The organism is Nonomuraea sp. NPDC049637, assembly GCF_040675235.1.
Taxonomy (GTDB): domain Bacteria; phylum Actinomycetota; class Actinomycetes; order Streptosporangiales; family Streptosporangiaceae; genus Nonomuraea.
The window spans coordinates 109842-163659 of the sequence record NZ_JBFAOM010000006.1 but is presented as its reverse complement, the minus strand read 5'-3'; the positions used below and the strand labels follow the sequence as shown (position 1 = coordinate 163659).

Below are 53818 nucleotides of genomic sequence, written 5' to 3'. Positions count from 1 at the left end.
CGTTGCCGACGGCGAACGCGGCGAAGCCCGGCCGGCCGTCGCCGAGCGGGATGACGAGCGCTCCGGCCACCGCGACGAAGCCCGAGCCGACCAGCGTACGGGCGGTGCCGAACCGGGCCGTGAGCCGGCTCGCCGACGCCGCGCCGACCAGCGTGCCGACGCCCTCCACCGCCAGCAGCAGGCCGACCAGGCCGGGCTCGGCGTGCAGCTCGCGTACCAGGTAGAGCGCGTAGAGCGCGTGCTGCGCCCCGCAGACCGTGTTCACCGCGGTGGCGGCCCACATGCACGGACCCATGACCGGGTGACGCGCGACGAACCGCCAGCCCTCGCGGATCATCTCGCGCATGGGCGGCCGGCTGTCGGGGCTCTCGGGGCGGCGGTCGGGCAGGGTCCGCAGCAGCAGGGCCGAGACGAGGTAGCTGACCGCGTCCACGAGCAGGGTGGGCACCGCCCCGAGCAGCTGGACGACGACACCGCCGACCGACGGCCCGCCGAGCTGGGTGGTGGCGTGGGTGCCGGAGATCAGGCTGTTGCGGGACTGCAACTGCTCCTTGCTCACGATCGACGGCAGGAAGGTCGCGTTGGCGACGTCGAAGAGCACGTTCGCGAAGCTGATCACCAGGGCCACGATCACCAGCTGGGCGATGGTCAGCTCGTCCAGCCACCAGGCCAGCGGGATGGATGCGACCGCCGCGGCGCGCGCCAGGTCGGCGGCGACCTGCACCGTCCGCATCGGCAGCCGCTGCACGATCACCCCGGCGGGCAGGCCGATCACGATCCAGGCGACGTAACCGGCGGCGGCGATCAGGCCCATCTCGAACGCGGAGGCGTCGAGCACGTTCAGGGCCGTCAGCGGTAACGCCACCGCGCCGACCGCCGAGCCGGCCCCGCTGGTCGTGCCGGCCGCCCACCACCGCCAGAAGACGGCCGCGCCGCCTTTGCCGCCGAGCCCCATCCCGCACCTCCGCCTAGTAAGTTCCAAACTGGAACGCACTATACTGGAGCCCGTGAAGCGCGCCGATCTCCCCGACTCCGACTGCGGCATCGCGCAAGCGCTCGGCGTGATCGGCGACTGGTGGACGTTCCTGGTCGTGCGCGACATCGCGGGCGGCACCACCCGCTTCGACGGCCTGCAGCGCGAGCTCGGCGTCAGCCGCCGGGCCCTGGCCGAACGCCTGGCCAAGCTGGTCGAACACGGCGTGCTCGAACGCCGGCCCTACTCCACCCGCCCGCCGCGCCACGACTACGTGCTGACGGCGAAGGGCGAAGGTCTGCTGCCCGCGCTCATCGCCCTCCAGGACTGGGGCACCAGGCACGTGATGGGCGACGGCGCCCTGACCGCCACCAGCGAGACCGGCTCCGCCGAGAGCCGTCGCGTGCACGAGCTGGTCGGCCGGAAGATCCCCGACGTCCTGCTGGAACGCCATGACGGCGAGCCGGTCGCCCCCGGCGCGCCGGGCGTCTGGACGGTGCTCTACTTCTTCCCCGGCGCGTTCGCCCCGGGCGCCCAGGACCACCCGCCCGGCTGGGCCGACATCCCCGGGGCGACGGGCTGCACCCTGGAGGCCCTCGCCTACGCGTCACGGTTCGCCGACTTCGAGGCGGCGGGCGCCACGATCCGCGGCGTGAGCACCCAGCGTCCCGACCAGCTGGCCGCGTTCGTCGCGCACGCGAAACTGCCCTATCCCCTGCTGTCCGACCAGAACGACCGGCTCGCCGCCGGGCTGCTGCTGCCGACCTTCCGGACGGCCGGCGTCGACCGGTTCAAGCGCCTCACCCTGCTGGCCGACCCCGGCTCGGTCGTCCGGGCCGTGCAGTTCCCGATCAGCGATCCGGCCGGTTCGGTGGACGAGATGCTCGCCCTCGTCCGCGACCGCTGACCGGCGGCCTACGGCAGGATGGCGCCATGCTGGAGATCGACTTCCTGACCGAACCCGACCGCGCCCGCTGGGAAGTGCTGGCCCGCGGGCAGGACGCCTACTTCGACACCGAACGCGACGACGACGCCTACGAACGGACCTGGCGACGCCTGATCGACGACGAGCAGACCCGCGGGATCACCGCCCGCCTGGACGGCGAGATGGTGGGCATCGCGCACTACCTGTTCCACGCCAGCGTCTGGTACGCCGGGCGGTGCTACATGGCGGACCTGTTCGTGGACGCCGGGTTCCGGCGGCGGGGCATCGCGACGGCGGTGATCGAGTGGGTGGCCCGCGACGCCGAGGCCCACGGCTACCCGAGCCTCTACTGGAACACCCTCGAAGACGCCCAGGCCCGCGCACTGTACGACAAGATCGGCAGGTTCCACGAGGGCCTCATCCTCTACACCTACCGGCGCGACGCCGCCCGGTAGGGGCCGTCAGAGGCCGCCGTACAGCGCCGCGATCTGGGCGGCCAGCTTCGTCAGCTCCTTCTGGACGGACTCCGGGCCCTCCACGACGACGAGGTCGCCCCAGCCCGCGAGCTGGCGGGCGATGTCCAGCGCGGTCGGCGCGGTGAGCCTGACGCGGACCCGGTCGCCGCGGGAGATCACCTCGCAGTGGCGGCCGAAGCGGTCGCGCAGCACCCGCAGGTAGCGGGCCTCGACGGTCGCGGTGGCCGTGGTCGTCGCGCGCCGGGCCTCCATCGCGGTGACGACCTCGTCCCAGGCCGCCGCGAGGTCGAAATCCGCCGGGCGTTCGGCCGGCTCCTCGGTGACCTCGGCGTCGGTGACCCGGTCGACGCGGAAGGTCCGCTGCCCGTCGGGGGTGCCGGCGATCAGGTACCAGGTGTCGTCCTTGTCGACGAGGCCGTACGGCGCGACGACGCGCTCCCGTCCGGAGTAGGTGAGGCGGACCTTCCGGCGCCGGACCACCGCGTCCTCCAGCAGGTTGACGAGCACGGGCCGGGTACGGCGGTGCTCGCCCCAGCGGGCCGGATCGACCACGACGGCGTCCGCCGCCGCCTCGGCCTCCTGCCGGAACGTCGACGGCAGGGCGCGGACCAGCTTGCGCAGCGCCGCCTTGGCCTCCGGCGCGATCGCCGCGGCCGGGCCGAGCAGCAGGAACAGCGCCCTGGCCTCGGAGGCCTTGAGCCCGGACAGGTCGGTGCGGGCGCCGCCGAGCAGGGCCCACCCGCCGCCGCGCCCGGCCTGCGGATAGACGGGGATGCCCGCCGCCGACAGGGCCTCCAGGTCACGGCGCGCGGTGGCGACCGAGACCTCCATCTCGGCGGCGACGTCCGCCGCCGTCACCCGTCCGCGCGCCTGCATCAGCAGCAGGACGGCCACCAGTCGATCCGCTCTCATGTCTTCGACGATGCCAGAAAAAGTGCTCATTCGATGAGCACTTTGCCTGGAAGCATCGATCTCACCAGCCACCACGCGAAAGGCCACAGGACATGCTCCGCGGACTCACCACCATCAGCTTCTACGCCCACGACGTCGCCGCCGCCCGCGACTGGTACGCCGACCTCCTCGACATCCCCGCCTACTTCCAGCGCCCCGAACAGGGCGACCCCGCCTACGTCGAGTTCCGCGTCGGCGACTACCAGCACGAACTCGGCATCATCGACGCCCGCTACGCCCCCCACGGCTGGAGCACCGAAGACGGCGGAGCCATCGCCTACTGGGCCGTCGACGACCTCGACGCCACCTGGAAGAAGCTGCTGGAGATGGGCGCCACCCCCTACGACCAGCCCACCGAACGCGGCCCCGGCTTCACCACCGCCTCCGTCCGCGACCCCTTCGGCAACATCCTCGGCGTCATGATCAACCACCACTACCTGAACGTCCTCGCGAGCCGGAAGGGCTGACCACGATGACCGACGACGCCCTGATCCTGCACGACGCCGCCGCCTGGCAGTCCTGGCTCGCCGAGCACCACGGGACCGCCGCCGACGTCTGGCTGCTGATCGCCAAGAAGAACAGCGCCGCGACCACCGTCACCCTCGACGAGGCCCTGGACGAAGCGCTGTGCCACGGCTGGATCGACAGCCACCGCAGGGCCTTCGACAGCGACTACTACCTCCAGCGCTACTCGCCGCGCACCCGCCGGAGCCCCTGGTCCGCCATCAACGTCGCCAAGGCCGAGGCGCTGACGGCGGCCGGCCGGATGCGCCCGGCGGGCCACGCCGCGATCGAGAGCGCCAAGACCACCGGCCGGTGGCCCGCCTGACGCCTGCCCGCCCCGCGGGGACGCTCCGGCCCCTCATGACGTGCGCCTTTCACGGGGCTCGGAGCCGTGTCAGAACGATGTCAGGGCCGTGTCGGGTCGCCCGGCCACGATTGCCGGCATGGACACAGCAACGCGGCCCCCGGCCGGCGCCCACCCGACAGGCTTCGTCGCGAAGCTCCTCGCGGACCGTCACTCCGTCCCGCTCTCCATCGCCCTGCACCTGGTGCCCGGCGCGGCCATCGTCGCCGTGTACGCGTTCGTCGCCGCCCCGCTGGTGCGGGCGATGGACGCGCCGATCTTCGCGGCCTGGGCCATGGCCCTCGCGATCGTGCTCTTCCCGCTCCAGCTGTTCCTGCTGTGGCTGGGCAGGAAGCAGACCGGCCGCTTCACGCTGGAGGGCGTCGTCCGCTACCGCGGCAAGCCGCTCACGCGCCGCAAGGTCATGTGGCTCGGGGGCGCGTGCCTGGTGTGGATGACCGTCGTCTCGCTCGCGCTGACCCCGCTGGACAACCTCGTCTACGACTGGTTCTTCACCTGGGTGGACTACCAGGGCGCCGGCCCCGACGGCACCACCTACCTCCAGGGCTACCCCCAGGCGGTCGTGCTCACCACGCTGATCGTCTGCGGGCCGTTCACCGGCTTCACCCTGCCGCTGATCGAGGAGTACTACTTCCGCGGCTTCCTGCTGCCCCGCCTGCCGCAGCTCGGCAAGTGGGCCCCGATCTTCAACACCCTCCTGTTCTCCGTGTACCACTTCTGGGCCCCCTGGACGGTCCTGTCGAAGCTCGTCTTCCTCTACCCCGGCGTCTGGCTGGTCTGGAAGAAGCAGGACATCCGCATCTCGATCACCATGCACCCCGGCACGACGCTCCTGATGACCGTCGTCGGCATCGTCGCCCTCGCCTCCGGCGCGGCCGCGGTGTGAGAGGCCCCTTCCCTGGAACGACGACGGCCACGACCCCGCACAACGCTGCGGGGCCGTGGCCGGACGATTTCCCCTACCGGATGAACACGCTGGTGCCGAACACCTCCTGGCCGTCGTTCGGCGGCACCGTCCCGGTCACCGGTCCCTCGCAGCCCGGCCGGAGGAACACGATGGCCACCTCGTTGGTCCGGTTGTAGACGAAGGGGTTCGCGCTGTCGGAGCTGTAGCAGCCGCTGGGGTCGTCGTACTGCGCCCGGTTGATGTAGAGGGTGCCGGTCGCGGCCGAGGCGGGGGCCGCCAGGCTCAGGACGAGTGCGGCGGCGGAGGCGAGGCCGGTCAGGCTGGTCGTGGTACGGAGCATGAGCGCGTTCCTGTCCCTTGAGGTACGGCGCCGTGGCGCCGGCGTCCTCGCCATCATTCACGCAGAGCAGTCTCATGACTACTGTCCGTGACGACAGTGATCGGTGGCGCTCGACGAACGGCTACTCGGGACGCAGCAGCTCCTCGCGCCTGGTCAGCAGCCGCGACTGCTCGGCCAGCAACTGGCCGCGCCGCCCCCTCAGGTGCGCCCTGGTCTCGCGCACCCACTGCGCCAGTCTCCGCACCTCGGCCCTGGTCTTCTCGATGCGCTGATGCTTGAGCACGTCGCTGATGACGTTGTCGAAGAAGGCGTCCACGAACCATCGCGTGTCCACCTTGGGCATCACCGGCCGGGCCGCGATGCCGGTGTCGGCCAGCTCGCGGGAGAAGACGTCCAGAGCCCGCTGAGCGTGCCAGGCGGCCTTGTCGGCGCTGGTCAGCCGGTCGTGCTCGAAGGCGTCGGCGATCAGGCCGCCGCCGAACACGTCGAAGGTGGAGGCCGTCCTGGCGGAGTCGAGCAGGCGCAGCACGACGGCCAGCGCGTCGTGCGCGCCCTGCCCCGCCTGGTGGGCCTCGTCGCACTCGCGCACCTCGGCGCTCAGCCGGTCGAGCGCGGCGCCGAGATCGGCCAGCTTCCGCGCCCGCGGATCGCCGCTCCGGACGAGCTGCTGCTCCTTCTCGGCCAGCAGCCGCGCGTACTCGCGGGAGGCGGGGTCGAGCACCGCCAGCTCGGCGTCGGCCGCCGCGACGTCGGCTTCGAGCTGCGCGAGCCGGGCGCGGTGACCGTCCACGCGTTCCCTGGCCACCACCACCTCGGCGCGCTCGCGCGCCAGCCGTTCCTCCCGGTTGCCCACCATGCGGGCCAGCACGGCGGACAGCCCGCCCTCCAGCCGGGCGACGTCGCGCTCCTCGCCGGCCAGCTCGGACTCCAGACCCTTCAGGGTCTCGCGGACCTCCGCGAGCTGCTGCGCGGCGTTCCTGCGCAGACGCCGGACGTGTTCGGCGCGGTGCATCCTGGCCGACGCCTCGCGCAGCCGTTCGTCAAGTTCCGGGGAGAGGCTCACGCAATGACGACGAACGGCCCGGACCAGACGTTCCTCAGACCGTGCGGAGAGTGCTCGTTCGATGAGCACTTCGCCTGGAAGCATCGATCTCATCAGCTACCTGAACGTCCTCGCCGGCCGCACCGCCTGAGGCCGGCTTGACCTTGACGTGGCGTCAAACTGTTCAATGAGGGCATGCGGATCGGCGAGCTGGCCGCGCTGGTCGGGGTTTCCACCCGTACCGTGCGCTACTACCACCACCTGGGAATACTGCCCGAGCCCGAACGTCTTCCCAACGGCTACCGCGAGTACCGGCTGCGCGACGCCGTACGGCTGGCGCGGGTGCGGCACCTTGCCGGGCTCGGGTTGTCGCTGGAGGAGTTGCGCGACGCGCTGGCCGACGACCGGGGCGTGGACTTCCGGGAGGCGTTGCAGGAGCTGGACGCCGACCTGGCCAGGCAGCAGGAGGCCATCGCGGCGCGGCGGGCCCGGCTGGCGGCGTTGCTCGCGCAGCCCGGCCTGAGCCCGGATTCGATGATGTCCCCCGACGCGGCGGCCGTGCTGCGGGACCTGGGCGGCGGCGGGTCGGCCTTCGGGGCGTTCGACCACGAGCTGCTGACCCTGGCCGCCGTCCTGTCCGACGAGGAGGGCCAGGCGGGGCTGGCCGAGCTGATGCGCCCGATGACCGAGCCGGGCGCGCTCGCCGCCGGGCAGGAGCTGTACCGGCGGCTGGACGAGCTGGCGGACGCGCCGGCCGGGGACGACCGGATCGGGCCGCTCGCCGCGGACCTGGCCGCCCACATCCCGGACGAGCTGGCCGCGATGGTGCCCGCCGGCCCAGGGGCCGACCTGTCCTGGATGGAGACGATGATCGGGGAGTTGTCGCCCGCGCAGGCGGAGGTCCTCCGGCTGCTGTTCGCCGAACTCACGGAGACCGACGCCAAGGAGATGACGTGATGACGGGCGTGGTGCGCGCGGTGCTCAGGTTCGAGCTGGCGGGGCTGACCAGCGTGGCCCTGTGGACGGCCGGACGGCGGCACGGCGTCCCGGCGGGGGCGACCGCCGTGTCGTACGCCAAGGAGCAGGCGTTCACCCTGGGCCTGTTCGCGTTCGCGATGGTCGTCGAGACGGCGGTCGTGGACCTGCTGCTGGTGGCGAACGGCGTGCCGGCGGCGATCCGCGTGCCGGTGCTGGTCGGCGACCTGTACAGCCTGCTGTTCGTGGTCTTCATGGCCGCCGCCTCCGTCACCAGGCCCCACGTGGTCACCGAGGACGAGCTGCGCGTCCGGTACGCCGCCTACTTCGACCTCCGCGTGCCGCGCGCCCTCATCGCCTCCGTCCGGACCGCCCAGAACTACAACGAGGCCCGGCTGATCAGCGTGGACGGCGGGCGGCTCGGCGTCGCGGTCGCCTCCAGGACGAACGTGACGGTGGAGCTGACCGAGCCGGTCGTCGCGGTGCGGCCGCTCGGGAAGCGGGCCGAGGTCACCTCGATCCGCTTCTTCGCCGACGACCCCGCCGCCGCGGTCGCCGCCCTGCGCTCCCCGAGCCGTACCCGCTGAAGGATCCCGGGCGGGCGGCGACCCGCCCGGGATCGCCTGCTCAGCGTGCCGACTGCGAAGAGAGCGCGGTCTTCGCGGCGGCGGCGGTCCGCGGCGGGATGCCGTTCAGGTTGAAGGCGAACCTGGCCGTGGAGTCGGCCACCGCGTCGGCGTCCACGTCGAGGGCGGTCGCGTTGATGTTGGCGATCGTGTCGCACGCCTGGTGGTAGCAGGAGTCGTAGGGCTGTCCCGCGACGCCGCCGAACAGCGCGGCCTCCTGCGCCGTCTTGATGCCCTCGGCGCCGGTGAAGATGCCGCCCGCGGGGATGCCGACCGCGATGAACGGCCCGTAGTCGGAGCGTCCGTCGAAGTCGGTGCCCACGGTGGGCAGGTGGCGGGAGGCGTAGAAGTCGGCGAGCTGCCGCTCGATCTGCGCCGATCCGGGCGGACCGGCCGGCGAGCCCTGGCCGTCGGAGTCGTCGCCGTCGTACAGCTTGTACGCGTAGTTGGGCGAGGCGACCATGTCGAAGTTCAGGTAGACCCGGATCCGGTCGCGCTGCGCCTGGGACAGCTTCTCGACGTACTGGTCGGAGCCGAGCAGGCCGATCTCCTCGGCGGCCCAGAACGCGAAGCGCACCTTGTTCTTGACCGGGAAGTGCGCCATCTCCTCGGCCACTTCGAGGATGGTCGCGCTGCCCGAGCCGTTGTCGTTGATGCCGGGGCCGACGGTCACGCTGTCGAGGTGACCGCCGACCATGACGACGTTGCGCGGGTCGCCGAACCGGGACTCGGCGATCACGTTGTCGTTGGCGCCCAGGACGAGGTTGGCGTCGACCTTGAGCCGCACGGTCGGCGAGCCGGTGGCCAGCTCGTTGCCGACGGCGAAGTCGGCGAAGACCATGGGCACGTTCGCCCGCCACTCGCCGATGTCCAGCGGGAACGCGTCGGTCCGGCCCGGCTGGCCCTCGTTGAACACGATGATCCCGGACGCGCCGGCCCGGCCCGCGTTGCGGATCTTCTGGGCGAACGCGCAGGTGCCGCGCTGGATGAGCGCGATGCGCCCGGCGACGAACCCGGCGAAGTCCGACTCCTCGCAGCCGCTGGTCGAGGTGGGCGTCGGGGTCGGGGGCAGGATCAGGTCCACGCCCTGGACCTGCGCGGTCACGTCCCCGGCGGGGGACGGCTGGAAGGAGTAGAAGTCCTCGTTCGGCACGTACGACTTGGCGTCCGGCGCAGTGCGGTTGAGCGTGGGCGGGCTGTTCTCGGTCCAGCTCTCGACGAAGTTGATCGGCTGGAGGGTGACCTTGTAACCGGCCTTGCGCAGCTTGCCCGCCACGTAGTCGCGGGAGGCGTTGTAGCCGGGTGTGCCGGCGGCGCGGGTGCCGCCGTTGGCGTTGGCGATGGATTGGAGTGCTTCCAGGTGCTTCTGCACGTTCTCGCCCTTGACCTGCTTGACCAGCAGCTTGGCGAAGACGTCGTCGAGCGGGCCCGCGCTCGCCGGGACCGCCATGGCGACGGGTAAGGCGAGAGCGGCGACCAAAGCGATGATGATTCTGCGCATGCAGGCTCCCCTAGGAGTGAGATGCGGAGAAATCCCCCGAGCCGCAATGATTCGCAAGGTAGCCCGTCGAAGCAGCCCTGAGAAGGTCTACCGGCCTACGCCAGTGCGTCAATATCCGGACACTACGGTGACTCGGCCCGCCGGGCGCGGGCGCGACGCTTGCCCTCGTGCATCGCCTGGACGCGGGCCACCGGGATCGTGTGCCCCTCCGCGACCAGGTCGGCGGGCAGCTCGCGCGGCTCCGGCATGAGCTCGGCCCACGGGTCGCGCCCGCCGAGCAGCCCGGCCGCGTTGTGGATGGTGAAGTCGGCGGGCACGACCTGGTCGAGTTCGTCCCAGGGGACGGGGAACGAGACCGGCACGCCCGGCCGCACCCGCGGGCTGTAGGCCGACACGACCGTCGCGCCGCCGGCCCTGGTGGAGTCGATGAACACCTTGCCCGCCCGGTCCTCCCTGATGAAGGCCGTCGTGGCCAGCGCCGGGTCGAGCCGCTCGGCGCGGGCGGCCAGGGCCCGGGTGGCCGCGGCCAGGTCGTCCATGGCGGTGCCGGGCGGGACGGGGACGAACACGTGCACGCCCTTGGCGCCGCTGGTCTTGACCGCGCCCGCCAGCCCGGCGTCGCCGAGCGCCTGGCGGACGAGGTGGGCGGCTCGTACGGCGAGCGGGAAGGAGTCGTCGCCCTCGGGCGGGTCGAGGTCGAGGATCATGTGCGTGGGCCGGCCGTCCAGGAACAGCGCCGGGTGGTACTCCACGGCCCGCTGGTTGGCGAACCAGAGCAGCGTGCGCCGGTCGTCGCACAGCGCGTACGACACCTCCCTGCGGGACGCCTCGGCCCACACGGTGACGGTCCTGATCCAGGAGGGGGCGTATTTGGGCAGGTTCTTCTGCATGAAGGGTTCCTGGCCCGGCCGTACCCGCAGCACCGACAGCGCGCGCCCGCGCAGCGCCGGGACGATGCGGTCGGCGACCGCGTCGAGGTAGTCGACCAGGTCGCGCTTGGTGGCGCCCGACCCGTCGAACAGCGGCTGGTCGAGGTTGGTCAGGGCGACGTCATCGGCGGTCACCCGCTCCACGATGCCCACTGGCCCGTGCCCGGGTCAACCACGGCCGGACCGGGCGAGTTCCCGCGCGGAGCCGATCTCCTCCCGCAGCCGGGCGACCACGCGACCGGTGTCCGAGTCCGGGTCGGCCGTGTACATGACGATCACCAGGTCGGGCTGGCCGGGCACGGCGAGGGTCTCGTACCCGAACTCCAGCTCGCCCAGCTCGGGGTGGCGCAGCCGCTTGGTCCCGTACGTCTTCTCGGCGACCCCGTGCTCGGCCCACAGGCGGACGAAGTCGGGGTCGGCCGACAGCTCGGCGACCAGCTCGGCCAGCAGCGGGTCCTCCGGGTGGCGGCCGGCGTACAGCCGCAGGTACGCGACCGTGTCGGCGGCCACCTCGGCCCAGTCGGGGTAGAGGGTGCGCGTGTGCGGCGCCAGGAACACCTGGAGGAGTTGGTTGCGCCGGCCGTCCGGGACGCCGGCGAAGCCGCTGACGCGGTCGGCCAGCGCGTTCCAGGCCAGCACGTCCATCCGGGGCCCGAGGACGAAGGCGGGCATGCCGTCGGCCAGGTCGAGCAGCCGGCTCAGGCCGGGCCGCAGCACGGGCCGGCTCACGTGCCTGGCCGGGCGGAGCAGGTCGCGCAGGTGGGCTCGTTCGGTGTCGTCCATGCGCAGGACCCGGGCGACGGCGTCGAGCACGGCGTCGGAGACGTTCTGGACGCGTTCCTGCTCCAGGCGGATGTAGTAGTCGACGCTCACGCCCGCGAGCAGCGCGACCTCCTCGCGCCGCAGGCCGCTGACCCGCCGCCGCCCCGACGCGGGCAGCCCGGCGTCCGCCGGATGGATCCGGGCCCGACGAGAACGGAGAAACTGCCCCAAATCACCTTCCACCGCTTCAGGGTAGTACTGGCTTTACCAGGAAAAGCCGTGCGCTGGGTAAGTCCGTCCGGCTCGGCCAGGGTGAGAGGCATGACGAACTACGAGAACCTCTCGGGCCGCATCGCCGTCGTGACCGGAGCCGCCAGCGGCATGGGCGAGGCCACGGCCCGCCTGCTGGCCGCCAACGGCGCCAAGGTGGCCCTGCTCGCCCGCCGCGCCGACCGGCTCGCCGAGCTGGCCGCCAAGATCGACGCCGACGGCGGCACCGCGCTGCCCGTCACCGTGGACGTCACCGGCGACGCGAGCGTGGCCGCCGCCGTGGAGGCCGTCCACACCGGGCTGGGCCGGGCCGACCTGGTCGTCAACGCGGCCGGCGTGATGCTGCCCAACCCCGTCCAGGACGTCCGCCTCGACGAGTGGGCGCGCATGCTGGACACCAACGTCGCCGGCGTGCTCCGCGTCACCGGCGCCTTCGCGGCCGACCTGCTGGCCGCCGCCGACGCCGGACGGACGGCCGACCTGGTGAACATCTCCTCGATCGGCGCGCACGTCACGTTCCCCAACTACGCGGTCTACGGCGCGACCAAGGCCGCGCTGAGCCACCTGTCGGCCTCGCTGCGCCCGGAGTTCGGCCCGCGGGGCGTGCGCGTGACCAACCTCGAACCCGGCCTGACCGCGACCGAGCTCGGCGACCACATCGACAACGCCGAGCTGGGCGCGCAGCTCGCCGGCATGTTCGAGGCGTTCACCCCGCTGACCGCCGACGAGATCGCCGACCTGATCGGCTACACGGTCAGCCGCGCCCGGCACGTCAACCTGCGCCAGGTGGTCGTGCTGCCGACCGCCCAGGCGTAGGCGGGAAGCCCGCGCGCGTCCGGCGTGTTGACGCCTGCATGGACGATCGTTTCGCGGATCAGCGCGTGATCAGGCAGCTGCTGCACGAAGCCGGGACGTGGGTGTTCGTGGGGCTCGGCGACGACCCGCAGCGCACGGCCTACGACCAGGCCCAGCGCATCCAGGCGCGGGGCAAGAAGATCATCCCGGTCCATCCGGCGGGCCGGCCGGTCCTGGGCGAGCCGGGCTACACGTCGCTGGCCGAGGTGCCGGTCAAACCCGACGTGGTGGCGGTCTACCGGCGTTCGGAGTTCGCCGGCCAGGTCGTGGACGAGGCCATCGCGGCCGGCGCGAAAGCGGTGTGGCTGCCCATCGGCGTGATCGACGAGGCGGCCGCCCAGCGCGCCCTCGACGCCGGGCTCGACGTCGTCATGGACCGCTGCCCCGCGGTGGAGTGGGCGCTGCGCCGCAATCCCTGATCGCGAGGTACGGTGCGGTGAGGGAGGGCGGATCCATGGAAGACGACCACATCACCACGATCGGCACGTGCTTCGCGTGCAAGCGCACGTTCCCCTACACCACCGCGAACGTCACCATGATCACCATCGACCCGGAGACCGGCCTGCCTCCGGACCGGACAGTGCTCGGCACCCAGCGCGAGCCGACCCCGGAGGCCCTGGCCCGGTCGGCGCCCGAGCCCGTCTGCCCCGACTGCCTGACCAGGGCGCGCGAGTTCAAGGAGCGCATGAGCTCCCCCATGCCGTTCGAGCCCTGGCGCCGGCCCGGCCCCCACTGACCTCATCCGGCGAGGAGGTCAGCGGCGGCGCAGGGTGAGCACGAAGTACAACACCCCCGCCAGCAGCAGCGCGATGACCACGCCGATGTTGGCCGCCCCGAACGTGCTGTTCCGCAGCTCGTCGCTCATCAGGAACCCGACGACCGCCGCGATGTGCTCGTCCGCGGACGTGATCAGGCCGACGCCCACGACCGAGGCCACCACCAGGGAGACCAGCCCGGCCGGGTTGAGCGCGGGCGCGCCGGGGCGCAGCAGGCGCTCGTCGTAGGCGCGGCCGCCGTCCCGCAGCCGCCACATGTCCACCAGGAAGATCGCCACCCAGGCGGCCATCACCACGCCGATGATCGCCAGGAACGCCTGGAAGGTGCCGAAGAAGTTGTCGGACACGAACAGCAGGTAGTAGCCGCCGAGCACCATGAGCAGCCCGTCGATCAGCACCGCCAGGTGCCGCCTGACCGGCACACCGAGCGCCAGCATCGACAACCCCGACGAGTAGATGTCCATGATCGCCCCGGCCAGGAAGCCGCCGATCGCGGTCAGCAGGTACGGCAGCAGGAACCAGGTCGGCAACGCCGCCGCCAGCGCGCCCACCGGGTCGCCGCCCGCCGCCTCGGCCAGCTTCGGGTCGCCGCCGGCCAGCAGCACGCCGAACACCAGCAGCACCATCGGCGGCAGCGCGCCGCCCAGCGTCGTCCACAGGGCCACCGACCTGGGCCGGGAGCCGGCGGGCAGGTAACGGGAGTAGTCGGCGCCGCAGTTGACCCAGCCGAGGCCGAGCAGGGTCATGGACAGGATGACGCCGCCCACCCAGCCGCCGGGGCCCGCCGTCGTCTCCAGCGAGCCGCCCAGCCTGGGCAGCATGAGGATCAGGTAGACGACGGTCAGCACGACGAACGCGTACGTCAGGTAGCGCTGGACGACCATGATCATGGCGTGGCCGTACACGCCGACGGCGATCACGACCAGCGCCGCGACGGCGAAGCAGCCGGCGGTGGCGGTCGTCTCGGGGATCCCGGGCGCCACGCGGCGCAGGATGGCGGCGCCGCTCTGCGCGGAGAGCGTGACGAGCACGATCTCCCAGCCGACGTTCGACACGTACGACAACACCGCGGGCAGCTTGTTGCCCTGGTACCCGAAGGGCGCCCGGCCCAGCGTCATCGTCGGCACGCCGGACCGGCTGCCCGCGACGGCGACCAGGCCGACCAGCAGGAACGACAACGCGTACCCGACCGCGCCGGTCACGACGGCCGGGACGACGCCGAGGCCGAGCCCGACGACGTACACGCCGAACGCCACCCCGAACAGGGACAGGTTCGCCCCCGCCCAGGGCCAGAACAGGTCGGACGGTCTTCCGCGCCGCTCGCTGTCGGGGACGGCGTTGATGCCGTTCCGCTCCACGGCCATCGTGTCCATGATCACTTGCTCCTTCGCGGGGGCCCGGCAAAGAAATCATTGTCCGCCTAGGACGATATTTCCCAGCCTGTGGGGAATCATGATCGCTGCCGCTGTTCCGCAGAGAGGTCGCGATGCAGGCACCCGGTTCCGACACGCGCAGGCGGGCGCTGGGCGTGTGCCTGGTCGCGGCGTTCATGTCGGGCCTGGACGTGAGCATCGTCAACGTGGCCCTGCCCTCCATCCGCGCGGGCCTGCACGCCTCGGACGACGGCCTGCAGTGGACGCTGTCCGGCTACGCGCTCACGTTCGGCCTGCTGCTGGTCCCGGCCGGGCGGCTGGGCGACGCCAGGAGCCGCAGGGCGCTGTTCATGTGGGGCGTGGCGCTGTTCACGGCGGCCAGCGCGGCCTGCGGCTTCGCCTGGAGCATGCCGGTGCTGATCGCGGCCCGGCTCGTGCAGGGCATGGCGGCCGGGACGCTGAACCCGCAGGTGTCCGGCCTGATCCAGCAGATGTTCCTGGGCCACGAACGCGGCCGGGCCTTCGGCGCGCTCGGCGCGACCATCGGCGTGTCCACCGCCGCCGGGCCGCTGATCGGCGGCGCGCTGGTCACCGGCTTCGGGGCGGCGCAGGGCTGGCGGTGGGTGTTCCTGGTGAACCTGCCCATCGGGATCGCGCTGCTGCCACTGGCCTGGAAGTGGCTGCCCGCGCCCGCCCCCGGGCCGGTGCGCACCGGGCGGCGGGAGAGCATGGACCCGGTCGGCGTGCTGCTGCTCGGCGTGGGCGTGGCGACGCTGCTGCTGCCGTTCATCCAGCAGCACCAGTGGAAGGGCGAGGCCAAGTGGCTGCTGGTGCCGGCCGCGCTGCTCGTGCTGGCCGGGTTCGTGCTCTGGGAACGGCTGTACCACCGGGAACCGCTGGTGGACCTGTCGCTGTTCGCCAGGCGCTCCTACAGCCTCGGGTCGGCCATCGCCCTGTTCTACTTCGCCGGGTTCACCGGGATCTTCTTCGCCTTCACCCTGTACCTGCAGAGCGGCGAGGGCTACAGCGCGCTGCTGGCCGGGTTGTCGATCACGCCGTTCGCGCTGGGGTCGGCCGGGTCGTCGGTGGTCGGCGGCAGGCTCGTCGGCCGGGCGGGCCGGAAGCTGGTCGCGGTGGGGCTCGGGACGGTGATCGCGGGCCTGCTGGCGACCATGGCAGCAACGCTGCTGGTGCCGGGGGCCGGCGTGGGCGCGGCGACCGCGCTGCCGCTGCTGGTCGCGGGCATCGGCAGCGGTCTGGTGATCTCGCCCAACCAGGCGATCACATTGTCGGAGGTGCCTCCCGCGGGCGGCGGCAGCGCCGCCGGGGTGCTGCAGACCGGGCAGCGGCTCGGGTCGGCGATCGGCATCGCGGCGGCGGGCTCGGCGTTCTTCGGCTCGCTGCCGCAGGGCTGGCCGACGGCCTTCCGGCACGGCCTGTGGGTGGTGCTGGGGTTCGTGGTCCTGGCGCTGGCCGCCGCCCTCTACGACCTCCTCCGCTCCCGCGCCGCCCATTGACGGGGCCGCTGCCGGGCGGCTACAGGTCGGCGGGGTCGGGTTCGTCCTCGTCGCCGTACTCGGAGGGGGTGAGCGGGCCGCGCGTCGCCCTCGCCGGCTCGCGGTCGGGGACGCGGATCCGCCGGACCGGCTCGGGCTCCCCCGGCACCCGGACGGTGAGGCCGGGGGCGAGCAGCTCGACGTCGGCGTCCTCGGGGGTGCGCCGGGCCCGCCGGGACGCCGCCAGGGCCACGGCGAGCAGCAGCTCCGCGGCGCCCCCGCCGGGGAACATGATCTCCGCCGCGCCCCTGAGCTGGCCGGACGGCACCGGCAGGTCCAGCCATCCGGCGTACATGGCCGCGGACATGCCCGCGTGCACGGCGATCGCCACCCCCACCACGGCCAGCCGCACCGGCGCCGGCGGGCGGCGCGGCGCGGGGTCGGGCCCGGCGACGACCCAGGCGAACAGGTAACCGGCCAGCAGGAGGTAGGCGTGCACCGGCGGCGCGGGGACGAGCCCGTACAGGGGCGTGCAGTACAGGGCCGCCAGGCCGCCGGCGCTGAGGGCCAGCGCCGTCCACGGGTTGGCCAGGAGGTGGACGGCGGGCCCGCGGAGCGCCAGGGCCAGGCGGCCGGCCCGCGCGGCCGGCAGCGAGCGCAGCAGCAGCGTCACCGGCGCCCCCAGGGCCAGGGCCAGGGGCGCCGGCACGCCGATCAGCAGGTGCTGCAGGACGTGGCCGCGGAAGTCGGTCGCGGCCAGCGCCGCGACGGGATCGGTGAGCGCCACGGTCACCAGCGCGCAGCCTCCGGCGAAGCTCGCGGTACGCCACCGGCTCCACGCCGTCCGCCCGGCCAGCACCACGTACGTCACCAGCACGACGAGCGCCGGCACGGCCCAGAACCCGCTCAGATGGTGATGATGCGGCACAGATCGATCACCTCGTCCATGTGTCGCCGCAGCCGCCCGCCGAGGTCCGGCGGCATGCCCGTGGCGCCTCCCACGTGATCCACTATTCGAGCGGGACGCCCGGCCGCCCCGGCGGGACACCCCTCTTTGCGGGCCGCTTGCCGAATCTCGATTCGGCGTTTTCCCCGTTCAGGTCTCCATGGGTAGGTCTCAGGGGATGGCGAAAAGGCTCTTTCCCCGCTCGATCCGCGGGCGCCTGACCACGCTCGCGACATTGGTGGCGGCAGTGGTCCTGGCCGTCACGGGCGCGCTCGCCCTCACCCTCGGGCCGGACAACCTGCACGGGCTGGTGGAGACCCGGGTGGAGCTGGCCGTCCGCAGGGTGGCCAGCGAGGCCCGCGCCGGGCAGCTGCCCGCGACGCTGGAGGCCCCGGCCCGGGTGCAGCTCCTGCAGGTGGTCGACGCCGACGGACGCGTGCTGGCCACCAGCCCCGGCCTGCACCACGGCCAGCGGCTGTCCGGCATGCGGGTGGACAAGCCGGAGACCCTCTACAGCGCCGAGAGCACGCTCACCGGCCTCAGGGACGAGAAGGAGGCCCAGTACCTGATCATGGCGATGAAGGTGCGCACCCCCGACGGCCGGCTCGTCACCGTGTACGGGGCCTCCTCCCTCAGCGACGTCAACCGGGCGCTGTCCTGGCTGAACGCCGTGGTGTTCCTCGGCACGCCCATCGCCCTGGTGATCGTCGCCGGCATCACCTGGGTCGTGGTCGCCTCCGCGCTGCGCCCGGTCGAGCGCATCCGCGTCGAGCTCGCCGAGATCACCGGCCGCGACCTGAGCCGGCGCGTGCCCGTCCCCGAGACCGGTGACGAGATCACCGACCTGGCCGCCACCACCAACGACACGCTCGACCGCCTCGAACGCTCGGCCGAGACCCAGCGCCGCTTCGTCGCCGACGCCTCCCACGAGCTGCGCAGCCCCATCTCCGCCCTGCGCACCCAGCTGGAGGTCGCCAACGCCTACCCCGACGAGACCGACTGGCCGGCCACCGGCGCCCGCGCCCTGGCCGCCGCCGAACGTCTCACCGGGATCATCGACGAGCTGCTCCTGCTGGCCCGCCTGGACGCCGGCGCCATCCCCGACCGCCGCGTCGTGGACATGTGCCGCCTGGCCGAGGAGCAGGTACGCCGCCGCGCCGGCGGCAAGATCCCCATCGTCGTGGACATGTGCGCCCACGCCCCCGTCCTCGGCTCGCCCGTCCAGCTCGACCGGCTGCTGACGAACCTGCTGGACAACGCCACCCGGCACGCCGCGCACCGGATCGACCTCAGGGTGTGGGTGGAGGGCGACCACGTCTGCGTCTCGGTCACCGACGACGGCGACGGCATCCCGCCCGCCGACCGCGAGCGCGTCTTCGAACGCTTCACCCGGCTGGAGGACGCCCGCCGGAAGGAGAAGGGCGGCAGCGGGCTGGGGCTGCCGCTGTCCCGCGAGATCTGCGCCTCGCACGGCGGCACGCTCAAGGTCGCCGACCACGAACCGGGCGCCCGTCTGGTGGCCAGCCTGCCGCTGTACCGCGAGCAGGAACCATCCGCCGACTCGCCGCACCGGAACTGAGACCGGCCGTACGCAGCCGGAGGTCCCGCACGGCGGGACCCCCGGCCCTGGATCACTTGATCATCTTGATGCGGTCGGCCGCCGACGGGCTGATCGGCGAGTGCGCGGTCAGGTACGCCGTGAACGCGTCGAGGTCGACCGGCCCGCTCCACGTGTCCGTGCTCTGCGTGAACACCGAGAAGCCGTCACCGCCGCCCATCAGGAAGTTGTTCGCGGCGATCTTGATCGACTGCGTGTCCGTGACGGGGGCGCCGTTGAGCTTGACGTCCGACACGCGCGACCCCACCGGCTTGGTGGTGTCGAAGGTGTAGGTCAGCGACGACGACACCTGGAGCAGCCGGTGGTTGATCGCGCCCGTCGTCGGGTTGGGCGTCCAGACCTGCTGCTCCAGCAGCGCCTTGAGCTGCGCGCCGGTGTACGTGCGCACCTGCACGATGTTGCTGAACGGCTGGACGGCGAACGCCTCGCCGTAGGTGACGACGCCGTCGCCCTCGGCCCCCGACTGCGCGTACGTCAGCGAGGTGCGGATGCCGCCCGGGTTCATCAGCGCGATCTCCGCGCCCGCCGGCTTGGCCGCCTCCAGCTGGGAGTCGGCGATGAGGTCGCCGAGCGGCGTCTCCGGCCGGGTGGTCGCGGCCGAGGTGTTGGTGACGACGTTGCTGATGTCACCGGTGATCGTGCCGATCCTGCGGTTGGCCACCTCGGCGCTGCGCGTCCGCCATGTCTGGATCTGCGCCTCGACCTGCGGGTCCGGGGTGACCGTACGGGCGACGACCTTGTTGTCCGCGGTGACCGAGGAGCGGACCACGTCCCGGGTGCGCTTGTCGACCTTCAGGTCGATCTGGGTCAGCACGCGGCCGAACGACGAGCCCTGCGTGTAGTAACGGTCCTGGCCCGCCGGGTCCTTGGTCTTGCAGATGTAGGCCTGGTGCGAGTGGCCGCTGATGACCAGGTCGATCTGCGGATTCAGCTCCCTGGCGATGCGCGAGCCGGCGTTGGCGGTGTTCGCCGAGCACGCGTCCGGACTCTGGTTCGGGGTGGTCGAGTCGCCCTCGTGCATCAGGACGACCTGCGCCTTGACGCCCCTGCGCGCCAGGTAGGCCGAGGCCCGGTTCGCCGCGGCGACCTCCTCGGTGAACTGCAGGCCCTTGATGCCCTCGGCGGTGACGATGGTCGGCGTGGTCGCCGTCACCAGGCCGATGAAGCCCACCTGCACGCCGTTGATCTTCTTGACGTAGAACGGCGACAGGGCGTACTGGCCGGTGCCCTCCTTGAGGACGTTGGCCGCGAGGAAGTCGAAGTCCGTGCCCTTCCACTGGCCGGCGGGCGAGCAGCCGTCCACCGGGTGGCAGCCGCCGTTCATGAGGCGCTGCAGCTCGGCGTACCCCTCGTCGAACTCGTGGTTGCCGGCGGCCGTCGCGTTGAGTCCGAGCGAGCCGAGCACCTCCAGGGTGGGCTCGTCGTGGTAGGCGGCCGAGATCAGCGGGGACGCGCCGATCAGGTCGCCCGCCGCCACGAGCAGCGTGTTCTCGGTGCGCGCCTGCTTGACGTACGTCGCCAGGTACGACGCGCCGCCGGCGATCGAGTACTTGCCGCCGGGCAGCCCGGTCAGCGAGCCGTCGGCGTCGACGAGGGGGCCGTCCGGGTCGAGGATGCGGCTGGAGGAGCCCGACGGCGGTTCGAGGTTGCCGTGCAGGTCGTTGATGCTCAGCAGGCGGACCGGGACGGTCGGCCCGCCATGGCCGTTTCCGTGACCGGTTCCGTGACCGGCCGAGCCGCTGGTCGCGGCGACCGCGGGCGCCATGGCCAGGGCGATCCCGGCCGCGGTGGCGGCGCCGGCCGTGCACAGCCGGAGGAGGGTGCGTGACGTCATGAGAGGGACGTTACGACGTCTCCCTATGCAACGAATGTCGCAAAGGTAACGATTGACCGGGGCAGCCCATGGCATTGTTCGCCATTGGTACGCCTAGAGTTCCTTATGTGGGTGCACATGTGAAGATCTGCGAACGGCTCGACGACGACGAGGTCTCCCAGGTTCTCCGCATCGTCGAGGCGGCGACCGAGACGGACGGGGTCCGCCCGCTCAACGAGCACGTGATGCTCCATCTCCGGTACGGCGGCGACCCCCGCGCCCGCTCGCTGCTGCTGCACGCCGACGACGGCGCGCCCGCGGGCTACGCGCACGTCGACCCGACCGACGAGGTCGAGGGTCCGAGCGCGGAGCTGGTCATCCATCCCGCCTACCGGCGACAGGGCCACGGGACGCGGCTGCTGCGGGCCGTCCTGGAGCTGACCGGCGGCAGGGTGCGGCTGTGGGCGCACGGCGACCACGCCGGCGCCGGGGCGCTGGCGGCGTCGTTCGGCTTCGACCGGGTGCGCTCGTTGTGGCAGATGCGCCGCTCGCTGTTCGCCCCGCTGCCGCCCTACACGCTTCCCGAGGGCGTGGAGCTGCGCACGTTCGTCCCGGGTCAGGACGAGGAGGCGTGGCTCAAGGTGAACGCCGCCGCCTTCGCCCACCACCCGGAACAGGGCGCCTGGACGCTCGACGACCTGCACCGGCGCGAGCGCGAGCCCTGGTTCGACCCCGAGGGCTTCTTCCTGGCCGTACGCGGCGACCGGCTCGCCGGCTTCCACTGGACCAAGATCCACGGCTCGTCCGAGCACGGCCACGAGCCGCTCGGCGAGGTCTACGTCGTGGGTGTCGACCCCTCCCAGCAGGGCACCGGCCTGGGCCGGGCGCTCACCCTGGCCGGTCTGACCCACCTGCGCTCGCGCGGCCTCGCCCACGCGATGCTCTACGTGGACGAGGCCAACACGGCCGCGATCAGGCTGTACGAGTCCCTGGGCTTCGCCCGCTGGGACGTGGACGTGATGTACGCCGCCGGATAGCCCCCCGGCGCCCTACTCCACCATCAGGTGCAGGACGCCGTAGGCCAGCGCCGCCACGAGGGCCGCCGCCGGGATGGTGAGCACCCAGGCGGTCACGATGTTGCCGGCCACGCCCCACCGCACGGCGCTCAGCCGCTTGGTCGCGCCGACGCCCATGATCGCCGTGGTGATGGTGTGGGTGGTGGAGATCGGCGCGCCGAACCCGATCGCGGCTCCGTACAGGACGGTGGCCGCGGCCGACTCGGCGGCGAACCCCTGGGGCGGGTCGAGCGCGATGATGCGCCGGCCGAGCGTGCGCATGATGCGCCACCCGCCGGCGTACGTGCCGAGCGAGATCGCACCGGCGGCGCTCAGGATGACCCACTGCGGGATCCCCTCGCCGGGGCTGGCGTACCCGCCGACCGTGAGCGCCAGGAAGATGACGCCCATCGTCTTCTGCGCGTCCTGCAGGCCGTGCCCGAGCGCCATGGCGGCGGCCGAGACGGTCTGCGCGTAGCGGAAGCCGCGGTTGGTCCTGCCCGGCTGGCTGTTGCGGAAGATCCAGTAAATTGCGATCATGATCAACGCGGCCAGGCTGAACCCGATCAGCGGCGACAGGATCATCGGGATGACGACCTTGTCGACGACGCCGTCCCAGTGCACCACGCTGGCCGAGGCCAGCGCGGAGCCCACCAGGCCGCCGATGAGCGCGTGACTGGAGGAGGAGGGCAGCCCGAAGTACCAGGTGATCAGGTTCCAGACGATCGCGCCGATGAGCGCCGCGGCCACGACGACCAGGCCGTGCGGACCGTTGGGAGCGTCGATGATCCCTTTTCCGACGGTCTGGGCCACCTGAGTGCCCAGGTGGGCGCCGATGAAGTTCATCGCCGCCGCCATGAACAGCGCGGCCCTGGGAGTGAGCGCCCGGGTCGAGACGGAGGTCGCGATGGCGTTCGCCGCGTCGTGGAACCCGTTGGTGTAGTCGAAGGCCAGGGAGATGACGACCACGCCGATGACGAGGGCGAGCGTGAGGTCCACTGGGCCTAGCTTTCCTTGACCGCGATCGACTCGACGGTGTTGGCCACGTGCTCGAAGGCGTCGGCGGCCTCCTCCAGGGCGTCGACGACCTCCTTCATCTTCATGACGGTGAGCGCGTCGTACTCGCCGCTGAACAGCTTGGCCAGCAGCCTGCGGTAGACCTGGTCACCCTGGTTCTCCAGGCGGTTGACCTCGATCCAGTACTCGTTGAGGTTCTTCATGGAACGCAGCCGGGGCATCGCCTCTGCGGTCAGCTCGGCGGCGCGTTCCAGGACCTCGACCTGCCGGACCACGTCTTTGGGGAGATGGTCGATCTGGTAGAGGACGATGAGGTCGGAGGCGGCCTCCATCGCGTCCATCACGTCGTCGAGGTTGGAGGCGAGGCGGTAGATGTCCTCACGGTCGAACGGAGTGATGAAGCTCTCGTTGAGCCGGTTCATGATCGCATGGGTGCGTTCGTCACCGGCGTGCTCGCAGGCGCGCATCTTCTCGGCCAGGGCTTCCCTGTCCGATCCGTCACTGATGATCTCGACCAGCAGACGGGATGCCGTGACCAGGTTGTTCGCGGAGTCGGCGAACAGGTCGTAGTAGCTGTCCTCACGTGGCGTGAGACGCAGGCGCACGTCGTTCTCCAGATGTGCGGGGATGGTCCGTGGAAGAGGGTACGGGTTACCAGGCGAAATGCGAACTTCATGTCCCCTTCGCCTTCTGGCTACCCTGCGTATGTTGTGCGACACCGGCGTCCGGAGTAGTTTGGCCGCTTTTTGCAGGGAAATCCGGCCGGTGACGTGGCCTGTTGTGGGGTGCGCGGAGGGCTCATCCTTCCGCGACGTTCCCTAAATGTTCACCTGTTGTTCACTCAAATCCTCGTCCGGTGGAAGTTCCTGAACGACCGGGACGGAGTCGGGCCCCGCTGCCCCTGATACCGGGACTCGTACTTGGCCGATCCGTACGGGTGCTCGGCGGGCGAGCTGAGCCGGAACACGCACAACTGCCCGATCTTCATCCCCGGCCACAACTTGATGGGCAGGGTCGCCACGTTGGACAGCTCAAGCGTGACGTGCCCGCTGAAACCGGGATCGATGAACCCGGCGGTGGAGTGCGTCAGCAGGCCCAGCCGTCCGAGCGAGCTCTTCCCCTCCAGCCGCGAGGCCAGGTCGTCGGGGAGCGTGATCACCTCATAGGTGGAGGCCAGCACGAACTCCCCCGGATGCAGGATGAACGGCTCGTCACCGGACGGCTCGACCATCCGCGTGAGATCCGGCTGCTCGACGGAGGGGTCGATATGGGGGTACTTGTGGTTCTCGAAGACACGGAAGTAGCGGTCGAGCCGTACGTCGATGCTGGACGGCTGGATCATGTCCTGGTGGAAGGGGTCTAGGGCGAGCCGGCCGGAGTCGATCTCAGCAAGGATGTCACGGTCAGATAGCAACACGATGAGCCAACTTACCGTCCCGGCCGGAAAAGGTGGGGCGTTGGGTTTGCTGTTGGGGGGCAAGTTTCCGCTACAGTGGTGGACGCGTACTTCGGTTCGTGCGGGTGTAGTTCAATGGCAGAACATCAGCTTCCCAAGCTGACAGCGCGGGTTCGATTCCCGTCACCCGCTCCAAACTGCTCGGCCTTACGCCCTCGATGGGCGCTTCGCGCCTTTGAGCTTCAGGCAGCGCCTCCCAGGGGGCTCCGCCCCCTTCGACCCCCAACCCTCCGCTCGCCTTCGCGCTAGTCGTGGCCGATCACCAAGTCGGACGTCAAGAGCCTCTGTCACCGTCATGCCACGGATGCGATGACGTCGAACGAGGCGGGCTCGAAGGGGGCAGTCAGGAAATCACCGAGGATGTAGTCGACGTCATCCGGGTGCTCGCGGGCTTGGTCGATGCTGGGCGCGTCGAGGTCCATGGCAGTGACACTCGGTACGGTCCGCCGCAGTTCGCGGGCGAGCATGCCCTCGCCGCAACCTACGTCGAGGGCGTGCTGGGGACCACCAGGGATCGCATCGGAGGATGCGGGGGTGGTGATGGATGTTGTGGTTCCAACGCCTCCGGTTCCTCACGGCCACGCGTCTATCCTGCCGGGCAGCCGTTGACGGATCCCTCTGAGAACCTCTAGCCAATTGAAGCGCGTGGTCGGCCAGGAGATCGGCCCCAACTGTGCCTGCGGCCTGCGATCCACCTCATGCCGTCACGTACTGAAGTGGGAAACCGACGACCAAGTACGCCAGTGGCGCGAGGGCCAGGGCCGTCAGCAGGGTCGGCATCCGCTCTCTTTGCCGACGTGCCATCACCAGCGGTGCAAGGACCAGGACGGCCAGACAGACCCATGCCTGCGGGGCGTAATGCAGGACGAAGGCATACAAGATGCCCTCCATCCCGAAGACACCTCCCAGCGCGGCGAGCCCGATGACACGGTTACGGATGGTGCGTCCGTTCCGCCACCACAGCCCCGCCACACCGAACAACGGGCCGCTGATGACCGCCATCACAAGCCACACCAGCGGATAGATGACGCTGCCCATGCCGTCACGGCCGAACTCCGCGTACCCGTAATACCCAACGACCAGGCCGACCGAGGCACACAGGCCGGCGACGGCGGCTGACCGCGCTGACGCCCGGCCGGCAAGCAGGGCGCCGACGACGAACGCCGGGACACACCAGACAGCACCGGAGTTGGCGACCTGGTTCCAGGCACCTGGAAGCCAGCCCTGGGCGAGATTGGTGACAACACCGAATCCCAGGCCCGCCAGCAGTGCGGATGTCCACCAACCGCTGAGCTTTGCGATCGGCCCGAAGCGGCTGCTCATCAGGAAGATCCCCCTTGTCTTCCCTCGCTGGATACCGGCGGTTCGCAACTCTATATGCAAGCTGTACATGCTGTGTCTGGTCGGTGATCACGTCGTCACCGCAAGATTCCCCACTGACAAGCCGGCACGATGATGTACATCGTGCTGTTAGGTGCTCGTAGCGCATGATCATCACGACGGGTGCCGAGGCCGTGGTTGCTGAGGTGGAAGCCTGATCACCCCGCCCACCATCGGCCAGGGCCGAGCAGACCAGCGCCACTTCCCGTTCCCGATGGTCGACAGCAGACAAGATGATCAGACAGGGGAGGTGTGCGCGGCGCACCTCAACGTGCACAATGCGCTCGTGGAAATCGTTCGTGCGACTGCTGAAGTGCGCTAGGAAGCCTTTAGTGCTTCCAGGAGGCGACTCGTGGCTGTCTGCGCGGCGGACCTGGTGAGCGCGGGATCAAACTGGCCCACGTGTCCATCGTGCTCCAGTGCGATCATGGTGTTCCCAACCCTGGTAATCACGATGTCGATCGCCACCATCGACTCCTTGTCCAGGTTCCTGCCCGGGAACCCACTGCGGAGCTTGAGCCCATAGGAAGCGTCGCCGAGCCTGCCGACCGATAGCTTGCGGATCGTGTCTTTGGTGGCGTCCGTAGTAACCGTGACGCCATTGCAGTCGCGGACCATCACTTTGGCCGCCCGCTCCAAGGCGGAGATCTTGCCACGAGTACCGCTCACGATGTACTCGCTCACCCCTTCCCACCCGTCTTCCTTCCTCAACCAGGTCGCGGCCTTGGCTCGATAGAGAGGAAGAACGCCCTTGACCGCCTTGGTGCACGCCTTCGAGCGGGTGACAATGTCATACCGATGCGGCGCTCTTTTCCAGCTCGTGTAACGTACGAAGCCGGCGCCAAGGTCCTCCGGCAGAAGCAGGGCCGCTTTGAGCCGATCCGGAGACAGCGGCTTGGGAAAACTTTCAGCCGCAGCAGGAACCGGTACGAGGAACACTCCGCATAAGAAACTGGCGGCGAAAAGCGCACGAACAGTGATCACAAGAGGCACTTCAAATGATGCTTCCTACCGTGGGGAGAGGCAGACGCCGACTCCCTTCTGCGCCTCCGACTCGGGCGCTCCGACTCGCGGATGATCGCCAAGGGCCGTTACGGGGTCCTCGTCGCTGACCACCACGCCCATGACACCCGAACATCGACAGGCCCCAGTAGCGTGGCGCTCATGGAGGAAGGACACCATCCTGAGTGGATCAACGTCGTGAACTCGGCCGGCGCCGCCTACCTGGCCTTGTCCTCCCACGGAAACGGCTCGTGACGAAACTCCGCGCCACGCGTCCTTGCACGTAGGAGCGTCAGGCAGGGCAGAACGTACGGGTCCGCAGCCCGGAAACCGTCGCCACCACTTGCTACTTTCTCGGTCCATGAACCATGACGCCTGGTCGATCGATGATCACCTTGACGGCAAGCCCGACACATCGGTGGCCCTGTACCGCGAATTCGTCAGGCTGGTTGAGGCATGCGGACCCTTCACGTATGCGGTGTCCAAGAGCATGATCACGGTCAAGGGGACACGTCGTGGATTCGCCGGGGCAAAGCCGGACGCGCGAGGGCTCCGAGGGTACTTCGACATCCAGCGCACGATCAGCGACGACGCTCGCATCACCAGCGTGTCTCCGTACACGAAGCGGTTGTTCGTTCATGCCTTCCGAGTCTCTGATCTCGCCGAGCTTGATGAGGTATTCGCCGGGTGGCTCCGCGAGGCGTACGAAGTGGGTCAGGGCGGACACCTGGGAGCTTCAGGGGAAGGCCGACCCTGAAACGAGCTGTGAGATTCCTGGTCGTCAGCTGATGGTCGTGCGATTGGACGGGGAACGAGCAGTCAATCACGGACACTCACGACCGGCCTTCAGGCTCAGCCGAGGAAGCCCTCGACTGTGCGTACGCCTTCCACTACACGCCATGAGTGGCTGTGTGGTGTGAGCGCCGGGGGGCAACTGATCAACCCCCGCCGACCGTCGACCCGGGACAAGTCGAGCGGACCAGGGCCCGATTACCCTTGGGCGGATCGACGGGGTGAGCAGGCAGGGCAAGAGGTCCGGATCCGCAGCCGTATGGGTCCTCCCACCATGAAGGTGGCCGCAGACGGCAGAACGCTCCTGCCGAGGAGCCTGAGAGCGAACGAGGTCGAGCCGAACGACGGCTACGTTTTCAAGTTGGAGTCGTCACTCCGGCTCAACCTCGCTGATCGTCTCGGTTAGACGGGCAGGGCATGGGGCTGGGCACCGCACGTATGTTCAGGCGTACCGATCGAACACTTCGAGCCGTTCAACAGGTCGGCCCTTTCCGTCTCTGCGCGCTCGGGTCCTCGCGCCGGCGCCGTTGTTGCCACCAGGTCCAATCTGATTCGGGCGACGTGGGCGACATTGGGGAGGTGCGGCGGAGGTAGTACAGGTCGAGCGGCAGGACCAAGGCGTACAGGTGCGCCCCTGCCCACGGCGGCAAGCCGATGAGCGCCTGCTGCAGTCGCCGGCGGGGGGCGTCTCCCGTGCACTCCTCGCATACACACCTGAAGAAGGCGCGGTCGACGGTCCCCATCAGGACCGCCTCCTGCCAAGCCACCAGGGCCGCCGCCACCGCGCCGGGCCACATGCGGGTGTGTTCCAGGGCGATCACCGCGGCCATCGGACGACGGCCGAGCCCTGGAACATGATGGATCACAGCTCTGTGGGTCTCACACGCTGATCCGCGCGTACGGACCTCCGAAGGGCGCCTACGCGGCATGGCCCTTTCTGCTCAATGACATGACCGGATGATCGCATACGAGAGCGTGTAACCCCAGCCCCGGTGTCGAGGAAATCCATGCCTGTTCGGGCGGGAGCGCTTCAGGAGCGGGTGGTGACCGGCGTGACGCCGGGGGCGTAGGTGGGAGAGGTAGACGCCGGATCATCCCGTCATCGTCCGGGGACAGACCGAGCAGATCTGGGACGCTCCACGTCTCCCCCGTGACGAAGGCCCCTTCGCCTTGAGGCAGAACGGCGGCCGACGGGAGCGTCTGACATTGGAGATGCGCGCGGCGTCGCAAATACCTATAGTGGCGGAGCTTCACCTACATATTGAGGTGCTCACGTGGCCGAGCTGATCGGAATGCTTTATCAGACGATCCCCCTGACAGTGGGCGGAGTCGTCTTCGTGGCCTTGTTCTTGGCGTTTCGACGCACGCAGCGGCACGCCCACTATCTGCTGTGGCCGGCAGGCGCCTGGTTCCTGGCTGCGTTGGACGAGTGGTACATGAACACCTACCAGCCGGAGATGAACATTCGAATCGACGCACTCCCCTGCTTGGCGCTGATGGCCATCACCACATTGACGTGCGTTCCGCTGGCCTTCCTTCGTCGGCGGACGTAGTCGAATCGCAACGCGAGCACTTTCCAGCCCGACCGGATGATCGCCGCACAATCAGCGCGTGATTTGACAGGATGACCAGGATTCGGAGCCGTACGGCGTCATGACGGAGATGAATCACCCCAGCATCGAGGAGATCCGCGAGCGCAAGCGATGGGTCTTGTCCGTGATCGCGGAGCAGGGCGGGGATCGTTTGGATCTGGCGCCGGCCGATCAGCCATACACGTGCCCGTGCTGCTTCCACCGCACCCTTCCGGACCGCGGCGGCTTCGGGTTCTGCGAAGAGTGCGGCTGGGAGGACGACGGCCAGGACGATCACAACGCCGATGTCGTCATGGGCGGCCCCAACGGGTCGGACAGCCTTACCGCAGCACGGCGGCGCTACCGCGATATGCGCAGACTACCGCCGCTATACCTTTGACAAACAACGGCCACGAACGAAGGCAGAGCAACTCAGACTCCGAAGCCGACGTTCTACGTAATGGAAGCCGTACGACCGTGTGATTGATCGTGCTCGTACGAAGCGGTCAGCAAGCGCTGATCTCCGTCCTGGAACCAGCCCTTGTCCTACGTCTTGGCAGAGAGTGGGTACGTGTCTTTGACGTAGTCAAAGGCGTCGTGGAAGGAGGAGGGGTGCCCAGGTGATGCAGATGCCATCGGAGTTTGCGCAGGCACCCGCTCTGTGCTGTGTCGCCGGAGGAGCGTCTGGTCTTATTCGTCGTCCTCGTCGCCTGTGTATGCCTCGTACAGCTTGCGGCGGAGGAGGTCGGTTCGGACGGTGAGGGCGCCGAGGAGTTCCTCGTCGCTGAGCCCGTCCGTGGTTCTGAAGGCCCATGAGGAATGGCCTTCCTCGTCGAGGCACTTCACGAGGACTATCGCCCCCAGAGCGGTCCATCCTTCGGGAAGCGGGTAGACGTCGAGGCCGTTCAGGGCCTGGCCCACGGGCACTTCCCTTTCCTCTGTCACGGAGTCTCCTCATGGCTGGTGGTGGCACGAACCGAGGTGTGCTGCTCAAGCGCGTCGCAGCAAGCACCGAAACCGCTGTGCCGGGGACACTCGGCTTCCCCGGCTCGCGGGCAGTGGTGGATGTCCGGACAGCCGCAGTCGAGGAACAGGGGCAAGGGGTCAGGCAGGACAGCCACTGTTCAGATGATGTGCCGCTGGTTCCTCGCAGCGCAACCGCTTTGGTCTCCTGGCCGGCGGACGAACGGCGGCGGCACCCAGCGGACGTGTACGGAGAACGAGTCTCCAGGCCAGAGCCCTCCGACGGTTGCACCCGCAGTTCCGGGGAAGAGCGCATCATTCTGCCAGCCGCTGTTGAGCGGACTCCCATGGCCGCATCTCGCCGTCTTCGTCGGCGTCTTCGTCGGCGTCTTCGTCGGCGTCCTCTTCGTACCAGCCCGTTTCCGAGAGCCAGGTCTCCAGCCAATTGGTCAGGCTCTCGGAGTCGACATACCAGGCGTGGTGCCAGTCATCGTCGATCCCGTTCGGTTCGAAGAGGAGGACGGCGCCCTCGGGGCTGCGGCAGTCCACGGCGGCGTACATGCCGCACCCCCAGTCCAGGACGGGCAGCACGTCCGCCGGCCAGTGCGCGTCACCGCCGGGCCCTGACGTCTCCCGGACCTCGCGGTATTCGGTCACGGCGGTGCGTCCTTCTCCCGCGAGCGGGAGAAGCTGGTAATCGGGGCCGAAGCCGCCGTTGGCCACCTCGCGGTAGAGCCGGGTGAGCACCGGCGGGAGTCGGAAGCCCAGGATGCGTTCGGCCTGTGCCACCTCCTCCGCCGTCGCGGGAGGAGGCAGGTGCTCCGCGGTCGCGCCCGCCTTCGCCGACACACGCCGAAGGAGATCATCGCTGTCCGTCACGACGGTGATCCTGCCATCTGCCCACGACAGATCTTCATGGACGGACGGCCGTGTACGTGCCATCCGGGCGCATGACTGCGGTCCGCGTCACGGGAGCGACATTCGGACGGGGCACACGATCGTTCACCGCGACGACCAGGCGGAGTGCCCGATCGGCCTCGGGAAGCACGTAGAAAAGTATCTTGTAGCTGCTCCCGTCCTTTCCGGTGACATTCACCCAGTCCTTGTCGTCGTTCTCCTCCATGAGAGCGAGTTCGTCATGGACAGCGACACGACGCCACCGTGACAGGTACTCCTCTGCGATCTCAGCCGCCACCTGCTCGTTCATTGCCCACCTGAAATGGCTATCTGGAGGAATCCGGATCCCGGGTGATTCTCGTTCCCACGTCCTCTCCTTGGCAGATCGCCTTCATCACGCCCGTCGCCGCCACGTCGAACACGTGCATGAGAAGCCCTTGCTCATTGGCGAGCACGAAGGCGCTCTCGTCCATCACCCGCACCCCGGCCGCCAGAGCTTCGCGGTAGGTGAGGTTGGTGTACCGCTTGGCGTCCGGGTTCACGTTCGGGTCGCTGTCGTACACCCCGTCGACGCCGCGCTTGGCGACCAGCAGCGCGTCGGCTTCAAGCTCCAGAGCCCGCTGAACAGCCGGATAGTCCGTCGTGACGTACGGCTGGCCGATGCCGCCGGCGAGCAGGACGATCAGCCCGCGGCGAAGGTGCCGGTCGGCGCGCAGCCGGATGAACGGCTCGGCGACGCTCTGCATCGGCACCGCCGTCATCACCCGCACATCCGTCCGCGACCGCGCGGTGAGCACCCCACGCAACATCAACGCGTTCATCACCGTGCCGAGCATGCCGATGTTGTCGGCCTCGGCGCGGCCTATCCCCCAGCCGTCGGCCATCCGGCCGCGGAAGTAGTTGCCGCCGCCGATGACCACGGCGACCTCGACGCCCAACGTACTGACGGAGAGAATCTCATCCGCCAGCTGAGCGAGACTGGCCGGATCGGTTCCCCAACCGGCGTCTCCCGCAAGTGCCTCGCCGCTCAGCTTGACCACGACCCGTGAGTAACGACTCATCCCGTTCCCTTCACGGCCGCGCCCTCGGCGACCCGATCAAGAATACGAGGCGCGACCTCCCCAGGAGCATCCCGACCGCACATGCCTCGACGGCCGACCTTTGGCATGATCCACCGCATGCGAACCCGGATGTTCTTCGTGCGCCACGGGGACTCCCTGCACAAGCGGGAGGGCGTGATAGGCGGCCCGAAGGGATGCCGCGGCCTCACCGACACCGGACGTCGGCAAGCGGCACAGCTCGGACGGCAGATCACCGCGGAGATCGGCGACGACACGACGACGATCTACTCCTCGCCCCTGCCCCGCGCCGTGCAGACAGCCGCCGCGATCGCGACGGCGACCGGCCGGCCCTCGTCGCAGGACTGCGGGCTCTGTACGTGGCACACCCCGCCGGAGGCGGACGGGCTCACCCACGCGGAGTTCCGGCGCCTCGACATCGAAGGCGGCGGCATCTACCGTCCCTGGCAGCAGGGCAACGAGACCTGGGCCGAGATGGTGACCCGCACCAGCCGCACCATCACCGACCTCGCCCACCGGCACCGCGGCGAGACCGTCATCGTGGTCGGGCACGCCGAGACGGTCGAGATCTCGTTCAACGCCCTCGGGTTGCTGCCGGTCTACCGGTCCTTCGACCTCAAGGTGTCCCCGGCCTCGGTGACGGAATGGGTCACCGACGAGGAGCCGACACAGTGGCCGCCGCCCAGGTGGACGCTCGTGCGCTTCAACGAGGGAGGCACTGCGGCTCCGGGATGATCGCCGTGCCCGGGGCTGGAGGCCAGGCGCCGCGTCGTCGGGTGTCCCGCCGGCCGCGTTACGGTTCCGGGCGCGGGGTCAGGTGTGGAGCAGTTGGGTGAGTGGCGCGCGCACGTCGGCGGGGTAGAGGTCCAGTTGCCCGAACTCGGCGGCGCTCGCCCAGATGAGCTCGAAGGTGTTGTCCGGCCCGTGATCCACGGCTTCGTCGCCGGAGAGCGACGGGACGCCGATCACGTCCCGCATGAGGAAATAGAAGGCGGGCCGGCCGTTGTGCGAGCCGGTGAAGAGCAACCGGTCGATCGTCGCGGTGAGAGTCGTCTCCTCGTGGAGCTCGCGCACCGCGGCGCTCTCCGGCGACTCGCCGTCCTCCACGTGGCCGCCGGGGAGCAGCGCGTAGTGGTGCCCGGGACACTGCTGCCCTTGCCGGCCTTTGGCGGTGCAGATGCCGCAGGCGACGCCGGGGCCGCGCCGGAAGAACCGCTTGATGACCAGGACCCGGGCGCCGTCGACGACCACGGCGACCGCTCGGGGGATCGGCATGAGACGGATCATACGATTGGGCCGTAGCTCACGACTCGGCCTCCGGCGGACGGGCAGCGTGGAGGGCGTCAGAGGTCGCGTTCCTGGTCGTTGAGGATGGTGAGCGCGATCGTGGCCGCGCCGGCCGCGTCGCCGGACTCGATGGCCTCGTACAGGTCCTCGTGGGTGGAGTCGGAGCCGAGCACGGCGCGTTCCATGCAGTGGTCGCGGCGGACCGTCTCGCGCACCGCCTCGCTCATGCCGCGGTACAGGTCCAGCAGCACGGGGTTGTGCGAGGCGGCGGCGATGGACAGGTGGAACTCCACGTCGGCGTCGGCGAACGCGTCGAGGTCGGCGGCCTGGTGGGCGGCGGTGCGCCGGGCCAGGGCCGTCCTCAGGTCGTCGAGGTCGGCCGGCTTGCGGCGTTCGGCGGCCAGGCGGGCCGCCACGAGATCCAGGCCGCGTCGTACGTCGATGATGTCCATGGTGGCGGCGCGGTCGAGGCGGCGCTTGAACGCCACTTCGCTCTCGTCGGTCGCGGTGACGTAGGTGCCGTCGCCCTGACGCGTGGTGAGCAGCCCGGCGTGGACGAGCACGCGTACGGCCTCGCGTACCGACAACCTGCTGACGCCCAGCGCCTCGGCCAGCCGGCTCTCCGTAGGGATCTTGGCCCCGACCGGCCAGACGCCGCTGGTGATCTCCTGGCGGAGCTCGCGGATGGCGGAGTCGACGAGGGAGGTCCGGCCCACGTGCCGCATTTGTCCTCTTCTCTAATCATCTGATGTCTGATAATTCTATGCCACTGTTGCCCTCGGGTTAAGGGGATCAGCCGGTATGGCTCAGATTCTGTTCACCGATGTACGCCCCCACGATGTCCTGATCGAAGACGGTCGCGTCGTCCCGTCGGCACGCCGGGCGGAAGACTGCCAGGTCGTGGCGGCGGACGGCCTGCTCGCCCTGCCCGCCCCGGTGGACGCGCACGTCCACCCCGACAAGACCACCTGGGGCCAGCCGTGGCTGAGCCGCACCCCGGCCGGGACGCTGCGCGACCTCATCGAGGGCGACGTCGCGGCGCGGGCGGAGATGACCGCGCCGGTCGCCACGCGGGCCCTGGCCCTCATGGACCACGCGATCGCCCGCGGCACCCGGGCCTGGCGGGCGCACGTGGACGTCGCCCCGGTGTACGGCCTGAGCAACGTGCACGGCGTACGGGAGGCCGCTGAGGCCCGCGCCGACCTGCTGGACGTGCAGATCGTCGCCTTCCCGCAGCTCGGGCTGCTGTCCCGGCCGGGTACGGCGGAGCTGATGGAGCAGTCGCTCAAGGAGGGCGCGGACATCCTCGGCGGGCTCGACCCCGTGGGCATCGACGGCGACCTGCACGGACACCTCGACCTGCTGTACGGCCTGGCCGAGCGGCACACCGTCCCGCTCGACATCCACCTGCACGACGGCGGCGACGAGGGGGTCGCGCAGGTGCTGGAGATCGCCCGCAGGGCGAGGTCCAGCGGTGTGCCGACGACGATCAGCCACGCCTTCTGCCTGGCCGACCGCCCGGACCTCGCCGAGACGCTGGCCGAGGCGAAGATCTCGCTGACCACCTGCGCGCTCGGCGCCGACCCGGTCCTGCCGGTCGGGCCGCTGGTCGAGGCAGGGGTGCTGGTCGGCCTCGGATCCGACGGGGTGCGGGATCCGTGGACGCCGTTCGGCGACGGCGACATGATCAACCGCGCCCACCTGCTCGCCTACCGCACCGACGCCCGCACCGACGAGGAGCTGGCCAGGTGCTACGAGATCGCGGCGCACGGGGGCGCCGCGCTGCTGGGCCTGGAGCAGGCCCGGCTCCGGCCCGGAGATCCCGCCGACTTCCTCCTGGTACGCGCCGACTCCATGGCCCAGGCGGTCGTGGACAAGCCCATCCCCCAGTTCGTCGTCCGCAACGGACGCGTTCGCGAAAGGTCCTCCTGATGATCCGTCGAGCCCTACCGGTGGCCGCCGCACTCGCGGTGGCCCTGGCCGGATGCGGCCAGCAGGCCGCAGCACCGCAACAACAGCAGCAGGGCTCGGGCGAGGCGCCCAAGCTGGAGCTCAGGACCGTCACCGCCCCGGCCACCGGGGAACTGGACAAGGTGACGTGGAACCTGCCGTACGAGCCGCAGACGGTCGACCCGATCAGGTCGTTCAACTACGCCGAGAACACCGTGCTGGCCAACATGTGCGAGAGCCTGCTGCGGCTGACCCCCGAGTTCGGCATCGAGCCCGGCCTGGCCGAGAAGGCCGACAACCCCACCCCGACCACGTGGGTCTACACGATCCGCGACGGCGTGAAGTTCTGGGACGGCACGCCGCTGACCGCCGAGGACGTCGCGGCCAGCCTCAACCGCCACCTCGACCCCGCGCTCGGCACCTGGTGGGGCGACTACTTCCACACCGTGCAGTCGATCAAGGCGACCGGGCCGATGCAGGTCACCGTCACGTTGAAGCAGCCCGACGTGCTGTTCAACCAGGCGATGGCCACCGCGGCCGGCGCGATCGTGTCGGCCGAGTACGCCGGGAAGAAGGACCTGGGCTCGCCGACCGGCGGGGTGATGTGCACCGGCCCGTACAAGTACGGGAGCTGGAAGTCCGGCGACGCGCTGACGATCACCCGCAACGACGCCTACTGGGACACCGCGCTGCGGCCGAAGACCAAGGAGCTGGTCTTCCGGTTCATCGCCGACGAGACCACCGCCATCAACGCGCTGCGCTCCGGCGAGGTGGACGGGCAGTACTTCTACCTGCCTCCGGCCGGGCTCGGCCAGCTCCAGCAGTCGCCGACCGGCTCGGTCACGCTCGGCAAGTCGCTGACCTTCTGGACGCTGCTCGGCGCCGCCAAGTCCGGCCCGTACGCCGACCCGAAGGTCCGCCGGGCGCTGTCGCTGGCGCTGGACCGGGCGGCCATCTCCAAGGTGGTCTTCCAGGGGACGGCGCTGCCGCAGCGCACCCTCGCCGGCGCCGAGTACTGGGGATACCAGCGGGACGCCTTCCAGAAGGCCCACGACGCGATCCCGCCGGAGACGCCCGACCTGGCCAAGGCCAAGCAGCTGCTCACCGAGGCCGGCTCCCCCACCCAGACGATCACCATCGGGATCCAGGGCAGCTCGGCCGTCCACGAGCAGACCGCCAACCTGATCAAGGCGACCGGCGAGGCGCTCGGCCTGAAGATCGAGATCAAGGTGATCCCCGTCGAGCAGTACGGGAACCTCTACAGCGACCCCAAGGCCCGCGAGGGCATCGACGCCTTCTTCTCCACCTGGTACGGCAACGTGCCGGACCCGCTCGACATCTACACCGTCTTCCTGGCGGGCGGCCGTACCAACTTCAACGACTACGCGGCCGTGAACGCCGACATCGCCAAGGCGCGGGCCGCCTACGACGAGGCGGAGCGGGCGGGGCTGGTGACGGCGATCCAGCAGAAGGTCACCACCGACGTGCCGTGGATGCCGCTGAACAACCTGCCGGTGATCCTCTACATGAACAAGCGGGTGACCGGCGCCGTCGCCTCCTTCCCCTACCTGTACTACCCGTGGGCCGCGGGGCTCGGCGCGGCATGAGGTTCCTGGCGAAGCGGCTGGCGGGGCTGATCGCGGTCCTGCTGGTCGCCTCCTTCCTGGTGTACGGCCTGCTCTACCTGGTGCCCGGCGGGCCGATGGCGTTCCTGCTCGGCAACCGCAGCGGCACCCCCGAGCAGGTCGCGGCCATCCGCGCGCAGTACCACCTGGACGACCCGTTCCTGCTGCGTTACGCCGCCTGGCTGCGCGACGCGGTGACGGGCGACTTCGGCGCCTCCCTGGTCTACCGGCAGGACGTCTCCGCGCTGATGGCGTCCCGGGCGACGACGACCGTCTTCCTGGTGGTCTACGCGACGCTGCTGATCGTGGCCGGGGGCGTGGCGATGGGCCTGCTGGCCGCGCTGCGCGGCGGCCGGGCCGACGGGCTGGTCAGCCTGGTCTCCTCGGTGTTCCTGGCCACGCCGCCGTTCGTGGTCGGGGTGATTCTGGTCATCGTCTTCGCGCTGGGACTCGGCTGGTTCCCGGTCTTCGGGCCCGGCGACGGGTTCGGCGACCGCATCCACCACCTGACGCTGCCGGCGATCACGCTCAGCCTGGCCAGCGCCGCCTTCCTCGCCCGCATCACGCGGGCCTCGGTGTCGGAGGAACTGGGCCGCGAGCACGTGGAGACCGCCCGCAGCCGCGGCCTGGCCGAGGGGCACATCGTCCGCAGGCACGTGCTGCGCAACGCGGCCATCCCGGTGGTGACCGTGGTCGGCCTGAACGTCGCCGGGCTGATCGCCGGCTCGGTCGTGGTGGAGAGCATCTTCGCCCTCGACGGTCTGGGCTCGTTGTTCGTCCGCGCGATCCTGCAACGCGACTTCGCGATCGTCCAGGCGGTGGTGCTCGTGCTGGTCACCGCCTTCGTCCTGATCAATCTGGTGGTGGACCTGTGCTACTCCGCTCTCGACCCGCGCCTGTCGCGGCAGTGACCCGCCGCCTGGGCGGGCTGGGCGTGGCCGCCGCCGTCCTGCTGGCCGCCGTCGTGGTGGTCACTCTGCTCGCGCCGCTGCTCGCGCCCTACGACCCCGACCAGCCGGACCTGTTCAACGCGCTGGGCGGCGCGTCCGTCGCGCATCCGCTGGGCGGGGACGTCCTGGGCAGGGACGTGTTGTCCCGGCTGATGCACGGCGCGCGGACCACGTTGCTCGCCCCGGTGCTGGTGATCTGCGTCGCGAGCGCCGCCGGGACCACGCTGGCGATCGTCGCCGCCTGGGCGGGCGGCAAGGTGGACGCGGTCGTCTCCCGCCTGCTGGACGTGCTGTTCTCCGTGCCGGGCATCGTCTTCGCGCTGGTCACCGTGGCCGTGCTCGGTCCCGGCGTGCCCGGCGTGGTGATCGGCCTGGCGGTCGCGTACACGCCGTACGTGGCCCGGGTGGTGCGCAGCGCGGCGCTGCGTGAGCGCAGCCTGCCGTACGTGGCCGCCGCCTGGGTTCAGGGCCGGTCGGCGACCGCCATCTGCCTGCGCCACCTGCTGCCGAACCTGCGCCCGATCATCGTCGCCCAGTCGGTGTCGGCGCTCGGCTTCGCGGTGATCGACGTCGCGGCCGTCTCCTTCCTCGGGCTGGGCGTGCAGCCGCCCACCGCCGACTGGGGGCTGATGGTCAAGAGCGGCCTGGACAGCGCCCTGCGCGGCCAGCCGCTGGAGGCGCTGAGCGCCGGGCTGCTGATCGCGCTGGTGGTGGCCGCGGTGAACCTGTTGGGCGATCGCCTGGGGAGGCAGTCGTGAGCCTGTTGACGCTGGAGGCCTTCGGCCTGGCCGTGCCGTACGAACGAAGCTGGCGGACGCTGGTCGAGCACGTGGACCTGACCATCGGCGCAGGAGAGGCCGTCGGGCTGGTCGGCGAGTCCGGTTCGGGCAAGTCGATGACCGCCCGCGCGGTCATCGGCCTGACCCCGCCCGGCGCCCGCGTGACCGGCCGGATCGTCTTCGACGGCGCCGACGTGCCCTCGGGCCGGGCGCTGCGGCTGCTGCGGGCCAAGCGCATCGCGATGGTCTTCCAGGATCCGCGGGCGCACATCAACCCCGTCCGCAGCGTCGGCGACTTCCTCACCGAGGCCATGGTCCACAACCTGCGGATGCCGGTGCGGCAGGCGTCGGCGCGGGCCGTCCAGCTCCTCAAGGAGGTCGGCATCGCCGACGGCGAGCGGCGCCTGCGCCAGCACCCGCACGAGCTGTCCGGCGGCCTGCTGCAACGGGTGATGATCGCCTCCGTGCTGGCCGTCGAGCCCGACCTGGTGCTGGCCGACGAGCCGACCACCGCGCTCGACGTGACCACCCAGTCCGAGGTCATGGCCATCCTGGACGAGCTGCGCCGCGAGCGCGGCATGGCCATGCTGCTGATCACCCACGACCTGGAGCTGGCCGCCGCGACGTGTGACCGGCTGGCGGTGATGTACGCGGGCCGCATCGTGGAGGACCTCGACGGCGAGCCCCGCCACCCCTACACGCGCGGCCTCATGAGGTCGCGGCCGAGCCTTGAGCAGACCGCGCACCGGCTGCCGGTGATCCCCGGACGGCCCGTGGCGGCCTTCGAGGCCGAGGACGGCTGCGCGTTCGCGCCACGCTGCGAGCTGGCCGAGCCGCGCTGCCGGGAGAGCCGGCCGCCGTCCGTCCGCGGGGTCGCCTGCCTGAGAGCGGAGGAGACGGCATGAGAGCGGAGGAGACGGCATGAGCGTGATCGAGGCGCAGCGGCTGCGGAAGGTGTACGGCCCGGCCACAGCCGTGGACGAGGTCTCCTTCACCGTGGCCGAGGGCGAGTCGCTGGCCATCGTGGGCGAGTCCGGTTCGGGGAAGACGACCGTCGCCCGCATGCTGCTCGGCCTGGAGACGCCCACCAGCGGCACGATCAGCGTCTGCGGGCGTCCGCGGGTGGCGGGCCGGGTGTCGGCGGCGGAGCGGCGCAGGCGGGCACGGGAGATCCAGATCGTCTTCCAGGACCCCTATTCGTCGCTGGACAAGCTGCAGCGGGTCGGCGACGTCGTCGAGACGAGCCTTGCCCTGCACTTCCCGCTCACCTCCGCCGAGCGGCGGAAGAGGGCGCTGGACCTGCTCGAATCCGTGGGCCTGGCCGAACGGCACGCGGCGATGCTGCCCAGGCAGCTGTCCGGCGGGCAGCGCCAGCGCGTGGCCATCGCCCGCGCCCTGGCGGTGGAGCCGCGGGTGCTGGTGCTGGACGAGGCGGTGGCCGCGCTCGACGTGTCGATCCAGGCACAGATACTCAACCTGCTCGCCGACATCCGCGAGCGGCGCTCGATCAGCTACGTCTTCATCTCCCACGACCTGGCCGTGGTCAACCAGATCAGCGACACCGCCGTCGTGATGCGGCACGGCCGCGTCGTGGAACGCGGAGCCACCCGCACCCTGCTGCGGGAGCCGCAGGAGGAGTACACCCGCGCCCTGCTGGCCGCCGTGCCCAGGCCCGGCTGGAAGCCGACCAGGAGGAACACACAGTGAGCACGCTGATCAGGGCGTCGTTCGTCATCGGCTTCGACGGCGACGACCACGTCATCCACCGGGACGCGTGCGTCGTCTACGACGGCGACCGGATCGTCCACGTCGGACGTTCCTACGAAGGCCCGGTCGAGGAGGTGATCGACGCCGGTGAGGCGATCGTCGGGCCGGGCTTCATCGACCTGGACGCGCTGGCCGACATCGACCACGCCGTCCTCGACACCTGGCACGCCGACTCCAGCGGGCTGAACTGGTCGCACGACTACGCCGTCAACCGGCGCCGGGCCGTCTTCCCGCTGGAGGACACGCTCTTCATGCGGGAGTACGCGCTCACCCAGCTCATCCGCAACGGCGTCACCACGGCGATGCCGATCGCCGCCGAGACGCACAGCGCGTGGGCGGAGTCGTACGAGGAGCTGGCCGGTGTCGTGGAGATCGCCGGGCGGCTCGGCCTGCGCATGTACCTGGGGCCGTCCTACCGCTCCGGCGTGCCGGTGCTGCGCGCCGACGGCAGCCGGGACGTGCACTGGGAGCCCGGACTCGGTGAGCGGGGGCTCGCCGACGCGATCCGCTTCGTCCGGGACGTCGACGGCGCCCACGACGGCCGGATCCGGGGGGCGCTGCTGCCGTGCCGCATCGAGACCGTCACCCTCGACCTGCTGCGCGCCACCGCCCAGGCCGCGCAGGAGCTCGACTGCCTGGTGCGTCTGCACTGCATGCAGGGCCTGACGGAGCTGCGGCTGCTGCGCGAGTGGTACGACCGGCACCCCCTGGACGTGCTGGCCGAGGTCGGCCTGCTCGGCCCGCGACTGCTGGTGCCGCACGCCCTGTACCTCGGCGACCCCGGCACGCCCTTCGAGGGCTCACCGGACCGGCTCGCGGCGCTGGCGGGGATCGTGCACTGCCCCCTCACCTTCGTCAGGTACGGCGACGCGCTGCGCGACTTCGACCGGTACCGGGCGGCCGGCGTGAACGTGGCGCTGGGCACCGACTCCTTCCCGCCCGACATGATCCGCAACATGGACTACGGCAACAATCTGGCCAAACTGGTCACCGGCCGGCTGGACGCGGGCTCGGCCGCCGACTACTACCGGGCCGCCACCCTGGGCGGCGCCCGCGCGCTGGGCCGCGACGACCTGGGCAGGCTCGCCCCCGGCGCCAAGGCCGACCTGGTCGTCGTGGACCTGTCCGGCCCGCGCACCGGCCCGGTCGACGACCCGATCAGGACGATGCTGATGAACTGCACGGGCGCCGACGTGTCCACCGTGGTGATCGACGGCCGGCCGGTGATGCGCGACCGGACGATCCCCGGCGTGGACGAGGAGTCGATGCGGCGGCGCGCGCAGACCTACTTCGAGACGATGAAGGCCGCCTACTCCGAGCGCGACCACCTGCGCCGGGACCCGTCGCTGCTGTTCCCGGCGTCCTTCCGCGTCGTCGGGGACGGCTCATGAGCGGCGCGGCCTTCGTCTCCGGGCTCGTCTCCGGGCTCGTCTCCGGGCTCGCCGCCGAGCTCGACGTCCGGCTCGCCGCCGCGGACGAGCGGCTGCGCACGGCCTACCCCGGGGAGCCGGCCACCCGGCAGCCGGTGCACACCGTGTACGTCCCGGCCGACCGCTACACGCCGGACACCGTACCGGCGTGGGGCCGGCGGGCGCTGGCGGCGCTGGCCGAGCACGGCGGGACCGCCACGGAGTTCGCCGACGCGCTCGGCCTGCCGCCGCGGACGGCGGCGGAGGTGTACGACCAGGTCCGGGCCAAGCTGGCCCACGAGCCGGTCGAGGACCTCAGGATCGACTTCGAGGACGGCTACGGCCACCGCCCGGACGCCGACGAGGACGCCGCCGCCAGGACCGCCGCGAGGGCCCTGGCCGAGGCCAGCGCCGCGGGCACCGGCTCGCCGTTCTGCGGGATCCGGTTCAAGAGCTTCGAGGCGCCGACCCGGCGGCGCGGCCTGCGCACCCTGGCGATCTTCCTGGAGACCCTCGGACCGCCGCCCGCCGGCTTCGTCGTCACGCTGCCGAAGGTGACCTCGGTCGAGCAGGTGGAGGCGATGGCGCTGGCCGCCGGACGGCTGGAGGCGGCGTACGGGCTGGCGAGCGGGAGCCTGCAGTTCGAGCTCCAGGTGGAGACGCCGCAGGCGATCCTGGGCGCGGACGGCGTCTCGCCGCTGCCGTCGATGATCCGCGCCTCGGCCGGGCGCTGCACGGGCCTGCACTACGGCACCTACGACTACTCGGCGGCGCTCGGGGTGTCGGCGGCGTACCAGAGCTCGGACCATCCGGTCGCCGACCATGCCAAGGCGGTGATGCAGGTCGCCGCCGCCGGCACCGGCGTACGCGTCTGCGACGGGTCGAGCAACGTGCTGCCGGTCGGCGACGGCGACGCCGTCCGCGTCGCCTGGCGGTCGCACGCAAGCTTGGTCCTGCGCGCCCTGGAGGGCGGCCTCCACCAGGGCTGGGACCTGCATCCGGCCCAGCTGCCGAGCCGGTACGCCGCCGTCCACTCCTTCTTCAGGGAGGGGCTGCCGGCCGCCGCGGCACGGCTGCGCGGCTATCTCCGGCGCGAGACGTCCGGCTTCCTGGACGAGCCGGCGACCGCCCGCGCGATGGCCGGGTTCCTCGCCCGCGGCCTCGACTGCGGCGCGATCGGCGCGGCCGAGCTGGGCGCCCTGGCCGGGGTCACGCCGTCCGAGCTGCGTGCCATGCGCGCCGGGACGGGGGGCTGACGTGCGCATCCTGATCGTGAACGTGAACACCACCCGGTCGATGACCGACACGATCCGCGCCCAGGCGGCGGCGCACGCCTCGCCGGGTGTCGAGATCGTCGCGCTCACGCCGTCGTTCGGGCCGGAGTCGGTGGAGGGGAACTTCGAGAGCTACCTGGCGGCGGTCGCCGTGATGGACCGGGTCGTCCGCTACGACGAGCCGTACGACGCGGTGATCCAGGCGGGGTACGGCGAGCACGGCCGCGAGGGGCTGCAGGAGCTGCTCGACGTCCCCGTGGTGGACATCACCGAGGCGGCCGCGCAGGTCGCGATGCTGATCGGGCGTACGTACTCGGTGGTCACCACGCTGGACCGGGCCGTGCCGCAGATCGAGGACCGGCTGCGGCTGGCCGGGCTGGCCGGCCGGTGCGCGTCGGTCAGGGCCAGCGGGCTGTCGGTCCTGGAGCTGGAGGAGGATCCCGGCCGGGCCGTCGAGGCGATCGTCGCCCAGGCCCGTGAGGCCGTCACCGGCGACCGGGCCGAGGTGATCTGCCTGGGATGCGGTGGAATGGCGGGACTCGACCGGAAGATCACCGCGGCCACCGGGGTGCCCGTCGTGGACGGCGTGGCCGCCGCGGTCGCCCTCGCCGAAGGGCTCGTCCGGCTCGGCCTCACCACGAGCAAGGTGCGCACCTACGGGACGCCGCGCCCCAAGACCGTGACCGGATGGCCGATCACCGGCGGCCCCGCGGCCGTCGCCCGGCCGGTCCGCGCGGGACGGCGCGGCCACGGAGGTGTCGCCTGATGGCCCGGCTGGACCTGCTGTTCAGGGCCCGTCGAGTGGTCACCGACGCCGGAGAGGCAGCCCGCAGCATCGGCGTGCGGGACGGGACGATCGTCGCGGTCGAGCCGCTGGAGGCCGACCTGGCGGCCGCCGAGGTCGTCCGGCTCGGCGACGACGAGGTGCTGCTGCCCGGCCTGGTGGACAGCCACGTGCACGTGAACGACCCCGGACGGACCGAGTGGGAGGGGTTCGCGAGCGCCACCCGGGCGGCCGCGGCCGGCGGCGTCACGACGATCGTCGACATGCCGCTGAACAGCGTCCCGCCCACCACCGACGCGGCCGCGCTGCGGGTGAAGCGGGCGACCGCCCGCGGCCAGGCGTACGTGGACGTCGGCTTCTGGGGCGGCGCGGTGCCGGGCAACCTGCGCGAGCTGCGCGGCCTGCACGACGCGGGCGTGTTCGGGTTCAAGAGCTTCCTGCTGCACTCGGGCGTGCCGGAGTTCCCTCCCCTGGAGCCGGCCGAGCTGGCGGACGCGCTCCGCGAGCTGCGGGCGTTCGACGCGTTGATGATCGTGCACGCCGAGGACCCGCACGTGATCGACCACGCGCCGCCCGCACGCGGCGCGAGCTACCGCGACTTCCTGCGCTCCCGCCCGCGCGGCGCGGAGAACCTCGCGGTCGCGCACGTCATCGAGCTGGCCCGGCGGACCGGCTGCCGGGTACACATTCTGCACCTGTCCAGCTCGGACGCGCTGCCGATGATCCGCTCGGCCCGGGACGACGGCGTGCGGATCACTGTGGAGACCTGCCCGCACTACCTGACGTTCAGCGCCGAGGAGATCGCCGAAGGGGCCACCCCGTTCAAGTGCTGCCCGCCGATCCGCGAGGCGGCCAACCGGGAGTCGCTCTGGCGGGGGCTCGCCGACGGCACGATCGACTGCGTGGTCTCCGACCACTCGCCGTGCACGCCGGAGCTCAAGCGGCTCGACACCGGCGACTTCGGCCTCGCCTGGGGCGGCATCGCGTCGCTGCAGCTCGGCCTGCCCGCCGTGTGGACCGAGGCCAGACGCCGCGGCCACCCGCTGACCGACGTGGCGCGCTGGATGGCCGGACGCCCCGCGCAGGTGGCCGGGTTGTCCGGCAAGGGCCGGATCGCGCCGGGCCACCAGGCCGACCTGTGCGTGTTCGCGCCCGACGAGACGTTCGTGGCCGACCAGGACCGGCTGCACCACCGCAACCCCGTGACGCCCTACCACGGCCGCACGCTGGCCGGCGTGGTCCGCGCGAGCTGGCTGCGCGGCGAACGCGTCGACATCGACGGCCCGCCGCGCGGCCGGCTGCTCAACCGAGGAGAAGCATGACCTTCACCCATTTTCCGGACCTGGCCTCGCGCGCGCTGGCCGGCAGCGTCATGTACGCCAACGACGAGCTGTTCGCCGAGCGGGAGAACCTGATCAAACCCGGTCCCGCGACGTTCTCGACGGAGGACTTCGGCCACAAGGGCAAGGTGTACGACGGCTGGGAGACCCGTCGCAGGCGCGAGCCGGGGAACGACTACGCGATCGTCCGGCTCGGCGTCCCCGGCGTGGTGCGCGGGGTGGTGATCGACACCGCCTGGTTCAGGGGCAACTACCCGCCGTACGCCTCGGTGGAGGCGACCAGTGTCGAGGGCGTGCCGTCACCGGCCGAGCTGGAGCGGGCGAACTGGGAGACGATCGTCGGGAAGAGCACGATCCGGGGCGACGCCGAGAACGCGTTCGAGGTCGCGGACCGGCGGCGCTGGACGCACGTGCGCCTCAGCATCTACCCCGACGGCGGGGTGGCCCGGCTCCGGGTGCACGGCGAGCCGGTGCCCGACCCGCGCCTCCTGGACGGCACGATCGACCTGGCCGCGCTGGAGCACGGCGGGGACGTGGTCGCCTGCTCCGACACCTTCTACTCCTCCCCGGTGCAGCTGCTGCTGCCCGGCCGGGCCCGGATCATGGGCGACGGCTGGGAGAACGCCCGCCGCCGCGACGGCGGCAACGACCACGTGACGGTCAGGCTGGCGGGCCGCGGGCGGGTGCGCCGGGTGGAGATCGACACGTCGTACTTCGTCGGCAACGCGGCCGGCTGGGCCTCGCTGAGCGGAACCGACGCGAGCGATCCGAACGCGGGCCATCCGGACGCGGGTGATCCGGGCGCGGGCCATCCGGGCGCGGGCGCGGAGTGGTTCGAGCTGATCCCGAAGACCCGGTTGCAGCCGGACACCCGGCACTTCCTGCGCCCGGTGTCGTCCGCGCCCGTGACGCACGTCCGCCTCGACGTCTTCCCCGACGGCGGCCTGGCCCGGCTCCGGGTGCACGGCGAGCTGGACGCCGACGCCCACCGGGCGGCCGTGCTGCGCTGGCTCGACCTGCTGCCGGCCGGGCATGCCGTCGAGGTGCTGCGCGGGGCCGGCATGCCCGGCAGGACCGCCGAGGAGCTCGTCGGCCGCCGGCCGTTCGCCGACGGCGACGTGCTGCCTCCGGCGCTGCTCCTGCCGGTGGGGCCGCCCCTCTGACCCTGAGGTCTATTCGGGCGGCGCGCCGAACACGTACGAGCCGGGGGCGTCCGGGTCGTCGCCGGCCCAGAACTCGGTCCAGTGGCGGCGGAACTCCTCGCGCGACAGGTGGCCGTCGCCGTCCAGGTCGAGGCGGGGGAAGATCTCGTCGGTCGACGACGGCGCGCCGTTCCACGTCTCGATCAGCGCGCCGTACTCCGAGCGGGAGATGAGGCCGTCGCCGTTGAGGTCGATGGCCTCGAACATCGCGTCGGCGGTGCCGGTGACCGCGTCGGTCATGTCGCCGAGCACGTCGACCACGCTGAGCACCTGGTCGAGGGAGACGCCGGCGTCGCCGCCGGAGGCGGCCCGGAGCACCGGCCACCAGCCGGTCATGACGGAGGTCAGCCGCTCGGGGTCGGCCGGCCCCGCGACGGCCGACCAGCGGTGGGCGAGCGCCTGGAAGTCGGCCTGGGTCAGCCGGCCGTCGCCGTCGACGTCCATCGCCCGGAAGACGCCGCCGACCTTCTTCCGCTGGAACTCACTGGCCACATCTGCCTCCACTCCTCGGGAAGCCTCAATGCTGTCGAGTGATCACTTATCGTGACCATAGTCGTTTGAGTGACTAATCCGTTACGTAGTGTGGGAGTCAGGTGAAGTCGGCGCAGCGGGCCTGCCCCTTGCCCGGCACGGTCACCCGTACGTCGACCACCTGCACGCCGCGCTCGACGGCGGTGGCGGCGGCGATCGTGCAGACGAGCTGCCCGGTCGCCATCCGCGGCAGACGGGACGCCGGCGCCCCCAGGACGAACGCGTCGCCGGTCGCCCGGACGGCCAGGCCCTTCGGCAGGCCGGTGTCGAAGCCGCGCTCGCGTTCCCCCGAGGTGGGGCCGCCTGTCAGCAGCACGACGGCTTCGGCGGCCGGCAGCGGGCCCTCCGGGCGGGTGACGGGCACGAGCCGGCCGTGCCGCACGAAGTACAGGCTGGTGCCCTGGACGAAGCCGCGGGGCGCCTCTCCGGCGCGGATCACGTCGGTGGGGCCGACTCCGCAGGCCGTGCAGACGGTCAGGATCAGGGCCAGCGGCCAGGCTCTCACGGACGGTTCCTCGGCAGGGTGAGGGTGAAGACGGCGCCAGGACCGGGGGCGACGGTGAGGTCACCGCCGTGCAGCAGGGCGTTCTCGCGGGCGATGGCCAGGCCGAGGCCGCTGCCTTCGGAGCGGGCGCGCGCGACGTCGGCCTTGTAGAAGCGCTCGAAGACGTGCGGGAGCACGTCGGCGGGCAGGCCGGGCCCCTGGTCGGAGACCTCGACGGCGACCGTCCGGCCGGTGGCGCGCACCCGGACGGCGACGGGCGGCGCGCCGTGCCGCAGCGCGTTGCCGACGAGGTTGGCGACGATGACGTCCAGGCGGCGCGGGTCGAGGGGAACGCGGACGTCCGGGGACGGCAGGTCCGCGACGACGTCGGAGCTCCAGCCGCGGGACCGCAGGCAGGCCGCGACGGCGGCGCCGACGTCCACGTCGTTGAGGTTGAGCGCGGCGGCTCCGGCGTCGAAGCGGGAGATCTCCATCAGGTCGTCGACGAGCGTGCTGAGCCGGGCGACCTCGGCGGTGATCAGCCGGGCGGCAATTCCGGCGTCGGCGTCCAGCCGGGCGGCGCCCGCTTCCAGGACGTCGGTGACGGCGGTGGCGGCGGCCAGCGGCGTGCGCAGCTCGTGGGAGACGTCCGCGACGAACTGTCGTGACCTGGCCTCCATCTCGCGCAGCTCGCCGACCGAACGTTCCAGCGCGGCGGCCGTCTCGTTGAAGCGTCCGGCCAGCCGGGCCAGCTCGTCGCCGCCGTGCACGGGCAGGCGGGTCTCCAGCCGTCCCTCGCCCAGCTGCCGGGCCGCCCGGTCCAGGTCGGCGACCGGCCGCAGGACGCCGCGCGCGGCCAGCAGCCCGGCCAGCACCGCCAGCAGCACGACGGGCACGGCCGCCGCCTGCGCGGCGCGCAGCACGGCCGTCTCGTCGGAGGCGGCCTGCCCGAGCGACTCGACGAGGTAGACGCTGATCCCCGACGGCGTGCCGCCGGCGCGGAGCATGACCCTGCCGCCGGCCACGAGGTACGGCACGCCGTCGCGCTCCACCCGCTGCCAGGCCAGCTCCGGCCACCGCAGGACGGTCGCGCGCAGCTCGGCGGTGACGCGCGCGTCGCCCGGCACGGCGCCGTCCCTGACGACGTAGACCTTGCGGTCGCCGATCTCCAGGTCCTCGGCCAGCTGGGCCAGTTCCTCGTCGCCGGCGGGCAGCGCCACGTCGCGGGACAGCAGCAGCACCCGGTTCCTGAAGTCCTTCAGCGACCGGTCCTGCGCTCCGGCCAGCAGGTTGGTGCGCGCCTTGTAGTACGTCAGCCCCGCGGCCCCCACCGCGCTCAGCCCGCCCACCAGCACGAACGTGATCACCAGCCGGACCCGCAACCCCCGCAGCCAGTTCATACCGGCCCGAAGCGGTAACCGAATCCGCGCACGGTCTGCACGTACCTCGGCTCGGCGGGCACGTCCTCGATCTTGGACCGCAGCCGCTGCACGCAGGCGTCCACCAGCCGCGAGTCGCCCAGGTAGTCGTGCTCCCACACCGACTCCAGCAACTGCTGCCTGCTGAAGACCTGGCCCGGCGTGGCCGACAGGTGCAGCAGCAGCCGCAACTCCATCGGCGGCAGCGCGACCTCCCGGCCGTTCCTGCTCACGGTGAGGGAGGCGCGGTCCACGCACAACCCGCCGTACCTCTCCACGGGCGAGGGCACACCGTCCGTACGGCGCAGCACCGCCCTGATCCGGGCCTCCAGGACCTGCGGGCGCACCGGCTTGACCACGTAGTCGTCCGCGCCCGCCTCCAGCCCGCCGACCACGTCGAAGTCGTCGCCCCGCGCGCTCAGCATCACGATCGAGGTGGACGTGGTCGCGCGGATGCGACGGCACACCTCGAACCCGTCGATGCCGGGCAGCATGAGGTCGAGCACCACCACGTCGGGGGCGAAGCGGGCCAGCCGTGCCAGCCCGTCCTCCCCGGACGCCGCCGACCGCACCTCGTGGTCCCGGCCCTTGAGGGCGAGTGTCAGAGCGTCCCTGACGTGGGGATCGTCCTCGATCAGCAAGACACGGGCCATGCGTTCCAGTATCGGCGGCCTGGCGTGCCGGTTTGTGCGCCTTCGGAAGCTATTACACGTTCATGACATGGAGCGGACGGGCTCCTCACAACGGCGGGCCACGGTGTTGACCGCCAGCCGAACCCATTGGAGGAAACCGTGTTGATCAGCAAGCGGCGTCTCGCCGTCCTGGCCGCCCTGCCCGTCCTGGCCCTGAGCGCGGCGTGCGGGACGCAGAGCTTCGCCAGCTCGTCCAGCCCCGCGCCCGACTCCGGCAAGCCCAGCTGGCACGAGACCGCGGTGAAGTTCGCCGGATGCATGCGGGAGAACGGGGTCGACATCCCGGACCCGGTCAAGGGCCAGGACCTCGACACCAGCGCCGTCAGCAAGGTCACCCAGGCCAAGCTCGACGCCGCCATGAAGGCGTGCAAGGAGTGGGACTCGACGCTGCTCGGCGGCTCCGAGCCGGCCACGCCGGAGGAGGACGCCAAGTTCGCCGCGTGGGCGCAGTGTCTGCGCAAGGGCGGCGTCTGGCAGCCCGTCGCCAAGGGCGAGGAGATGCCGGCGGGGTTCAAGCGGGTCAAGCCCGGCTCGGCCGCCGAGAAGCAGGTCTTCGAGGGCTGCGACCTGCTCCGGCCGGCCGCCCCTTACGAGGAGAACTAGCCACCCCGCACCCCGCCAGGCCATGCCCTTCCCTCTGCTGGATGAGGGGAGGGTTGGCGGGGCTCCGGGCCGGCCGCGGCTCCTGGCGTCAGGAGCCGCGGCCGGCCGTTCCCCACCGGGCCGGGCCCGGTGTCCGGCCGGTCACGGGGGCTAGGCTGGGCGCATGGGTCATGCGAAGACGTCGTTCGTCTGCCTGCCGTGCCGGGCCTCGTACAAGCAGCCCTACCCGCTGCCCGGCGACCGGGGCCGGTCGTGCCCGCGCTGCGGCGAGCCGCTGATCCACGTGGGCTCCGCCTTCGCGGCTCCCCGGCGGCGCGACACCGCGGCCTGGCGGGTGCTGTCGCTGCTGCTGCACGCGGGCGTCGGCTTCCACAAGAGTTGCTGCGGCGGGCCCGGCTACCGGCCGCGCACGCTCGGCGAGGCCCGCGCGCGGATGGCGCACGCCCGGGCCGCCGGAGAGCCGTTCGCCAAGGCCCTGACGCGTCCCGAACTGCCCTAGGACGGCCCGCATGACCATCGACGTCCGGACGCTGCTGCCCGTCGCCGAGGCGGCCGCGTCGATCGCCGGCGAGATCATCACCACCCGGGCTCCCGGCGTCGTCACCGCCAAGGGCGACCGCGACATGGCTACCGAGGTCGATTTCGCCGTCGAGCACGCCGTACGGCGGGCGTCGTCATCGCCTGCGAGGCCGGGGCCGTGGTGGTCGACCTCGACGGCAGCCCCCACGACATGACCTCCCGGGCGACCATCGCGACGAGCCCCGCCCTCGCCGCCGACCTGCTGAAACTCCTCACCGCCGCCCTCTCCCACGCTTCGGAGTAGGTCCGTCCGGTCCGGGGCACCGCGTCAGCCGCCGGCGCGGCCCTGGGCTCCGTGGGCCGCGTACAGGACGCCGAGCTGCCGGTCGATCTCCGTACGCACCGGGTCGTGTCGCGGGCCGAGGGCGTATCGCGGGTCGGTCCAGTTGCCGGGCGGATACAGCCACACCGGCCGGCCGACCAGCTCGGCCGGTTCCCACTCGTACCGCGGCCAGACGTGCGCGTGCAGGAAGGGGTCGGTGTTGCCGAGGATCTCCAGGTTCACCCGCCGGAACGCCGGGTCCAGCGCGCCGCAGGCCCGCTCGACCGCCTCACCGAGCAGCTCCATGTCCGACAGGAAGGCCATCCGCCTGGCCCGGGGCAGGTCGGACAGCCGTTGCACGCCGGGCTCGTCCGCCAGGAGAACCGAGTATCCCGGCAGGAACTGAGTGTCACCGATCACGGCGAAGCCGGCGTCCAGCCGCCTGAGCACCATGGGATTCCGCCCCGCCAACGCACTACCGACCCTGTCCTGCCGCCAGTCACCACTCATGATCCCGACCCTACACACGAGCCCCCGCGGATCCGCGGGGGCTCAGGCCTCTCCTACGGCAGGACGATCGAGCCGCTCCACTGGGTGACCGCGTCGGAGTAGACCGCGCGCAGTTCGCCGTCGAAGTACGGCGAGAAGCTCTTGTCGTAGCGCAGGTCGCCGTCGGTGTCGGCGACGCTGATGGTGATCGCGTTGAGGTAGCCCGCACGGCTGGTCTTGTCGTAGCGCAGCAGCCAGGAGGAGCCGAGGGAGCCTTCACCGGGGAACGGGGAATCGACGGCGGTGAGTTCCTCGGCCTTCAGGCTGGGCGCCTGGGCGGCGGACGTGCGTCCCGAGAAGGTTTCCAGGGTGTCGCCCGTCTGCGGGTGGGAGCCGTCCGGGTGGACGCCGGCCGGGAAGCCGAAGACGTCGACCGAGGAGTCGAGCGGCTGGTTCCAGGTCAGGCCCTGTCCCCCGACCTGGTCGACCAGCCTGCCTGCGTCGGTCAGCTCGCCCGCGGGAGAGGAGGTGACGCCGTTGTAGACGGTGACGAAGGCGTAGTCGCGGTCGTAGTCGCCGTACGCGGGGAAGTCGAAGTGGGTGAAGAGCTGCTTTCCGACGTAGAGGCCGGACGGAGCGGTGCCGGCGGAGTATCCGGGGACGAAGACCCACTTGCCGAGACCCCCGCCGTACTGCTGTTCGTAGGCGCAGTGGCCGGCGGTGGCCACGAGGTTGCGGTACTGCGACTGCATGGCGGTGCCGGTGCACCAGTGCGGCAGGCCGTCGGGGCCGACGAAGAACACCTTGCCCGTGCCGGCGGGCCCCTTGCCGGCGCTTGGGCCGCCGTCGGGCGGGAGCACGGGCGGGACGGTGCCGGGCTTGCCGTCGGCAGTGGCCGAACCGCTGAGGATGACCTCGTCGATGTCGGTCTGGACGGCGTAGGGGGTGGCGTTCGCCAGGTTGGCGCCGCCGTTGCCCAGCCAGAACGTGGCCACCTCGACAGCGGACGTCTGCGTGACCGTCAACGGGTAGCTCGCCGTGCCGACCGATCCGGCGGCGGGCGCGGCCATGAGGCCGGAAACCAGGAGGCCGGTGGCCAACACGCCCAGCGTTGTCTTCATCTGGCCCTCTCCACTCTGCTCGGGGGGTTACGGCTTTTCGAACATACGATCGCCGTCGAGGGCCGACGCTACCCGCCGGACTAAAGATGATCAACACTTTCAACAGCCGGCTGTCAACACGGCCCCTGCGCACGAGCGCCTGGCGGGCCGGGGACAATCGCCGGATGGAAGATGATCTGCCGTCTCAGCACCTCTCCGACGCGGGCATGGCCGTCGTTGCCGGAATCATGGTGTTCCTGATTCTGCTGCCCACCATCGTCTGGATCACCTTGGTGCTGTTGCGCGGCCGCAAGTAGGGCGGTCAGAGGGTGGCGTGGAGGTGGGAGAGCATCGTGCGGGGCGGGCGGCCGAGGATGTTCTCCAGGTCGGGGGTCTGCCTCTCCAGGGCGCCGGCGCGGATCCGGGCGTTCAGCCAGGCCATCGGGCCGGGGGCGGCGTCGGGGACCTCGCGGTAGGGCACGCCCAGCGCCCGCGCCACCTCCGGGTGGGTCCACAGCGGGCCGGTGAAGTCGTAGGCGCGGCCCTCGTGGCCCTCGCCGGTCAGTACGTCGGCCGCCGCCTGCGCCAGGTCGGACCGGAACGCGGTGTTCAGGCCGCGCCCTCCACCGCTCCCGGTCAGCTCGCCGCCCGAGACGCGGGGGACGAACGCGTCGCTGTAGAAGGGGTGGCGCAGGATCGTGTACGGCAGGCCGCTGCGCAGGAGGGCCTGCTCGGTGGCGTGGTGGGCCTCGGTCATGCCGGTGGCGACGGTGTCGGCGTCCAGGAAGCTGGTGTAGACGACGGCGCCGACGCCCACGTCCGCGGCGGCGGCGAGGGCGGCCAGGTGGTGGCCGATCCGGCGGCCGGGGTCGAGCTCCGGCGACGAGATCAGGAGCAGGCGGGCGGCGCCCTCGAACGCCGTGCGCAGGCTCGCCGGGTCGTCGTAGTCGCCCCGCCGCACCGGTACGCCCTCGGGCGCGCGGGCGGGATCGCGTACGGCGGCGACGACGTCCGCCCTGGTGCGCAGCCGGTCGATGACGAGACGGCCGAGCGCGCCCGACGCCGCCGAGATGACGATCATGAAGCTCCCTCTGATCGAGATGGGTGCTCAAAGTGAACTGCCGGGACGTCCGGCGACGCCACCGGTTTTCGCCGGGGCGGGCGCACGAGGGGCCCAGAGGAGCATTTCCGGAGAAGACCGCCCAGGTCACCCGGGTTAGCGTGATCGTGGACCTCTGGAGAGAACATGGACGAGCTCATCACGTACGGCAAATGGGCGTCGGTGCGCGGCTCGCTCAAGGCGGCCACCGACCGGTTCGCGAAGCTGGTCTCCATCGTCGATCCCCACGCCATGGCGACCAGGGAGTGGACCGTCGCCGAGACCGCGGCCCACGTCACCGCGATCGCCTCGCTCTACACCTGCGTGGTGCGCGGCGACGTGACCACACCGTTCCCGGAGCTGGCCGAGCCGATACTCGGGGCCAACGTCGACACGGTGAGCGCCCTGAACGAGCTGGCGTTCGAGCACTTCCCCGAGCGTGACCCGGCCGTCCTGGCCGAGCGGCTGCGCGGCGACGTCCGGGAGATCCTGCGCGCCGGCGCCGAGGTCGATCCGGCGACCCCGGTCCCCTGGCTGGGCGACGCGCGGGTGCCCGTCGC

The 53818-nt window shown here is 71.2% G+C and carries 63 protein-coding genes and 1 tRNA gene (2 of these 64 only partly in view); 34 read left to right on the top strand and 30 right to left on the bottom strand.

Annotated features, from left to right (window positions below; all coding sequences use genetic code 11):
- Positions 1 to 955 carry the 5' portion of an MFS transporter gene (locus AB0J71_RS11250; protein ID WP_364413871.1) on the bottom strand. The gene continues 311 nt to the left of window position 1, outside the view, so 955 of the gene's 1266 nt are visible here — the first part of the coding sequence; it begins with the start codon at positions 953 to 955; the stop codon falls past the left edge of the window.
- A 52-nt stretch (positions 956 to 1007) separates the two neighbouring features.
- On the opposite strand from AB0J71_RS11250, the gene AB0J71_RS11245 reads away from it, so the two are divergent.
- Together AB0J71_RS11245 and AB0J71_RS11240 are read left to right on the top strand one after the other, a co-directional pair.
- The gene (locus AB0J71_RS11245; protein ID WP_364413869.1) at positions 1008 to 1880 is read left to right on the top strand and encodes a winged helix-turn-helix transcriptional regulator; all 873 of its coding nucleotides are present in this window, start codon (positions 1008 to 1010) and stop codon (positions 1878 to 1880) included.
- A gap of 26 nt (positions 1881 to 1906) precedes the next feature.
- On the top strand, positions 1907 to 2353 hold the full coding sequence (locus tag AB0J71_RS11240) for a GNAT family N-acetyltransferase (RefSeq protein WP_352319811.1): 447 nt from the start codon (positions 1907 to 1909) through the stop codon (positions 2351 to 2353).
- A 6-nt stretch (positions 2354 to 2359) separates the two neighbouring features.
- On the opposite strand, the gene AB0J71_RS11235 is transcribed toward AB0J71_RS11240, so the two are convergent.
- Positions 2360 to 3286, bottom strand: coding sequence for a WYL domain-containing protein (locus AB0J71_RS11235; RefSeq protein WP_352319813.1), 927 nt, complete (start codon positions 3284 to 3286; stop codon positions 2360 to 2362).
- 92 nt (positions 3287 to 3378) lie between these two features.
- On the opposite strand from AB0J71_RS11235, the gene AB0J71_RS11230 reads away from it, so the two are divergent.
- The 3 genes from AB0J71_RS11230 to AB0J71_RS11220 all read left to right on the top strand — a co-directional run bounded on the left by AB0J71_RS11230 (position 3379) and on the right by AB0J71_RS11220 (position 5079).
- Complete coding sequence (locus AB0J71_RS11230; protein WP_364413867.1) at positions 3379 to 3792, top strand: VOC family protein; 414 nt, start codon at positions 3379 to 3381, stop codon at positions 3790 to 3792.
- Positions 3793 to 3797: 5 nt separating this feature from the next.
- Entirely contained in the window at positions 3798 to 4154 is a 357-nt protein-coding gene (locus AB0J71_RS11225) for a hypothetical protein (RefSeq protein ID WP_352319816.1), read from the top strand.
- Between the two features lie 118 nt (positions 4155 to 4272).
- Complete coding sequence (locus AB0J71_RS11220) at positions 4273 to 5079, top strand: CPBP family intramembrane glutamic endopeptidase (protein WP_352319818.1); 807 nt, start codon at positions 4273 to 4275, stop codon at positions 5077 to 5079.
- 73 nt (positions 5080 to 5152) lie between these two features.
- Here AB0J71_RS11220 and AB0J71_RS11215 read toward each other — a convergent pair whose 3' ends face one another.
- Positions 5153 to 5440, bottom strand: coding sequence for a hypothetical protein (locus AB0J71_RS11215; RefSeq protein WP_352319820.1), 288 nt, complete (start codon positions 5438 to 5440; stop codon positions 5153 to 5155).
- A 121-nt stretch (positions 5441 to 5561) separates the two neighbouring features.
- Positions 5562 to 6503 carry a hypothetical protein gene (locus tag AB0J71_RS11210; protein ID WP_364413865.1) on the bottom strand — a complete coding sequence of 314 codons (942 nt, stop codon included), beginning with the start codon at positions 6501 to 6503 and terminating at the stop codon, positions 5562 to 5564.
- A gap of 174 nt (positions 6504 to 6677) precedes the next feature.
- Here AB0J71_RS11210 and AB0J71_RS11205 point away from each other — a divergent pair, with 174 nt between their 5' ends.
- Entirely contained in the window at positions 6678 to 7439 is a 762-nt protein-coding gene (locus AB0J71_RS11205) for a MerR family transcriptional regulator (RefSeq protein ID WP_352319824.1), read from the top strand.
- Positions 7436 to 8044 (top strand): hypothetical protein, encoded by a 609-nt coding sequence (locus tag AB0J71_RS11200; RefSeq protein ID WP_352319826.1) that lies wholly within the window; start codon positions 7436 to 7438, stop codon positions 8042 to 8044. Before AB0J71_RS11205 ends, AB0J71_RS11200 begins: the two co-directional genes overlap by 4 nt.
- 40 nt (positions 8045 to 8084) lie before the next feature.
- Here AB0J71_RS11200 and AB0J71_RS11195 read toward each other — a convergent pair whose 3' ends face one another.
- The 3 genes from AB0J71_RS11195 to AB0J71_RS11185 all read right to left on the bottom strand — a co-directional run bounded on the left by AB0J71_RS11195 (position 8085) and on the right by AB0J71_RS11185 (position 11518).
- The gene (locus AB0J71_RS11195) at positions 8085 to 9584 is read right to left on the bottom strand and encodes a M28 family metallopeptidase (protein ID WP_364413863.1); all 1500 of its coding nucleotides are present in this window, start codon (positions 9582 to 9584) and stop codon (positions 8085 to 8087) included.
- Between the two features lie 122 nt (positions 9585 to 9706).
- A complete protein-coding gene (locus tag AB0J71_RS11190; RefSeq protein WP_352319830.1) occupies positions 9707 to 10648 on the bottom strand; it encodes an ATP-dependent DNA ligase in 942 nt (313 codons plus the stop codon).
- 33 nt (positions 10649 to 10681) lie between these two features.
- Positions 10682 to 11518, bottom strand: a complete 837-nt coding sequence (locus tag AB0J71_RS11185) for a helix-turn-helix transcriptional regulator (RefSeq protein WP_352319832.1) — start codon at positions 11516 to 11518, stop codon at positions 10682 to 10684.
- A gap of 78 nt (positions 11519 to 11596) precedes the next feature.
- Between AB0J71_RS11185 and AB0J71_RS11180 the strand changes: the two genes are divergently transcribed.
- The 3 genes from AB0J71_RS11180 (at position 11597) to AB0J71_RS11170 (ending at position 13136) form a co-directional block, all read left to right on the top strand.
- Positions 11597 to 12361, top strand: coding sequence for an SDR family oxidoreductase (locus tag AB0J71_RS11180; protein WP_352319834.1), 765 nt, complete (start codon positions 11597 to 11599; stop codon positions 12359 to 12361).
- A 65-nt stretch (positions 12362 to 12426) separates the two neighbouring features.
- Positions 12427 to 12819: a CoA-binding protein gene (locus AB0J71_RS11175; protein WP_352319836.1), complete on the top strand. Its 393-nt coding sequence runs from the start codon at positions 12427 to 12429 to the stop codon at positions 12817 to 12819.
- Between the two features lie 35 nt (positions 12820 to 12854).
- Positions 12855 to 13136: a hypothetical protein gene (locus AB0J71_RS11170; protein ID WP_352319837.1), complete on the top strand. Its 282-nt coding sequence runs from the start codon at positions 12855 to 12857 to the stop codon at positions 13134 to 13136.
- Between the two features lie 18 nt (positions 13137 to 13154).
- Here the strand turns inward: AB0J71_RS11170 and AB0J71_RS11165 are convergent, their stop codons facing one another.
- The gene (locus tag AB0J71_RS11165; RefSeq protein WP_352319839.1) at positions 13155 to 14549 is read right to left on the bottom strand and encodes a cytosine permease; all 1395 of its coding nucleotides are present in this window, start codon (positions 14547 to 14549) and stop codon (positions 13155 to 13157) included.
- Positions 14550 to 14662: 113 nt separating this feature from the next.
- Here AB0J71_RS11165 and AB0J71_RS11160 point away from each other — a divergent pair, with 113 nt between their 5' ends.
- On the top strand, positions 14663 to 16066 hold the full coding sequence (locus AB0J71_RS11160; RefSeq protein WP_364413861.1) for an MFS transporter: 1404 nt from the start codon (positions 14663 to 14665) through the stop codon (positions 16064 to 16066).
- A 19-nt stretch (positions 16067 to 16085) separates the two neighbouring features.
- Here AB0J71_RS11160 and AB0J71_RS11155 read toward each other — a convergent pair whose 3' ends face one another.
- Positions 16086 to 16973, bottom strand: coding sequence for a cytochrome c oxidase assembly protein (locus AB0J71_RS11155; protein ID WP_364413859.1), 888 nt, complete (start codon positions 16971 to 16973; stop codon positions 16086 to 16088).
- Between the two features lie 196 nt (positions 16974 to 17169).
- Between AB0J71_RS11155 and AB0J71_RS11150 the strand changes: the two genes are divergently transcribed.
- On the top strand, positions 17170 to 18570 hold the full coding sequence (locus AB0J71_RS11150; RefSeq protein WP_364413857.1) for an ATP-binding protein: 1401 nt from the start codon (positions 17170 to 17172) through the stop codon (positions 18568 to 18570).
- 52 nt (positions 18571 to 18622) lie between these two features.
- Here AB0J71_RS11150 and AB0J71_RS11145 read toward each other — a convergent pair whose 3' ends face one another.
- Positions 18623 to 20443 (bottom strand): bifunctional metallophosphatase/5'-nucleotidase, encoded by a 1821-nt coding sequence (locus tag AB0J71_RS11145; protein ID WP_352327960.1) that lies wholly within the window; start codon positions 20441 to 20443, stop codon positions 18623 to 18625.
- Between the two features lie 119 nt (positions 20444 to 20562).
- Here AB0J71_RS11145 and mshD point away from each other — a divergent pair, with 119 nt between their 5' ends.
- Entirely contained in the window at positions 20563 to 21459 is an 897-nt protein-coding gene (gene mshD / locus AB0J71_RS11140) for a mycothiol synthase (protein ID WP_352327963.1), read from the top strand.
- Between the two features lie 12 nt (positions 21460 to 21471).
- Here the strand turns inward: mshD and AB0J71_RS11135 are convergent, their stop codons facing one another.
- The 3 genes from AB0J71_RS11135 to dcd form a co-directional block, all read right to left on the bottom strand.
- A complete protein-coding gene (locus tag AB0J71_RS11135) occupies positions 21472 to 22476 on the bottom strand; it encodes an inorganic phosphate transporter (RefSeq protein ID WP_352327959.1) in 1005 nt (334 codons plus the stop codon).
- A 5-nt stretch (positions 22477 to 22481) separates the two neighbouring features.
- Positions 22482 to 23099, bottom strand: coding sequence for a DUF47 family protein (locus tag AB0J71_RS11130; RefSeq protein WP_106243913.1), 618 nt, complete (start codon positions 23097 to 23099; stop codon positions 22482 to 22484).
- A 236-nt stretch (positions 23100 to 23335) separates the two neighbouring features.
- A complete protein-coding gene (gene dcd / locus AB0J71_RS11125) occupies positions 23336 to 23911 on the bottom strand; it encodes a dCTP deaminase (protein WP_352327958.1) in 576 nt (191 codons plus the stop codon).
- Between the two features lie 100 nt (positions 23912 to 24011).
- Here dcd and AB0J71_RS11120 point away from each other — a divergent pair.
- Positions 24012 to 24085 (top strand) — tRNA-Gly (locus tag AB0J71_RS11120).
- A 158-nt stretch (positions 24086 to 24243) separates the two neighbouring features.
- Here AB0J71_RS11120 and AB0J71_RS11115 read toward each other — a convergent pair.
- The 3 genes from AB0J71_RS11115 to AB0J71_RS11105 form a co-directional block, all read right to left on the bottom strand.
- On the bottom strand, positions 24244 to 24417 hold the full coding sequence (locus AB0J71_RS11115; protein ID WP_352323917.1) for a methyltransferase domain-containing protein: 174 nt from the start codon (positions 24415 to 24417) through the stop codon (positions 24244 to 24246).
- 229 nt (positions 24418 to 24646) lie between these two features.
- Positions 24647 to 25273: a DUF6518 family protein gene (locus AB0J71_RS11110; RefSeq protein ID WP_352323918.1), complete on the bottom strand. Its 627-nt coding sequence runs from the start codon at positions 25271 to 25273 to the stop codon at positions 24647 to 24649.
- Between the two features lie 375 nt (positions 25274 to 25648).
- Positions 25649 to 26314, bottom strand: a complete 666-nt coding sequence (locus tag AB0J71_RS11105) for a hypothetical protein (protein ID WP_364413855.1) — start codon at positions 26312 to 26314, stop codon at positions 25649 to 25651.
- A 379-nt stretch (positions 26315 to 26693) separates the two neighbouring features.
- On the opposite strand from AB0J71_RS11105, the gene AB0J71_RS11100 reads away from it, so the two are divergent.
- Complete coding sequence (locus AB0J71_RS11100) at positions 26694 to 27089, top strand: DUF5655 domain-containing protein (RefSeq protein ID WP_364413853.1); 396 nt, start codon at positions 26694 to 26696, stop codon at positions 27087 to 27089.
- Between the two features lie 508 nt (positions 27090 to 27597).
- Here AB0J71_RS11100 and AB0J71_RS11095 read toward each other — a convergent pair.
- Complete coding sequence (locus AB0J71_RS11095; protein ID WP_364413851.1) at positions 27598 to 27954, bottom strand: hypothetical protein; 357 nt, start codon at positions 27952 to 27954, stop codon at positions 27598 to 27600.
- Positions 27955 to 28398: 444 nt separating this feature from the next.
- On the opposite strand from AB0J71_RS11095, the gene AB0J71_RS11090 reads away from it, so the two are divergent.
- Together AB0J71_RS11090 and AB0J71_RS11085 are read left to right on the top strand one after the other, a co-directional pair.
- Entirely contained in the window at positions 28399 to 28677 is a 279-nt protein-coding gene (locus AB0J71_RS11090; RefSeq protein ID WP_364413849.1) for a hypothetical protein, read from the top strand.
- Between the two features lie 100 nt (positions 28678 to 28777).
- Positions 28778 to 29095: a CPCC family cysteine-rich protein gene (locus tag AB0J71_RS11085; RefSeq protein WP_364413847.1), complete on the top strand. Its 318-nt coding sequence runs from the start codon at positions 28778 to 28780 to the stop codon at positions 29093 to 29095.
- Positions 29096 to 29385: 290 nt separating this feature from the next.
- Here the strand turns inward: AB0J71_RS11085 and AB0J71_RS11080 are convergent, their stop codons facing one another.
- The 4 genes from AB0J71_RS11080 to pyrH all read right to left on the bottom strand — a co-directional run bounded on the left by AB0J71_RS11080 (position 29386) and on the right by pyrH (position 31595).
- Positions 29386 to 29640 (bottom strand): hypothetical protein, encoded by a 255-nt coding sequence (locus AB0J71_RS11080; RefSeq protein ID WP_352323926.1) that lies wholly within the window; start codon positions 29638 to 29640, stop codon positions 29386 to 29388.
- Positions 29641 to 29973: 333 nt separating this feature from the next.
- Complete coding sequence (locus AB0J71_RS11075) at positions 29974 to 30537, bottom strand: SMI1/KNR4 family protein (protein ID WP_364413845.1); 564 nt, start codon at positions 30535 to 30537, stop codon at positions 29974 to 29976.
- Between the two features lie 34 nt (positions 30538 to 30571).
- Complete coding sequence (locus AB0J71_RS11070; RefSeq protein WP_352323928.1) at positions 30572 to 30865, bottom strand: hypothetical protein; 294 nt, start codon at positions 30863 to 30865, stop codon at positions 30572 to 30574.
- A gap of 16 nt (positions 30866 to 30881) precedes the next feature.
- Positions 30882 to 31595, bottom strand: coding sequence for a UMP kinase (gene pyrH, locus AB0J71_RS11065; protein WP_352323929.1), 714 nt, complete (start codon positions 31593 to 31595; stop codon positions 30882 to 30884).
- Positions 31596 to 31733: 138 nt separating this feature from the next.
- On the opposite strand from pyrH, the gene AB0J71_RS11060 reads away from it, so the two are divergent.
- Positions 31734 to 32369, top strand: a complete 636-nt coding sequence (locus AB0J71_RS11060) for a histidine phosphatase family protein (protein WP_352323930.1) — start codon at positions 31734 to 31736, stop codon at positions 32367 to 32369.
- Between the two features lie 78 nt (positions 32370 to 32447).
- Here AB0J71_RS11060 and AB0J71_RS11055 read toward each other — a convergent pair whose 3' ends face one another.
- Both AB0J71_RS11055 and AB0J71_RS11050 read right to left on the bottom strand, forming a co-directional pair.
- Entirely contained in the window at positions 32448 to 32909 is a 462-nt protein-coding gene (locus AB0J71_RS11055) for an NUDIX domain-containing protein (protein WP_352323931.1), read from the bottom strand.
- A 68-nt stretch (positions 32910 to 32977) separates the two neighbouring features.
- On the bottom strand, positions 32978 to 33646 hold the full coding sequence (locus AB0J71_RS11050; RefSeq protein ID WP_352323932.1) for a FadR/GntR family transcriptional regulator: 669 nt from the start codon (positions 33644 to 33646) through the stop codon (positions 32978 to 32980).
- Between the two features lie 76 nt (positions 33647 to 33722).
- Here AB0J71_RS11050 and AB0J71_RS11045 point away from each other — a divergent pair, with 76 nt between their 5' ends.
- The 11 genes from AB0J71_RS11045 to alc are packed head-to-tail and all read left to right on the top strand — an operon-like array spanning position 33723 to position 45962.
- Positions 33723 to 34853 (top strand): amidohydrolase family protein, encoded by a 1131-nt coding sequence (locus AB0J71_RS11045; RefSeq protein WP_352323933.1) that lies wholly within the window; start codon positions 33723 to 33725, stop codon positions 34851 to 34853.
- A complete protein-coding gene (locus AB0J71_RS11040) occupies positions 34853 to 36478 on the top strand; it encodes an ABC transporter substrate-binding protein (protein ID WP_364413843.1) in 1626 nt (541 codons plus the stop codon). Before AB0J71_RS11045 ends, AB0J71_RS11040 begins: the two co-directional genes overlap by 1 nt.
- Positions 36475 to 37407 (top strand): ABC transporter permease, encoded by a 933-nt coding sequence (locus AB0J71_RS11035; RefSeq protein WP_364413841.1) that lies wholly within the window; start codon positions 36475 to 36477, stop codon positions 37405 to 37407. Before AB0J71_RS11040 ends, AB0J71_RS11035 begins: the two co-directional genes overlap by 4 nt.
- Complete coding sequence (locus tag AB0J71_RS11030; RefSeq protein ID WP_352323936.1) at positions 37404 to 38204, top strand: ABC transporter permease; 801 nt, start codon at positions 37404 to 37406, stop codon at positions 38202 to 38204. The genes AB0J71_RS11035 and AB0J71_RS11030 overlap by 4 nt, the downstream gene beginning before the upstream one ends.
- On the top strand, positions 38201 to 39130 hold the full coding sequence (locus AB0J71_RS11025; RefSeq protein ID WP_364413839.1) for an ABC transporter ATP-binding protein: 930 nt from the start codon (positions 38201 to 38203) through the stop codon (positions 39128 to 39130). Before AB0J71_RS11030 ends, AB0J71_RS11025 begins: the two co-directional genes overlap by 4 nt.
- Positions 39131 to 39146: 16 nt before the next feature.
- Positions 39147 to 39932 carry an ATP-binding cassette domain-containing protein gene (locus tag AB0J71_RS11020; RefSeq protein ID WP_364413837.1) on the top strand — a complete coding sequence of 262 codons (786 nt, stop codon included), beginning with the start codon at positions 39147 to 39149 and terminating at the stop codon, positions 39930 to 39932.
- On the top strand, positions 39929 to 41383 hold the full coding sequence (locus tag AB0J71_RS11015) for an amidohydrolase family protein (RefSeq protein ID WP_352323939.1): 1455 nt from the start codon (positions 39929 to 39931) through the stop codon (positions 41381 to 41383). The genes AB0J71_RS11020 and AB0J71_RS11015 overlap by 4 nt, the downstream gene beginning before the upstream one ends.
- On the top strand, positions 41380 to 42657 hold the full coding sequence (locus AB0J71_RS11010; RefSeq protein WP_364413835.1) for an aldolase/citrate lyase family protein: 1278 nt from the start codon (positions 41380 to 41382) through the stop codon (positions 42655 to 42657). The genes AB0J71_RS11015 and AB0J71_RS11010 overlap by 4 nt, the downstream gene beginning before the upstream one ends.
- Position 42658: 1 nt before the next feature.
- Positions 42659 to 43441 carry an aspartate/glutamate racemase family protein gene (locus AB0J71_RS11005; RefSeq protein ID WP_352323942.1) on the top strand — a complete coding sequence of 261 codons (783 nt, stop codon included), beginning with the start codon at positions 42659 to 42661 and terminating at the stop codon, positions 43439 to 43441.
- Positions 43441 to 44781, top strand: coding sequence for an allantoinase AllB (allB, locus tag AB0J71_RS11000; protein ID WP_364413833.1), 1341 nt, complete (start codon positions 43441 to 43443; stop codon positions 44779 to 44781). Before AB0J71_RS11005 ends, allB begins: the two co-directional genes overlap by 1 nt.
- Entirely contained in the window at positions 44778 to 45962 is a 1185-nt protein-coding gene (gene alc, locus AB0J71_RS10995) for an allantoicase (RefSeq protein WP_364413831.1), read from the top strand. The genes allB and alc overlap by 4 nt, the downstream gene beginning before the upstream one ends.
- A 9-nt stretch (positions 45963 to 45971) precedes the next feature.
- Here the strand turns inward: alc and AB0J71_RS10990 are convergent, their stop codons facing one another.
- The 4 genes from AB0J71_RS10990 to AB0J71_RS10975 all read right to left on the bottom strand — a co-directional run bounded on the left by AB0J71_RS10990 (position 45972) and on the right by AB0J71_RS10975 (position 49087).
- Positions 45972 to 46493 carry an EF-hand domain-containing protein gene (locus tag AB0J71_RS10990; protein ID WP_352323946.1) on the bottom strand — a complete coding sequence of 174 codons (522 nt, stop codon included), beginning with the start codon at positions 46491 to 46493 and terminating at the stop codon, positions 45972 to 45974.
- 97 nt (positions 46494 to 46590) lie between these two features.
- On the bottom strand, positions 46591 to 47037 hold the full coding sequence (locus tag AB0J71_RS10985) for a hypothetical protein (RefSeq protein ID WP_364413829.1): 447 nt from the start codon (positions 47035 to 47037) through the stop codon (positions 46591 to 46593).
- Complete coding sequence (locus tag AB0J71_RS10980) at positions 47034 to 48416, bottom strand: HAMP domain-containing sensor histidine kinase (RefSeq protein ID WP_364413827.1); 1383 nt, start codon at positions 48414 to 48416, stop codon at positions 47034 to 47036. Before AB0J71_RS10980 ends, AB0J71_RS10985 begins: the two co-directional genes overlap by 4 nt.
- A complete protein-coding gene (locus AB0J71_RS10975) occupies positions 48413 to 49087 on the bottom strand; it encodes a response regulator transcription factor (RefSeq protein ID WP_352323949.1) in 675 nt (224 codons plus the stop codon). Before AB0J71_RS10975 ends, AB0J71_RS10980 begins: the two co-directional genes overlap by 4 nt.
- A gap of 138 nt (positions 49088 to 49225) precedes the next feature.
- On the opposite strand from AB0J71_RS10975, the gene AB0J71_RS10970 reads away from it, so the two are divergent.
- The 3 genes from AB0J71_RS10970 (at position 49226) to AB0J71_RS10960 (ending at position 50463) form a co-directional block, all read left to right on the top strand.
- Positions 49226 to 49729: a hypothetical protein gene (locus AB0J71_RS10970; RefSeq protein WP_364413825.1), complete on the top strand. Its 504-nt coding sequence runs from the start codon at positions 49226 to 49228 to the stop codon at positions 49727 to 49729.
- A gap of 163 nt (positions 49730 to 49892) precedes the next feature.
- Positions 49893 to 50228: a hypothetical protein gene (locus AB0J71_RS10965; RefSeq protein ID WP_352327400.1), complete on the top strand. Its 336-nt coding sequence runs from the start codon at positions 49893 to 49895 to the stop codon at positions 50226 to 50228.
- 10 nt (positions 50229 to 50238) lie between these two features.
- Positions 50239 to 50463, top strand: coding sequence for a hypothetical protein (locus tag AB0J71_RS10960; RefSeq protein ID WP_352327399.1), 225 nt, complete (start codon positions 50239 to 50241; stop codon positions 50461 to 50463).
- Between the two features lie 113 nt (positions 50464 to 50576).
- Here AB0J71_RS10960 and AB0J71_RS10955 read toward each other — a convergent pair whose 3' ends face one another.
- Together AB0J71_RS10955 and AB0J71_RS10950 are read right to left on the bottom strand one after the other, a co-directional pair.
- Positions 50577 to 51023 (bottom strand): diadenosine tetraphosphate hydrolase, encoded by a 447-nt coding sequence (locus tag AB0J71_RS10955; protein WP_364413823.1) that lies wholly within the window; start codon positions 51021 to 51023, stop codon positions 50577 to 50579.
- 110 nt (positions 51024 to 51133) lie between these two features.
- Positions 51134 to 52180: a hypothetical protein gene (locus tag AB0J71_RS10950; RefSeq protein WP_364413821.1), complete on the bottom strand. Its 1047-nt coding sequence runs from the start codon at positions 52178 to 52180 to the stop codon at positions 51134 to 51136.
- A gap of 86 nt (positions 52181 to 52266) precedes the next feature.
- Between AB0J71_RS10950 and AB0J71_RS10945 the strand changes: the two genes are divergently transcribed.
- On the top strand, positions 52267 to 52476 hold the full coding sequence (locus tag AB0J71_RS10945; RefSeq protein ID WP_364413819.1) for a hypothetical protein: 210 nt from the start codon (positions 52267 to 52269) through the stop codon (positions 52474 to 52476).
- 5 nt (positions 52477 to 52481) lie between these two features.
- On the opposite strand, the gene AB0J71_RS10940 is transcribed toward AB0J71_RS10945, so the two are convergent.
- Positions 52482 to 53240 (bottom strand): NAD(P)H-binding protein, encoded by a 759-nt coding sequence (locus AB0J71_RS10940; RefSeq protein WP_352327395.1) that lies wholly within the window; start codon positions 53238 to 53240, stop codon positions 52482 to 52484.
- Between the two features lie 165 nt (positions 53241 to 53405).
- Between AB0J71_RS10940 and AB0J71_RS10935 the strand changes: the two genes are divergently transcribed.
- Positions 53406 to 53818, top strand: partial view of a maleylpyruvate isomerase N-terminal domain-containing protein gene (locus AB0J71_RS10935; RefSeq protein ID WP_352327394.1) — the 5' portion only. 475 nt of this gene lie beyond the right edge of the window; the window shows 413 of its 888 coding nt (coding positions 1-413); it begins with the start codon at positions 53406 to 53408; the stop codon falls past the right edge of the window.

Bases quoted from the DNA above. Each gene is read 5' to 3' on its own strand.
- AB0J71_RS11180 (WP_352319834.1), top strand. From the start codon at position 11,597: ATGACGAACTACGAGAACCTCTCGGGCCGCATCGCCGTCGTGACCGGA.
- AB0J71_RS11240 (WP_352319811.1), top strand. From the start codon at position 1,907: ATGCTGGAGATCGACTTCCTGACCGAACCCGACCGCGCCCGCTGGGAA.
- AB0J71_RS10940 (WP_352327395.1), bottom strand. From the start codon at position 53,240: ATGATCGTCATCTCGGCGGCGTCGGGCGCGCTCGGCCGTCTCGTCATC.
- AB0J71_RS11020 (WP_364413837.1), top strand. From the start codon at position 39,147: ATGAGCGTGATCGAGGCGCAGCGGCTGCGGAAGGTGTACGGCCCGGCC.
- AB0J71_RS10960 (WP_352327399.1), top strand. From the start codon at position 50,239: ATGACCATCGACGTCCGGACGCTGCTGCCCGTCGCCGAGGCGGCCGCG.
- AB0J71_RS11085 (WP_364413847.1), top strand. From the start codon at position 28,778: ATGACGGAGATGAATCACCCCAGCATCGAGGAGATCCGCGAGCGCAAG.
- AB0J71_RS11110 (WP_352323918.1), bottom strand. From the start codon at position 25,273: ATGAGCAGCCGCTTCGGGCCGATCGCAAAGCTCAGCGGTTGGTGGACA.
- AB0J71_RS11115 (WP_352323917.1), bottom strand. From the start codon at position 24,417: ATGCTCGCCCGCGAACTGCGGCGGACCGTACCGAGTGTCACTGCCATG.
- AB0J71_RS11205 (WP_352319824.1), top strand. From the start codon at position 6,678: ATGCGGATCGGCGAGCTGGCCGCGCTGGTCGGGGTTTCCACCCGTACC.
- AB0J71_RS11165 (WP_352319839.1), bottom strand. From the start codon at position 14,549: ATGGACACGATGGCCGTGGAGCGGAACGGCATCAACGCCGTCCCCGAC.
- AB0J71_RS10950 (WP_364413821.1), bottom strand. From the start codon at position 52,180: ATGAAGACAACGCTGGGCGTGTTGGCCACCGGCCTCCTGGTTTCCGGC.
- AB0J71_RS11235 (WP_352319813.1), bottom strand. From the start codon at position 3,286: ATGAGAGCGGATCGACTGGTGGCCGTCCTGCTGCTGATGCAGGCGCGC.
- AB0J71_RS11220 (WP_352319818.1), top strand. From the start codon at position 4,273: ATGGACACAGCAACGCGGCCCCCGGCCGGCGCCCACCCGACAGGCTTC.
- AB0J71_RS11225 (WP_352319816.1), top strand. From the start codon at position 3,798: ATGACCGACGACGCCCTGATCCTGCACGACGCCGCCGCCTGGCAGTCC.
- AB0J71_RS11195 (WP_364413863.1), bottom strand. From the start codon at position 9,584: ATGCGCAGAATCATCATCGCTTTGGTCGCCGCTCTCGCCTTACCCGTC.
- AB0J71_RS11060 (WP_352323930.1), top strand. From the start codon at position 31,734: ATGCGAACCCGGATGTTCTTCGTGCGCCACGGGGACTCCCTGCACAAG.
- AB0J71_RS10955 (WP_364413823.1), bottom strand. From the start codon at position 51,023: ATGGTGCTCAGGCGGCTGGACGCCGGCTTCGCCGTGATCGGTGACACT.
- AB0J71_RS11215 (WP_352319820.1), bottom strand. From the start codon at position 5,440: ATGCTCCGTACCACGACCAGCCTGACCGGCCTCGCCTCCGCCGCCGCA.
- AB0J71_RS11145 (WP_352327960.1), bottom strand. From the start codon at position 20,443: ATGACGTCACGCACCCTCCTCCGGCTGTGCACGGCCGGCGCCGCCACC.
- AB0J71_RS10975 (WP_352323949.1), bottom strand. From the start codon at position 49,087: ATGGCCCGTGTCTTGCTGATCGAGGACGATCCCCACGTCAGGGACGCT.
- AB0J71_RS11055 (WP_352323931.1), bottom strand. From the start codon at position 32,909: ATGCCGATCCCCCGAGCGGTCGCCGTGGTCGTCGACGGCGCCCGGGTC.
- AB0J71_RS11170 (WP_352319837.1), top strand. From the start codon at position 12,855: ATGGAAGACGACCACATCACCACGATCGGCACGTGCTTCGCGTGCAAG.
- AB0J71_RS10945 (WP_364413819.1), top strand. From the start codon at position 52,267: ATGATCAACACTTTCAACAGCCGGCTGTCAACACGGCCCCTGCGCACG.
- AB0J71_RS10965 (WP_352327400.1), top strand. From the start codon at position 49,893: ATGGGTCATGCGAAGACGTCGTTCGTCTGCCTGCCGTGCCGGGCCTCG.
- AB0J71_RS11010 (WP_364413835.1), top strand. From the start codon at position 41,380: ATGAGCGGCGCGGCCTTCGTCTCCGGGCTCGTCTCCGGGCTCGTCTCC.
- alc (WP_364413831.1), top strand. From the start codon at position 44,778: ATGACCTTCACCCATTTTCCGGACCTGGCCTCGCGCGCGCTGGCCGGC.
- AB0J71_RS11230 (WP_364413867.1), top strand. From the start codon at position 3,379: ATGCTCCGCGGACTCACCACCATCAGCTTCTACGCCCACGACGTCGCC.
- AB0J71_RS11040 (WP_364413843.1), top strand. From the start codon at position 34,853: ATGATCCGTCGAGCCCTACCGGTGGCCGCCGCACTCGCGGTGGCCCTG.
- AB0J71_RS11045 (WP_352323933.1), top strand. From the start codon at position 33,723: ATGGCTCAGATTCTGTTCACCGATGTACGCCCCCACGATGTCCTGATC.
- AB0J71_RS11160 (WP_364413861.1), top strand. From the start codon at position 14,663: ATGCAGGCACCCGGTTCCGACACGCGCAGGCGGGCGCTGGGCGTGTGC.
- AB0J71_RS11050 (WP_352323932.1), bottom strand. From the start codon at position 33,646: ATGCGGCACGTGGGCCGGACCTCCCTCGTCGACTCCGCCATCCGCGAG.
- AB0J71_RS11035 (WP_364413841.1), top strand. From the start codon at position 36,475: ATGAGGTTCCTGGCGAAGCGGCTGGCGGGGCTGATCGCGGTCCTGCTG.
- AB0J71_RS11150 (WP_364413857.1), top strand. From the start codon at position 17,170: ATGGCGAAAAGGCTCTTTCCCCGCTCGATCCGCGGGCGCCTGACCACG.
- AB0J71_RS11095 (WP_364413851.1), bottom strand. From the start codon at position 27,954: ATGGCCGCGGTGATCGCCCTGGAACACACCCGCATGTGGCCCGGCGCG.
- AB0J71_RS11100 (WP_364413853.1), top strand. From the start codon at position 26,694: ATGAACCATGACGCCTGGTCGATCGATGATCACCTTGACGGCAAGCCC.
- allB (WP_364413833.1), top strand. From the start codon at position 43,441: ATGGCCCGGCTGGACCTGCTGTTCAGGGCCCGTCGAGTGGTCACCGAC.
- AB0J71_RS11070 (WP_352323928.1), bottom strand. From the start codon at position 30,865: ATGAACGAGCAGGTGGCGGCTGAGATCGCAGAGGAGTACCTGTCACGG.
- AB0J71_RS10980 (WP_364413827.1), bottom strand. From the start codon at position 48,416: ATGAACTGGCTGCGGGGGTTGCGGGTCCGGCTGGTGATCACGTTCGTG.